Consider the following 56,985-nt stretch of genomic DNA (forward strand, 5'->3'; position numbering starts at 1 on the left):
CGGCCAGTAGCAGGCCGAGGATCGCGACCGGGTAGAACACGCGGTCGATATCGCGTGCGTCCCACTCACGGGCGAGCCAGGCCATGAAGACACAGCCGACCGCGACGAGGAACGCAACCGATGGCTGGAGCAGTCCAAAGGCAGTGACGCTGCTGAACGAGTAGACGTCGGCCATCACGACCCCGAAGACCGCCGGAACCGCCATACTGATCGCACCGACGAACGCGACGTGATCGGGTGAGACGCCGCGGACGAAATCCAGTGCGAGCTGGACGGCGAAGAAGACGCCGAGGATTCCGAGGAAGACGACGCCCGGCGGCCAGGTCCACAGATAGAGGCTGATCGCGACCCCGGCGAGGGCGGCGTACGTCGCACTCGGTTTGAGCGGGTCGTACTCCTTCGCTTTGACGAGTTCCCAGATCGGCTTGTCGCGCTCGGCCGTCCGCAGGGCGACGATCAGCGCGAGGACGGCCACCGCCATGAACAGCACCTCGGCGACGGTGTGATCGAAGGAGCCAGTCGTCGTCCGACTCGTGAACGAACCCGGCGAGAGCGCCAGAATAGTGACGGCGACGAGGCCGGCGAGGCGGTTGCCGTCAGCCACTTTCGTCGCGATCACGTAGACCGGAATCGCGACGAGCGCGGCGAGGACGGGAACCACGATCAGGGCGGCGAGGTAGATGTCGGACTGGGTGGGGCTGCCGAGGCCGATGATCATCGCGACGGCCGCGACGAGCTGATCGAACAGCGTCCCGAACTGCCCGACGTAGTTCCCGTCGGGGAAGCCGGTGTACACCTCGTACGGCATCGTCCACGGGAAGTTCTCCGTCGTCCATTCCGTCGTTCGCCAGTGATACCAGGAGTCGACACCCGAAAACGCGACTCCCTCTTGATCTCTGAACGCGCCGAAGTTGAGCAGGCGCGTCCACAGCATGAAGACCATGAGGAGGCCAACTGCGGCGAGGTGACCGTAGCGTTCGACGAACGCGACGACGTCCTCGGCCTGGAGGGCTCGGGCGTCTGCAGTCTCGCTACTCATTGGCGTTACGATTCGCTATCGGGTCAATAAGCCTTCTCATACGGAGGCGAACAGCCACAGATTGGCCCCGGTTCGGTCCCGAGGACCGTCTGAGGGAGTCACTAACTACAGTGGACGCCATCGTCGTCGGCGGCGATGCAGGTCTCGGTCGTCGTCTGTACGTACGCGCTCGATAGCTACGAGCACCTTCGGGAGACAGTCGAAAGTATCTTCGACCAGACGTACGACGACGTCGAACTCGTCATCGTCGTCGACGGTGCACCGGCCGTCTACGACCGAATTCTCGCGGAGTCGGGTGAGTGGGACGACGCCGTCGTCCACTGCACGGACGAAAACCGGGGCCTGATCCAAAGCCGGAATCTGGGGGCCGAACTCGCGACCGGTGACGTCGTCGCGTTCATCGACGACGACGCCGTGGCCGACCCCCACTGGGTCGAGCGGTTAGTCGCGGCCTACGAGGACCACGACGCGATCGCCGCGGGCGGACGGATGGCACCGCGCTGGGAGGTCGGGAAGCCAACTGCGCTTCCGCCCGAGTTCTACTGGCTCGTCGGGGTAACCCACGACGGCTTCGCCGACGGCCCTGGCGAGGTTCGGAATACGTTCGGCTCTAATATCTCCTTTCGCCGGGACGTCTTTCTGGCCCTCGGGGGGTTCGACCCGGCTATCGGCGGGCGGAAGGGCGATTCGAACCTACAGGGCGAAGAGGCGGAACTCTGTGCGCGCATGCGCCGACGATACGGCCGTGGCATCTGGTACGATCCCGACGCCGTCGTCGAGCACAAGGTGTTCGAGTACCGAACCGATCCTCGCTGGCTGCTCGGCCGGGCCTTCTGGCAGGGGTACTCGAAACGTGCGATGGCCGTCCTGGTGTCGGACTCGAACGACGAAGAGAGTGAATTCCTCCGGCGCCTCGTCGTCGAATCGATCCCCGACCGAGTTCGGGGAATCGTGGGCGGGCGCGTTCGGCGAAACGCACTGCAGTTGCTCTCACTCTTCGTACTCACGGTCGCCGTCGGTCTCGGCTACCTCTACGGGTTCACGCGCTGGCGGCCACAGTTGTCGGCTTCTGATCGGCGGCAACCTTCGACGCCCGAGCAGCGACAGTCATCGGTGCCCGATCGACGACGGTCGTCGACGTCCGATCGAGGCCAGTCGTCGACATCTGACCGGCAGCGATCAGCGGTATCGGACCGGCGACAGTCAGCGGCTCCCGATCGGCGACAAACGGCGAACACGGCTCACGGTGATACCGGGGAGCAACTTGGCGTGTGTGTCGTAACTCATCCGTTGAGTGATCCGGGCGAAACCGCGACGCGCACGTTACTCGACGTGCTCTCGGTCCACGCGACGGTGTCGTTGATCACTGCGGATCTGCCGGCCGAGTCGACGATGCGGGACCGATACGACGTCGTCGAACTCACCGAGAAAGGGGCCGGCCAGTCGAACGCGGCTGTCGCCGCGGTTCGATTTGTGGCCAACCAACTTCGCATGTGTCGGGAACTCGCCCTGGCCGACGAGGACATCGTCCTGTTCTTCGGCGCGACGTCGTACCTCCTGCCGATCCTCTTTGCCCGTGCGATCGGGAAAACCGTCGCCCTGGAACCCCGGGGCGACGTCCCGCGTTCACTCAGACTGAACTGGGAACGCCAGCTGCCCGCACCCCTGGCTCGCGCGCTCGCGTTGCCGGTACGCGTACTGGAACGGATCGGTTATTCCGCCGCCGACGCTGTCATCGCCTACACGCCCGGTATGGCGCGGGAGTTAGGACTCGAGCGAGACAGCGACACGCTGTTCACGAACGGTGCTCGCTACGTCGACACCGACCGGTTCCGGCCGACGATTCCGTTCGACGAGCGTGATCGAACCGTCGGCTTCGTCGGCCGGCTCGATCAGGAGAAAGGGATTCACACGCTGGTTCAGGTCGCCAGGGAACTCCCTGACGACGTGACGTTTCGGTTCGTCGGCGACGGGGCACTGCGCGAGCAGGTCGAGACGGCGCTGGCCGACGAGATCGAGCGCGGTTCGGTCGTCGTCACCGGGTGGGTCGACCACGACGAGGTTCCGCGGGAGCTGAACGCCCTCCGACTGCTCGTGATGCCGTCGGAACCGACCGAGGGGTTGCCAACGACGATCCTCGAGTCACTCGCGTGTGGGACGCCCGTGTACGCGTCGCCGGTCTCCGGCGTTCCGGACGTCGTCCGCCATGGCGAGACTGGATTGCACATGGACGACCGTGAGAGCCACGTGATCGCGGACACGATCGTCAGTGCGCTCGACGGTGGGCGTCTCCCCCGAATGAGCCAAGACGGGCGGTCGTTGATCGTACGAGAATACGATTTCGACGCAGCCGTCCACCGGTATGGGCAGATCCTGCGTGCACTCGGCGAGGGTGCTGTGAAGAAGCGTGCCGATGGGGACGAACCGTCCCTCGTCGATCGGCAGTGACGCTGGGACACACTGCGACGAACGCGAGCCACTCACGTCAGTGCGAATCGATCCGAGAGCGGGACCAACGCGACTGCCTTTTTTCTCACCCGTGGAGACAGCCCGACGAGGAGCGCGACGTACGTGACGGCACCGGCGACGACGAGTCCGACTGTCGCGTAGTGAGTGGCCGGAGCGACCGACTGCAGGCCGTAAATGACCAGTGCCATCGCGAGTGCGGCGACGAACTGGAGCCCGATTTCGCGGGCTGGAATCGACGGCCGACCGATCAGTCCCGACAGGCCGTAGTACGAGAGAACGGTCAACAGGCAGGCCGAGAGGCCGGTCGCGACCGCGGCGCCGTGCCAGCCGAACGCCCGGATCAGCACGACGTTGAGCGAGAGGTTCGTCAGGACGAAGGCGCCGTTGATCGTGAAGGCGACGTCCGGCCGATCGAGCGCGTTGATGCCGGAGACGAACTGCGAGCCGAACGCGGCGACGCCGCGCGCGGCGATCAGGATTACCAGAATCGTCGCTCCCTGGCTAAACTCGGGACGATAGATGCGCAATAGTCGTGGTCCGAGGATGAGCGCGCCGACGAGGCCAGGAATCACGAAGATACCGGTGAACACCAGCCCCTCGTTCAGGAAGTGATGGATCCGCTCGTGTCGGTCGTCGGTCCCGAGGTCGCTCAGTTCGGGAAAGAGCGTCTGCTGGACGGCGGTACTGATCAGGGTGAGCGTCGACGCCAGCGTCCAGGCGACCTCGTAGATACCGATCAGCGACGAGGCGACGAAGAAGGCGAGCACCGTCGTGTCCATCCAGCCGAACATCTGGGATTGCAAGCTGCCGAGCCACGAGTACCGGCCGTAATCGAACAGGCTGGCCAGCTGGGCTCGTGTCGGCAGCCGCGGCCGGACGTCGAAGAGGGCGAGGCCGAGCATCGCGGCGACGAACAGCGAGATGGCGTGACCGACGACCAGCCCGGCGACCTCGTAGCCGAGCAGGATCACGCCGACCTGTGCGAGCAGCCGCCCCACTCGTTCGACGACGCTCACCCCGCCCGCGAGGGCGACCTTCTTCTGTCCCTTCAGGCTGGCGCTGACCCCGTCGAAGAGGACGTTCGCACTGTAGAGCACGACGATCAAGCCGCTCACCCCGGCTCCCACGTACCGATCGACGTACCCGCCGAACGCGAGCACGAATACCGAGATCGCTCCGGCGACGGCTATCGACAGCCCGAGGCCGCCCCCGACGTAGGCGCCGCGATCGACCCCTTCGCTCACCCGTTTGTTGATCGCGGCCGTGATGCCATTCGTCGGCACCTTTAGCCAGAAGAGGACGGCGACGGCGACCGTGTAGGTGCCGAGTGCCGCGGCACCGAGCAGGCGGGCGATGAAGAACGTCGCCAGAAAGCCCGCGAGCGAGAGGGCGACCTGCGAGGCGAAGTACGCCGCGGCTGTGCGCCCGAAACGCATTTACCACCAGTTATTGACGCTGGCACCTAAAGCATGCCCGACCAACGCGGCGGAAGTGAGAGGATACCCCGATGATCGAGGGCGCCACGGCACTGGCACGACGCCTCTACGACGCGACGCTTCGTCGACGGCTCCCGCGAATACCAGGTGTGTACAACGGCGTCGTTACGCGACGATACTACCTGCTCGACCTGCAGGCTCGACTGTCCGAACCAGACTACAAGGCGACGCTCGTCGACAGCCTGGTGTCGGCGATTGCACCCGGCGATACCGTCGTCGAGATCGGCGGCGGCTACGGCGTCTGTACCGCCAGGGCGGCGATCGCGGTCGGCGACGAGGGCCGCGTCGTGAGTTACGAGGCGAACGCCGCACAGGTGTCCGCCATCGAGGAGGCACTCGAACTGACGGGCGAGGTCCGTGGGGATCGACTGGGCACCCGGGTCGACGTTCGCCAGGCCGTCGTCGGGTCCGACGTGAAGATCTACGGATCGATGGCCGGTGCGTCCCGGATCGATGCGTCCGACCTGCCCACCTGCGACGTCCTCGTGATGGACTGTGAAGGGGCGGAGCGAGCCGTCGTCAGCGATATGGAGATCGACCCCTGGGCCATCGTCGTCGAGTCACACCCTCAGCAGGGCTCCCCGACGGACGTTCTCATACAGACGCTCTCCGACCGCGGATACGCCATCGAGACGAGCCGCGTCACGGTGACCGACGACGGGCCGAAGGACATCGTCTCGGCGACACACGAACCCACATAGTCGTCACGGTGGCACTCATGGCCAGGTAATCGTCACGGCAACGTCACGGCGACGTCCGCGGTTACGGCAACGCCACAGCGATGTCTGCGGTCACGGCATCGTCACGGAGATGCTCACGGTCACGGCATATTCACGGTGACGCCCGCGGTCCTTTGGCACGCACCTCGTCGGAGTCGCTGTCCACGACGAGGCGTTCGTAGATCCTGCGGTGGGTGTCCACTGCGTCGTCGAGCGACAGCGCCATGTCGTCGAACGTCTCGAGGCCACGCGTGACCTGCGCCCGGTATCGGTCGTCGTCGGCGAGGAGCGCGTCGACGGTCTCGCGGATGGCGGCGACGTTCCTGTCCGCCCACACGTACGTTCCGCGGGCCTCGAACAGGTCCCGGACGATCCCGTCGGCGGTCGTCACGACGGGCGTTCCACAGGCGATCGATTCGAGACCGACGTTGGAGGTTACGTCCTCTTTTCGGGGGATGACCGTCACGTACGCGGCGTTGTAGTAGTCGGGAAGCGCGTCGTTCGAAACGAAGCCGTCGTACCGGAGGTCCTCACGCCCTTCGAACGTGGATCGGAGCGGGCCGTCGCCCGCGACGACGACCGTCTTCTCGGTATCGGTATCGCTTCCGTATTCGCGAGCCAGTTCGGACACGAGGTGGGCGCCCTGGGGTTCGCTCAGTTCCCCGACGTAGAGGAGGACGTTCGTCTCCGGATCGAGCCCGAGGTTGCGTCTGGTCGTTCGAATGCTGTCGTCATCGTACGGCCGAAAGACGTCGCGGTCGATCGTCGCCGTACACACCGCGGTTTCGTAGCCGTACCGATCCCAACGGCGCATCGATTCGTGGGTCTTGATCTTCAGGTCGATCCCGATCGCTCGGCCGAGCAAGCCGTGTCTGAGCGTCGACTGGATCCCCGGTCCAACACCCCCGACCAGCGGCCCGCGGTAGCCGAGTCGGACGAACGCCGCCTGGTAGACGTTGATCGGCACGTGAACGAGATCCATGTCGGCGAAGTGGTGGCGAACCTTTTGGGCGGCGTCGAGTGGGTGACGAACGTCGACGGGGACGACCGTGGCGGCGCTATCGACCTTTTCCGGTTCGCCCGTGAGAACGACGACGTCGACCGGCGTCTCGGCGGCGATCGCGTTGATCACGTCGCGGGCACGCGTCGCCGGGCCGGTCCCGGAGAGGTGATAGCAGAAGTACCCCACTCGCATACGACGACACTCCACGGATCGGCGGAAAAAGTACGGCGTCCGTTTGCCAGCTACGCTTCGTGCTGGCTTCCTGCGACGAGAATTCGCGTGCCGAAAGGCGTCGTTACCACTCCTGACCGCGGCGACGAACCCGGTACGAGATCCCTAATTATGCGGCTCGGTCCCCTGGATCCGAGGGATGCTCTCCGACGGGATCGAGGTCGCGATGCCGACGGCTGAATCGGCCGGCGTCCTCGGCGGGACGCTTCGCGCACTGGCGACGAGCAGCGACACCTCGAACGTCCCGATAACGCGGCTCGTGATCGTCGACGACGAAAGCGACGACGAGACAGCAGAGATCGCCGCAGCCAGGGCGGACGAGTACGGCTGGGACCTCCGGTTTATCGCGCGACCGACCACACTCCCCGAGGCCCGCGAACTCGCGGTCGCCACTGTCGAGTCCGACTGGTTCCTGTTTCTCGACGACGACGTCCGGCTGTCGGCGACGTATCTCGCCCGGCTTCGGGACGCGGTCAGTCCGGCCGTCGGCGCCGTCCAGGGGCGGAAGCTGTCGCGAGACGAACGTAATTCAGACTGGGTCAGACGGCGGGCCCGCCGCGGGGGGACCCACGCCACGCTGTGTCGCCACGCTGCCGTCGCGGGCGTCTCGTTCCCGCCGGATCTCGTGGTCCTCGAAGACGAGTACCTCCGTCGCCACGTTGAAGACGGCGGCTATCTCTGGGTGTTCAACCACCAGGCGCGATTCGACCACGCCGCACAGGATCGCCATCCGATCGGGTGGCGAGAGGGCGTCCTCGCCGGCAAGTACGGACTCAAACCGTTCCACGAGTGTGCGCTGAACGTTCCCTTCGCAGCCGTCTCTGGACGCGATCCGATTCCACACGCGAAGCGAGCGGCCGGCTGGGTCGCGGGGCGACTGCGCGACAGCGGTGAGCCTCGCAGTCCGGGCGATCGATCGACGACCGAACCGACGTCTATCGAGGTGACGCATGAGAAGTAGCGATGGTGTGGCGGTCGTCGTGGCCGGTGTTCGGTGGGGTGTGAAGTCGTTCGTAACTACAATCGCTCGCGATATCCACGTCGGCCCGGCGGTGATCCACCGTGGCTGCTGAGACCGCGCCGACGGTGCTCGACGTGGGCTGCGGGGCGAACAAACGCGACCCGGGCGCGATCGGTCTCGACCTGCGGGCGTATGCGGACGTGGACGTAGTGGCCGACCTGGACTCCGCGACCGGATTGCCCTTCGAGGCGAACCGATTCGACGAGGTGCTGGCCTACTCCGTCCTCGAACACGTTCGCGACCTGCCGCAGACGATGGCGGAGTTACACCGAATCGCGACCCCAGGCGGGACGATTCGAGGGAAGGTTCCCCACTGGCGCGACCGGAACGCCTACGTCGACCCGACGCACGAACAGCTGTTCGACGAACGAACGTTCGACTTCTGGGATCCGACGACGGAACACGGGGCGATGGAGTACTTCGACGTCGAGTTTCGCGTGCGTCGCGCCCGACGAATCCGTCGGGTCCAGTTCTGGAAATCCCGGCCGATCGCGTTCGAACTCGAGGTGGTGAAGTGACGGGCACGGCGATGATGTGGGACGAGACGCTACCCTTGTGCGGCGAGGTGTCCGTGACAGCGAGGCGGTGTGGAGAGACGATCAGGACGGCGAAGCAGAACTGTGAGGCGATCGTGACACCGAGGCGGTGTGGCGAGGTGAGGCCACGATGACGACCGTCGTCCTCGGGTGGGACGGACTGGACCACCAACTCGCGACCGCGTGGGAACTGGCCGAGGCCTTCGGGCCACACCACCGGTCGATCGAGACGTTCGACAATCCCGTGCTCGAGAAGCCCCACACCTACGAGCTGTGGCCGTCGATCGTCACCGGCGTCGGGCCTGACGAACACGGGGTTCACGCCGCGACTGCCGAGGGCGGGACTGATTGGGAGAGCGACTGGGTCTCGCTCGCGGCCCGCTTCTCGGCCGGCCTCGTTCCCGAACGGATCCGGACCGAGGTCGGGCGACGACTTCGCAATCGCGGCGCGACGCTCGATTTCAAACCGGCGTCGTACTACCGCGACCGCGGGATCGAGACGATTTTCGACGGTCGTCGCTCGTTGGCGCTCGCGGTGCCGAACTACCGCACGGCGGCGGACGACCGCCTCGACGTCGTCTTCGATCGCGGCGCGCAGTTAGGCGAGTTCCTGCACATCGAAGAAGGTGCAGACGGTGGGAGTCGGCATCGGCCCAAAATTCCGGTGGCGTCGCTCGAAGAGCGCCTCGCGGCGGAGACGACGAAGAAACTCGGGGCGATCGAGGCCGCGATGCAGCGCGAGTACGATCTCGTCTTCGTCTGGCTGGGCTTTCTGGATACGATCGGCCACCTCGCGCCTGCCGTCGACGAGACGGGCTGGCAGCATCGCTGGTATCGGCAGGCCGCCCGGTGGACGAACGGGGTTCGTGAACAGCTGGGGGCGGACGACGTCCTCGTGTGTGTCTCGGATCACGGGTTGCGGTCCGGCCAGCACACCCACGACGCGTTCCTCGGAGCCACAGACGAACGAGTCCTGGAGGGGACCGATTCGGTGCTGGACGTCGCCGACGCGATCGATCGTGTGACGCCGCGGCGAGAGGCGACGACGTCACCGCCAGTAGCGGATCGGTGGCGGGTCGAGGGGGACGGGGACGTCGAATCGGCCGCGGCGATTCGGGATCGACTGGAGGATCTGGGATATCTGTGACGTGATCGCATCATTCCGCAACGTGCTGCGGACAGTAGTGCTCCCTCTCCCTGAGATACCGCCGGAGTGCCTCGACAGTGGGTGTGGGTCTCACTCTCACGTACGCCGATCCAACGCTCCGAAGCTCTTCGATTCACCAAAGCCGGCGATCAGGAATACGTGGCTGGTCGGTTTTCCAGGAGACGGCGTCGACGAGTTCCACGAGGCGATCGATTCGCTGGTCAAACACGTTCAACGGGTGTGTATCGAGAAACGCCGCTGGCGCTCGCTGTACTGTCTCTCCCTGATAATCGAGTTGGAGATGACATTCGCCGAGATCCATATGGGTGTCATCTTGATGCCAACCCAGCATGAACTCGCGTTCCGCCTCAACCCACTGTATCTTGTAGAAATCGTACGGACGACTCGACGGAAAATCAAACGAGATCTGGAGTTCGGCTTCCGCAACTGGGTACGCGGTTTCGAGGAACCGTGGTGCGCTGATCGTTGCTCTGACGCCGACCTTGTTTCCGGCGGACGTGTGATACCAGACCTGCTCGATGGGCGCGTCTTCCGTCGTGACCTGTGTCTGGAGCCAGTTGTGAAGGCGGGTGAGGAGTTGGCGCGTATCGAGATTTGCTCGGTTTGCGAGGAAAATCATCGACAAATCTACTGCGAGACCGGCATCGAGGAGTTCGACGAGCCGTTCCGCCCGGGGTACAGTGACCGGGCGTCGTCGTACAGCTCTAATGCGTGCTTGAGCAGTCGTTTGTTGTCCTCGTAGCGCTCCCATTTTCGAAGGGTCGTGTTGCGCTCCCGAACGTCCGCTCCGGACAGGCCATCATCGGTGAGCGATGATTCGAGCGCGTCTCGTGATTCGACATCGAAATCAGCTTTCCACTCGTCGATTCGCTCTTGAATGATGGCGATCTCCTCGCGGAGTTCTTCACGCGTGTGGTCGTTGATTAGCTCGGTGACCTCGTTGAAGTACCGGAGTTGGTAGTTTGGTGCGTACTTCGTGTTCCCGTCGTCGCCTTCGATGGCGTGGACCTGCCCGAATTCGGCCAGCATCTCCAACTCGTCTTTCGCGGTTTGCCACGCGGAAATCTGCGCTTGCGCTCGCACCCACTCGACGGAACGAGGCTGGGTGAGCGTCGTCGCGATTTCTCTGACGCACTCACGAGCAGATAAGTCGTCAGTCCACGATTCGAGGCCGTGGTCGGTCATACGCGATAGTACCCGTCCCGATCTATTATATCTTGGGACAGATCTCACCCATACGAGATATAACTTATATGATGGTATTGTGCGTCCCACCCAGCGCCGCCACGTATGTGAACAGCATCCGCTAAACGGTCCCAAAGCTATTCGAGTTCGGTCGTTGGAGCGGTCGTATGACGTTCGACGACTGGGTCGGGAGTACCCGCCGTCGCGCGCGGACGGACGGCGTCCGACCGGCCCTCCGCGAGGCGGCGGCCGAACTATATTGGGGTGGTCTTCGGCGGCTCGACCGACTCTGGACCGTGGCGCCGACAGTGTACGAGCGGGACTGGGCCGTCCTGATCGTGCTCGACGGCTGTCGGTACGACCTTATGGCCGAGATCGCGGACGAGTACGCGTTTCTTGACGCGCCCGGTCGAATCGCTTCGCCGGCGAGTCAGTCGCGCGAGTGGATCGCACAGACGTTTACGGCCGATCACCGGGCTGCGATGGCCGGGACGGCGTACGTCTCGGCCAACCCCTACACCGACGCGCTCTCTCCGGCGGATTTCCTGTTGCTCGACGAGGTCTGGCGCTCCGTGTGGGACGACGAACTGGGTACCGTCCCCGCCCGTCCGGTGACCGATCGGGCGATCGACGCGGCGCGGAGGCACGACCCCGATCGTTTGCTCGTTCACTACATGCAACCGCACTTTCCCTCCGTTCCCGATCCCGCGATCGAATCGCCGTATCGTCGTGGTGATCCGGGGTGGCAACCCGGCCACGTCTGGAGTCAACTCGAAGCGGGTGCGGTCACTCGAGAGCGCGTGTGGCGGGCGTACCGCGAGAACCTCCGGTACGTCCTGGACGAGGTGGCCCTCCTGCTCGAAAACGTCGACGGTACGCGCGTCGCGATCACGGCGGACCACGGCAACGCCGTCGGCGAGTGGGGCGCCTACGGGCACCCACCGCGCATGCCGCTGCCGAGTCTGCACCTCGTCCCCTGGTACGAGACGATGGCGATCGATCGAGGGACACACGAACCCGCCCAGTACACGGATCGCGAGACGGACCTCGCGGTGACCGAAAAGCTCCGTGAGTTGGGTTACCTCGGCGAGTGACCCACCGGTGTCTCGATGCGTTCGACGCGCGTTTGGCTGGGTTCTGTGGCGTACCTTCGGACGCGTTCTGCGGCGTGACCGTCGGCGTGGTCGAACACGAGATTGCGGATCCGCTCGCGCTCGTCGGCGTCCGCGTCCGGGTTCGTTCGGAGTGAGTCGAGCGCGTCGAGTAGTTCGTCGAACGTCGCCGCCACGGGGCCGGGCGTGACGTCGTCGTAATCGAGGTAAAAGCCGCTCTCGTCGGCGTACCTGTCGCGATCGAAGGCGTAGAAGGCGACCGGGCGATCAGTGAGCAGGTAGTCGACGTAGATCGACGAGTAGCCCGTCACCAGTGTGTCGACGTGTCGGAGCGCGGGATAGAGGTCGAATTCGGGCGGGAGGACGTGGATGCGGTCGAATGCATCCGGGTCGAGGGCTGGCTCGTCGAACGGGTGGAACTTCATCAGCATTGCCGCATCGCGTTCGGCGAGGAACGCGTCCAGGGCCGCGAAGTCGATGTGGCCGGCGGGCGACCGTCCGTTCTCGCGGTACGTCGGGACGTAGGCGTACGTCCACGCGGCGTCCAGTTCGGCGACCTCGTCGTGGACGTCGGCGGGCTGGCAGATTCGCTCGCCCGGAATTTGGCGGAAGAGTGCGTCGTTCCGCGGGTAACCCGTCACGGGACAGTCGGCGTCCGTCCGAAAGGCGTCCGCGACGTACGATTGCAATCGGGCGGCCGTGACGGTGATAGCGTCGAACTGTCGGTACGTGTACAGCGTCGCGAGTCGATCGACGAGCGAGCGGTCGGCGAACCGCGGCGCGTCGGCACCGATCCGTTTCAGCGGGACGCCGTGCCAGAGCTGGATCACTCGCGCGCCGCCGGTCGGCCACAGGGGAACGCCCGTCAGGCTCCCGGTGATGAAGACGGTCCCCGCGCGAAGGAGGGTGTTCGTCCCCTGGCGAGTACCGACCTGGTGGGCATCGAATCCGTATTTGCGCAGTTCGCGGACGGTCTCCTCGTTCTTCGAGAGCCAGACCGCCCGAACGTCTTTCCGGGTCGCGACGTGCAAGAAGAGGTACTTGGCGTTCCCCTCGAATCCCTCACCGCCGCGACAGCCGAATGCCCACAGCGAGTCGTCGCGCGGGACGGCATGTGCGAGCCGGTGGGCCGCCAGCGACAGCGCACTCCGGGCGAGTCGCTGGAGGACCACTCAGGCCTCCCCCCAGAGCTGGCGGCCGGCACGTAGATCCTCCCGGTCGTCGATCTCGATCCAGCGGTCCCGGACGGTGACGACGCCGAGCGGTCGGTCGGCGACCAGGCGATCGAAGGCGGCCTCGTACCACTCGTCGGTTCGGCCGGTCTCGACGAGGTCGTCCAGCTGGCGAACCAGTGCGTCGGCGTCTTCGGGCCCGAACTTGCAGAGGCCGATGTACTCGCCGTCTGCGTCGGGGAGATCCTTTCCCACGGCGGTGACGCGCCCGTCTTCGATCGCGACCTTCATCTCTTCGCCGTTCAGCGAATCTTTCGCATCGACGACCAGTACCGAGTCGTCTACGTCGCGGAGTCGCTCGAGGCAGTCTGCAGGAAACAGCGTATCGCCGTTGACGAGCGTGAATCCCTCTCGAATGCGGTCGCGAGCCAGCCACAGCGAGTAGCTGTTGTTGGTCTCGCGGTAGGCGTCGCTGTGGACGCACTCGACGTCGAGGCCGTTCGTCTCCTCGCAATACGCCCGGATCTGCGCGGCCTCGTGGCCGGTGACGATCGTGACTCGCTCGTAGTTCGCGGCCGTGAATCGATCGAGAATGTGACCCAGGATTGGCTGCCCGTCGACCTCGAGGAGGGCCTTGGGTGTGTCGTCGGTCAGCGGCTGCAACCGCCGGCCCATCCCCGCGGCGAGGACGACTGCGTGGTCGTCGCCGGTCTCGGTCTCGCTCATTCTCGGAGCCGTCCACGACGGCGCTCAAAAGCGTACTGGCGCGTTTCGGAGTAAGGGGCGCTTACGCGTGAGATTTGGGTCTTTTGGTGGGCAGTCTGACGTGGTAGTCTGTGGTCGCTGTTTCGTTATTTGTATCCGAGCTGGGCGAGTCGATCATCGACGACGTCAGAGACGTCGGTCGCCTCGTCCGTTCCGCCAGGCCATGGCGGCAGTGCGTCCCGGATCGACGTGAGTTGTTCGTGGGACGTCGGCCGAATGTGAACGCTTTTCCAGTCCCACTTCGATGATCCGCTCGATGGATGTCTCGGTCGTCGTCTGTACGTACTCGCTCGATCGGTACGCGGATTTTCGCGAGTGCGTCGAGAGTATTCGTTCGCAGACGTACGATCCGATCGAGGTCGTCCTCGTTGTCGACGGGAACGAGCGAACGTTCGATCGCCTCCGGGACGAGTTCGGTGGTCTGGAGGAAACGATCCTGCACTGTAACGAGACGAATCTCGGGGTGTCCGCCAGTCGGACCGAGGGTGCCAGGCTGGCTTCGGGTGATATCGTCGCGTTCATCGACGACGACGCGGTCGCCGATCCCGAGTGGGTCGAGACGCTCGTCGAAACGTACGAGGCGACCGACGCCCTCGCCGTCGGCGGTCGGATGACGGGTCGGTGGCTCGCCGGCCGGCCGTGGTACCTCCCCGAGGAATTCGACTGGATCGTCGGGGTTACCCACCGCGGCTTTGCCGAGGCTGGTGAGGAGGTTCGCAACACGTTCGAGTCGAACATCTCGTTTACCCGTGACGTCTTTCTCGAACTCGGAGGATTCAATCCGGAACTGGGTCCGGACGCAGAGTCCTATGGCCACGGTGAGGGTGCCGAAATCGGGCTCCGACTGCAACGGCGGTTCGATCGGGGAATCGTCTACGAGCCGGATGCCGTCGTCGAGCACAAGGTGTTCGAGCACCGGACGGCGTTGCGATGGATCCTCGCACGCGCCTTCGAACAGGGGCGGTCGAAACGGATGTTGGCAGCCGAAGGGGAATCGACGGCGACGGAAGTGGGATTTCTCCGTGAGCTGTTCTTCCAGCACGTCCCACGAAGAGTCTCGGAGCTGTTTCGATCGCCCTCGCTCTCGACGTTCGGTGAAACGCTTATGCTCTTCGTCCTCACCGCCGCCGTTGGGCTGGGATACGGATTACCGGCCCCGTCGTTCGGGTGGCGGTAGACTGGAATAAGTAAAATCTCCGGCTGAACCGTCACCAGATCGCCGCAAACGAATTTTGGAACTGTTCGTAGAGATTGTCCGAGTGGATTACTCCCCGAGGTGAGGTCAAATGTGTTAGAAATCCCACGCTCTGTTCGTCGATTCTATCTTGGCATTCAAGATTCACTAATTGGGTTGCCCATCCAGACATGGGATACGTGAATCAACAAGGTAAGGTGTCTCGACTTCAGAGGCGGCAGTAATGAACGAGCTGGATGCAGAGTCTGAGACGACGAAACCCAGTGGTTTCCTCCCCTCCTGTTCGGGCTCAAGCCTTGCCAGCCATTGCATCCTCGTCGATTTGAAGTACCCGTATGCAGATATGCCATCCGGACATACAATTCACATCCACTAATTTCCATGAATGACGATATTCGCAACTCCATACTGTATATCACTCATCATTACCCTCCCGAAACTGGTGCTGGTGCCACCCGAGCCGATGAACTCTCGAAGCGGTGGGCTACCTCCGGTGACGATGTTACTATTCTCACTTCTGTCCCTCACTATCCAGAGGGCACTGTCGACTCAGCATATACAAACGGATGGATTCAGCGAGAAAACCGAGGGGATGTCTCTGCCGTTTATTTAAAGACGTTCGGAGTTTCGCCGGACGATTCCTTCATCAAGCGGGGGTTGGAGGCCATTTGGTTCGCCGTATTCAGCACACTCGTAGGACTCTGGTTAGGTCGATTTGACACCGTACTGGCGACCTGCCCGCAACCCCTAACCGGACTTAGTGGATGGGTCATATCGAGTGTTCGTCGTTCGACGTTCATTTACGAAGTCCGAGACTTGTGGCCTGAATCTCTCGTTGCGACAGGTTCTGATCCAGGTCATCCTGCAATACGGACTCTCGATGCTACTACCAATTTCATCTATAGACGGGCTGATGCGATAGTGGTCGTTGCTGAAGGAATGACCGACGTGGTCGTCTCAGCTGGCGCGCACCATGACGACGTGTACGTCCATCGGAACGGGATCGATCCATCCTTTTTCGAGGGCCAACAGTCTGATGTTGCGGTATGTGAAGGAGATGTTGAACTTTCTGAGGCATTTGTTGTTTCGTATATCGGAACTGTTGGAGCAGCCCAGGGAATCGATGTCCTGCTAGACGTCGCTGAGCAACTCGAGTCAGCCGAAGAACACGACGATATCGTTTTTGCACTCGTCGGGTTTGGCGATCAATACGACACATTACGACGTGAGGCCACTGAGAGGAATCTTGCCAATATGATTTTCTACGGCAAGCGGCCCAAAGCAGAGGTACCTGCCTTTTTGGAGGTGACAGATGTCTCCTTCGTTCATCTTCTAAAACGTGACCTCTTTGAGTATGCAATTCCCTCGAAAATATTTGAGGCGATGGTCGCCGGAAATCCGATTGTTCTGGGTGTCCAGGGGGAAGCTGCACGGATTGTTAGTGATGCGGAGGCAGGCATTCCAGTAACTCCGGAAGATCCGGATGCCATCCGGGAAGCAATACTCGAACTGTACGAAGATCAAGATGAAAGAGAGGCTCGCGGGTCGAACGGTGCCAGCTATGTTCTGAACCACTTCACATGGGATGCTATCAGCGATGCATACAGAGAGACGATCAATACTGTGATGGTAAATAACCGTAGATGAGATCGGTAACTTGTGGTTTGCTCTACCTGATTCTACGGGACTTTTGAACCCTGCTAGCTTCTCACGTCCGTGTGTAACGAGTGATTGATTGACCTGGAGTTCAAAATACGGGTAATTGATGGTAAGGACTGAACAAGGCGACAATTGTCACGTAGACGCTGACGTTACTCTGGGTTACGAATACGACGACAACACTGGTGCGACAACACTTGGTGATGACGTCGTTGTCCGTGCTGGAAGTATCGTCTACGGTGACGTCGCGCTCGGAGACGGCGTTCAGACCGGTCACGATGTTCTGATTCGTGAGCAAACGACGGTGGGTGCGGAAACTATCGTTGGAACGAAAACAGTCATCGATGGGCGATCTTCGATCGGGTCGAATGTGAGTCTTCAAACTGGTGTCTACGTTCCGTCGGAGACGTCGATTGGGGATAATGTCTTCGTCGGGCCTCGGGCGGTTTTGACGAATGACCCTTATCCCGTTAGGAAGGATGTCTCCCTCGAAGGCCCGACTTTGGAATCATCTGTCTCCGTCGGAGCGAACGCAACAATTCTGCCTGGCGTAACAATCGGTGAACGATCGTTCGTGGCAGCAGGTGCGGTCGTGACGGAAGATGTTCCACCGGACACCCTGGCGATCGGGGCCCCTGCCCAGTTCGAATCGCTCCCAGAACAACTCGTCGGAACGAACAATTTAGTATGATACCGATCGCAAATCCGGATGTCGGACGCGAGGAACTGGACCTGGTAGAATCAGTCTTCGAAAGCGGGATGCTCGCCGACGGTCCTGAGGTACGCCGCTTCGAAACTGAATTTGCAGAACTCTGTGACTCGACGCATGCGGTTGCCACCTCGAATGGGACGACTGCACTACACACGGCGATGGTTGCGCTTGGCCTCGGTCCTGGTGACACTGTTCTTACGACTCCGTTCTCTTTCGTAGCAAGCGCGAATGCGATTCGGCTCGCTGGTGCCACACCGATCTTTGCAGATATCGATCCGGAGACCTATACGTTGGATCCCGATTCCGTCCGGTCAGTACTCGCAGATCGCGATGTCGACGCCATTCTTGCCGTTCACCTCTATGGTCTCCCGGCAAAAATCGACGAACTCGCTACTATCGCGGACGAACACGATATCACCTTGATCGAGGATGCTGCGCAGGCTCATGGTGCCTCGTACAATGGCCGTCCGGTTGGTACATTTGGTGATGCCGCGTGTTTCTCTTTCTACCCGACGAAAAATATGACGACCGGAGAAGGCGGAATTATCGTTACGGACCTCGAAGAGGTCGCCGAACAGGCTGCTACCTTCATCAACCACGGACGTTCTGACACGTATGCCCACGATCAACTCGGCCATAACTTCCGTATGACGAGTGTTGCGGCGGCGATCGGTCGAGCCCAACTCGAAAAGCTGGCTGAGTTTACGGACCGTCGTCGACAGAACGCGGCGGAGTTGACGGAAGCGCTTTCAGACTCTGCTGTGGTTACGCCGGTTGAACCCTCCGGAACGAAGCACGTCTACCATCAGTATACGATTCGGTACGAAGACAGGGACGGGTTGCAGGATCATTTAGACGACGTGGGTGTTGGAACCGGAGTATACTATCCGACCTGTATCCACAACCAGCCAGTATACGATGCAGTTACTCACTCTGCGCCAGTTGCAGAAAAAGCTGCATCGGAGGTTCTTTCGTTGCCAGTTCATCCAGGTCTCTCTGCCGATGATCTATCGACCATTAGCGATGCCGTCTTGGACTATGTGCGAGGTGATTGTTGATGACGGTCCGAACGGGTGTCATCGGTGTTGGGAGCATGGGTCGCCACCATGCACGCATCTACGACCAAATGCTGAATGTCGAATTAATCGGTGTTACAGATGTCGATACCGAGGCGGCCAAGGAGGTTGCTGACCAGCGTGATACGGCTGTTTTCGACCGGGGCGAGTTACTCGATCGGGTTGACGCTGTCTCGATTGCGGTCCCGACGCCTTTTCATTACGAGATTGCGCGTGAGTGTATCGACGCTGGTGTCGATGTACTTGTCGAAAAACCATTCGTGGCGGAGCCAGAACGAGGAGAATTACTGGTTGAGCGTGCTGCGGCCAATGACGTCCTCCTTCAGGTCGGCCACGTAGAGCGATTCAACCCCGCCGTCGTCGCTCTCCGCGAGGTTATACAGGATCTTGACGTTATTTCGCTCGACGCTCGACGGCTCGGTCCGACTCCTGACCGTCAGATTGACGATTCGGTTGTCATGGATCTCATGATTCACGATCTTGACATCGTGAACTCGATCGTTGGAGGGGAACCCGGTGACGTATCTGTTGCGGGATCTCGGGCGGGCAAGCACGCGACGACAACGATCACATTTCCTGACGAAACGATCGCTACTCTTACAGCCAGTCGCGTCACCCAGGAGAAAATCCGCCAGCTCACGATTACCGCCGAGGAGTGCTACGTGAAGGTAGATTACCTCGATCAAAGTATCGATATTCACCGCCAGTCCGTTCCGGAGTACGTCGTTACGAATGGGGATGTTAGGTTCCGTCATGAGAGCATCGTGGAACGGCCAGTTGTCGACAACACTGAACCATTGAAAAACGAACTCTCCTCGTTTACCGATGCGGTTCGAACTCGATCCCAACCAGTCGTCACTGGAGAAGACGGATTACGAGCGGTATTCCTCGCACGAAACGTAGATGAACGAGCGTTCCCAGACCGTTATGCATGAAACTGTATGATATCTCCCGGCCCTTTGAGGATCGAGTCGAGGCGTTCCGTAGCGGCAGTGTACCAGTTGCCGTGTACGGTCTTGGAAAGATGGGGCTTCCGCTTGCTGCAGTGTATGCGGACACCTGTCACAACGTGATTGGAGCAGATGTGGATGAGTCGGTCGTTGAAACGATCAACGAAGGAAGATCTCATGTCAAACGCGAGCCTGGACTCTCCGACCTCGTTTCTGCGGTAGTCACGGACGGTTCGCTACGAGCGACGTCTGATCCCCAATCTGCAGCGGCAGACGCCACCGTCCACGTCGTTATTGTTCCGACGCTGGTCGACGCACAGAACGAGCCAGATCTTTCTGTACTCCAATCAGTTGCAAGAGATATAGCAAGTGGATTAGAAGCCGGGGATATTGTAATCCTTGAGTCGACGGTTCCACCGCGCACATGTGCTGACGTTCTTGAACCGTTGCTCGTCGAGGCAAGTGGACTCGACGCACAGGAGTTCGGCCTTGCGTTCTGCCCGGAACGGACGGCAAGCGGGCGAGCACTCGAAGACATCCGGGGTGCCTATCAGAAAATAGTTGGAGGTATCGACCGAGAAAGTACTGACTTGGCTCGAATGATTTACGAGGAAATAAACGACGCGGGGGTTATCGCTGTTTCCGACACGACGACTGCAGAAGCGGTCAAAGTCTTCGAAGGAGTCTACCGGGACGTCAATATTGCACTGGCTAACGAACTGGGGACCTTCGCCGATGATCTCGACATCGACGTAACAGAGGCGATCGAGGCGGCTAACACGTTGCCATACTGTAATCTACACACTCCCGGGGCCGGTGTGGGCGGTCACTGCATCCCGTACTATCCACACTTCATGATCGGACAGTTCGAATCGTCCTCGCCGCTGATGGAGACGGCCCGTTCGGTAAACGACAGTATGCCCGCCTTCACCGTTGACAAACTCCTTAAGGGCCTCAACGAACAGGGGACGACCCTATCGGATGCGACGGTCGTCGTCCTCGGTCTCACGTACCGCGCAGGCGTAGAGGAGATTCGCCACGCCCCCTCGCTTCCGATCGTCGATCGACTGGTAGATCAATGTGCGTCCGTCTACGTCGTCGATCCAATACTGGAAGACTTTTCGGCCTTTGATGGCTCGAAGCCAATCTCTCGGGACGAGATCTACGATGTCGATCCTGATGCTGCCGTTCTCGTCACTGCCCACGAAGAGTTCGATGGAATCGACTGGGAACAGTTCCAAGATCAGCTCGTCGTCGTCGATGGTCGTCAGGCCCTGGATATCGATGGGACGGATCACTGGGTCTATACTATCGGAGCCGGTTGGATAGAACAAGAATGAAAGTGCTTACCGTCGTCGGGGCACGCCCACAGTTCATCAAGGCCTTCGTGGTTTCACGTGCTCTCAAGCCCGAGCACGAGGAAGTGCTTGTACATACAGGACAACACTACGACGAAGAACTTTCAGATGTCTTTTTCGACGAACTGGGAATGGACGAGCCGGCGTACAACCTCGGAGTTGGATCCGGATCACACGGCCAACAGACGGGAGAGATGACGGCCGAACTCGAATCAGTGATGATACAAGAGTCACCTGACGTGGTTTTGCTCTACGGCGATACGAATTCGACACTGGCCGGTGCGATCGCCGCATCCAAACTCGACGTCCGGGTGGCCCACGTCGAGGCAGGACTCCGGAGTCACAATCGGGATATGCCGGAGGAAACGAATCGAATTCTGACGGACCACGCATCTGATGTGCTCTTTGCACCGAGCGAATCTGCCGTCGATCAGCTCGAGTCAGAAGGAATCACTGACTCGGTCTACAATGTGGGTGACGTCATGTACGATTCACTCCTGTGGGCACGTGATCGGGCTCGTGACATGTCTGACGTCCTCTCGCGACTCGACCTTATCGAGGGCAAATACGTACTCAGTACTGTCCACCGGGCTGGGAACACCGACGACCCTGGTCGGTTAGAATCGATCGTTCGCGGACTCGCGGCGGCCCCATATCCGGTCGTTTTGCCGGCCCACCCTCGGACAGTGGATCGACTGAAAGCACACAGTCTCTGGGAGTTAGCAACGAGTGAGTTACAGGTCGTAGATCCCGTTGGCTACCTCGACTTCGTTCGCCTCATGGACGGATCTGTACAGATTGCAACCGACTCGGGAGGCATTCAAAAAGAGGCCTTCTATCTGGATACGCCCTGTGTCACACTCCGTGACGATACGGAATGGACCGAAACGGTGGAAGCTGGTTGGAACGTTCTCGTCGGGGCGGATCAATCGCTCATTGCTGAAACGCTTCAGACACCTGATTCACCAGAATCGAAGCCAAATCCATACGGAGATGGGGAAGCGGGTACACATATCGTCGATGTCCTGGAGACGTTGATCGTCGATAATAGAGCTCAGGTCTAATATTGTTCCTTCATCTTTCGATGCACGAATTCGGTTACTGATGTCAACTTTGACCCGTCCCCTGGCCGTTCGTAACTTCGGATTCTTTATCTTGGTTGGTCGTACAGCACTTTCTATCGAGAATGTACTCGCTATCCCAGATTTGGAAAGGACTCCGAAACCCGCATTACATCGTTTCTGAGTGGAATCGCCTACTCAATATTGCACGAAATCGGAAACGCTACAACCCGGACGGAATAGATATATTTTCCGAAGATTGGGACAATCTCCTCATCCTCGATGCCTGTAGATACGATGAATTTGCGAGGATTAACACGATACCCGGTGAACTCGAAGCTCGGATTTCTCGTGGATCGAATAGCCGAGAATTCGTGAGGGGGAATTTCTCCGATTCACGTTTGCACGACGTAGTCTACGTCTCTGCAAACAGATATTATGCTCACATGCACGACCGGATTGGTGCCGAGGTACACGAGTATATCCCAACCGAACTTGACGCGCCTGATGTCTCGAGCTCGTTACCGGAGACGGTAACGGAAGCAGCGATCGAAGCGGCTGAGCGATATCCGAACAAACGGCTTCTCGTCCACTATCTCCAGCCTCATCAACCGTATTTCGGTCCCGAGAACGACCATCTCGAGAACCGCAAGGATATTCATGGAACCATCGAGGCGAACGACCTCTCTGACACGGAACTCCGCGAGGCCTATCGAAAAAACCTCAGGTACGTTCTTACACACGTTGAGCAATTGCTGGAGCACTTGGAGGGAAAGACTGTCATCTCAGCGGACCATGGAGAGTTACTGGGGGAACGAGAGCGTCCGATCCCAATGAAGAGCTATGGCCACCCGTCCGGCGTTTATGTCGACGAACTCGTGAAGGTCCCGTGGCACGTTCACGAGGGAGGGAGTCGAAAACGGCTCGTTGCGGAAGAACCTTCGGAGACGATGGCGATCTCAGAAAACGTCGATCAAACGCTACGCGATTTAGGATATCGGGTGTAACTCGGTCGAAGTAATCGAACTCCCGGATCTACTTGGTGTCCACATCGAACGAATCGTATAGTTCGAGTAGTTGGTCCTGTTCTACTTCCCACGAATATTGGGTTTCAACCATCTCTTTCCCCTGTTTTCCCATCTGTTCAACCCGCTCGTGATCGTCGAGGAGCCGCCCGACTGCTTTCGCTTGTGCTTCTGTCTCGTCAAACGGGACTATGACGCCCCAGTCTTCATCGACGTATTTCGAACTGACGCCGATCGGTGTCGTGACGATCGGGAGTCCGGCATACATATACTCGAATAATTTGATAGGAATGTCTTGTTCGAACCGCTCCGGGTCAAGGAGGGCCAGCCCAATGTCTCCACTAGCGAGGTACGAATATACTTGCTCATGTGGAACTCGACCGGTAAATGTAACGCTGTCAGCAAGCTTGAGTTGGCTGGTAAGCTTCTGAATCCGTTCCTCTTGCCCCGCAGTTGACCCTAAGAACCAGGCTTCTACATCGTAGTCACGTTCTCGAAGCGCTGATACTAATCGGAGCATTGGCTCAAGTCCTCGTGTCTCGTTCAGTCCGCCTACGTAGACGAGGACGTGTTCTGACGCCCGTTCGATCGGGCTATCGACAGCCATGCCGTGGCCGGTGAGTGGAAAGTTCTTCACAGTTACAACGTTCTGCTGACCACGTCGTCGAAAGTCCTCAGCTGCTGTTTCAGTTGTTGTAATCACTGCGTCAAGCCTGTTCGCGACGAATGACTGAAACGCTGGGAAGAGACTGACAAGTGGATTTAGATAATCTGGGGGGAAGTCATAACGTCGAAACGCCTTTTCATACTGTTCATGACAGTCGTAGATGACTCGCGCATCAGTCCGTTTCGCTAGCAAAAGTCCGAAGGGTAGGAGCCCTGGATCGTGAAAGTGATAGACATCTGCATCCATTGAACGGGCTTTCCGGTAGATTGCCCGTGCGTGTTCGAGTCCAGCACTTCCGATATCTTCGTCACCGACAGCACATATGGAAACACCATCACGAACGGTATCGGACTCGTGTGGCGTGACGATAGAAACGTCATGGCCTGCGTTGGTCAGACTCCGGGCCTGTTTGTGGAAGATCCGTGTGTCGAATGTCGAGTGTGACGACGTCAATATGCAGATTTTCATGATGTCAATCAGGTCTCTGTAATGCTCGAAGGTGCTTTTCCAATGCCGTAGTGTCGACTTTCAGCCCTTCTGTAGACGCTGTGGTGACAAACGGTTCGTACTGGAAATTCATGCTCTTGGCGATATGATGAAAGTGGGGCTTCATGATTTTGTCCGGCAACAGTTCGACGATCAATGGATCGTTTGCAGCAATCATATTGGTGAGTCCTGCCCCGTGTGGACCAATGATAACCTCCGCGTTGCTGAACAGACGCATCTGCTCTTCGAACGAAAGATCCTCGAGAACGTACGGTTCAATATCGAATTGCTCCAGAAGGCGCGTTAGCTCTCCGTAATTTTTCACTCGTCTGCAGTTTGCCTTCTGACGAGAGACGTAAATTCGATTCCCGCTGTTCTCGGTGTAACCGAATCTTTGCCGTACTTGGTTTCGCACCCAAAGCAAGTCGTCGCGGGAAAGGGCGAAGGTCGATTGCTGGGGGTTAATGTAGTCGAATTTGTGAGGTCTGTGTTGTGTGAGAAGGAGTGAACCAACGCGAGTGTCCGATCCGCTCCACTCCTCCAGTTGCGCTGGATCGACGCCGACGAACTCGAGCGACTCCCTGACATAGGACCCTGCGTCCGATCGGATGAGTACTGTTGGTTTGACTCCGCTTTCTCGATCGTATCGCTGTAATGCTCCAACTTTCGGTAGGTACTCAGTCATCCAGTGGTAGTAGCCGCGTCCGTTGTCGACGAGAGGAAATACACATTCAAGCTCATGGTCAACGTTTCGGCCGGAATCGAACCCGAATACGCGGAGGTAGCTCCCGTATGAACTGATCTGGGACTCGATCTTCTTGCTCAATTCCGTCGTGTCGTACGGCGTCGTTTCGCTCAAAATGCCCTCCGAAGACACGCCCAACGCGTACCGCCCGATAAGGAGGCAATCTGGGACGTCACAGAGGAATCTGGCGTCCGGATCGAACTCGGAGGGATACGGTTCGAATTCACGACGGATCTCGGGCTGTGTTGGATTCGAAACGGTGAATCGTGATTCGTCGTCGCCGTGGCGGATATGGCTCGGCGACTTCGTACTGTTGAGAAGTTCGGATCGGGGAAGGTAGTTTCGTCGGATCAGTACCTCTGTCCATCCGTCTTTCGTCACGAATTCGATACCTTCGGCGAGAACTGAGCGAAGTCCGTTTGTCGCGTATTGTCGACGAGCCCGTGCAGCGAGATCGGCTAGCGGACTCATGTCTCACTCACGCAGTATCCGCTCGAAGTGCGCCACCGTCTCCTGCAAGCCTGCTGATAGCGGTACGGTCGGTTCCCAGCCCAGATCCTCTTGAATGCGTGAAATATCCGGCTTCCGTTGACCGGGGTCGTCTTCGGGTAGCGGTTCGTATGTAATATCTGATTCAGTATTCGTTGCTTCAAGGATTTCTTTGGCCAGGTCACGAATGGTTCGTTCGTTCTGATTCCCCAGGTTGTACACGTCGTACGTTGGCTCGTCAACTTGCATCACCGCTCGAATTCCGTCGACCAGATCGTCCACGTAGCAGAAACTACGAGTCTGAGTTCCGTCGCCATAAATCGTGAGATCGTCGCCACGCAGCGCCTGTGTGACGAACGTTGGAACGACGCGACCGTCGTCGGGGCGCATTCGCGGACCGTACGTATTGAAGATCCGGATCGTCCGGACATCGACATTGTACTTCCGTTTGTAAGCCGCGGTGAGCGTTTCACCGAATCGTTTCGATTCGTCGTAGCACCCTCGCGGCCCTCGGATGTTCACGCTACCGTTGTACGACTCCTCTTGTGGATGGACCTCGGGATCACCGTATACCTCGCTCGTACTGGCATAGATCATCTTAGCATCGTAATCCCGGGCGTAATCGAGGAGATGTCGCGTTCCTTCAGTGTTCGTGAGTGCAATCTGGACCGGATATTCGGTGAAGTCCTTGGGGGACGCTCGTGAGGCGAAGTGGTAGACTTCGTCTGTTGGTGGAAGGCCTGGATCCTTCCGGATGTCGACTTCTTTCAGTTGAAAATCGTCGTTCTGAAGAAATTGCTTGATATTTTCGCGACGGCCGCTCCCTAGATTGTCAACACAAATGACGCGATACCCATCCGCGAGGAGACGTTCGGTTAGGTGGCTCCCAAGAAATCCAGCTCCCCCTGTCACGAGTGCTCGCTTTGTCATACTTGTGTAAGGTATTTCAACCCACATCAATTAACCGGAGTTAGAACTAGTCTCTTGCAAACCCCCCATACTAAAAATTTCGAGCAATTATGGCCATAGAAGTAAAGTAAATGTTTGACAGGCGGGCTTCCTGGTCAAAATATTCAAAGGCCTCGTCACCGACAAACAGGACAACTTTCTTGCGTGGTCCCCCATCTCGTCAAACGAAACGATCTCGTTGTCCTTGAGAATCGTTCGTAGGGGTAATTATGGGTGAAGCTAGCCCTGCTGATAAAAATAGCACTATCCTACACATTATTCTCCGGTGGTATCGAACAATCAATGTATAACAGATGAGAGACAGTTGGCTTTACGAGATGCCCCGGTAAACCTCGAGCAATTTAGAACACAGATTCTCGAATGAGTGTTTTTTATAGAATCGAAACATATCCTCGGTTGAGTACCACTGTTCTGGGTTCTCAACAAACCTTTGTATCGCCCTGTTTAGTCCTTCTGCGGTGTTGGGGCTGTATAAAACACCTAGATTGTAGCTATTCAACCGAGACTCGAAAGATCCAAAAGCAGGGCAAATTACTGGACGTCGCAATCTGAGTGCCTCTTGAAACACGTGACTGGTTCTCTCTTCCCCGAACTCATCCAGATACGGACAAAGTACACCATCAGATGCGATGAAGTACTGTTCGCTGTCATAAATGTATCTGATATTCAACGAAAGTGTTGGATCAATAGATTTTTCGATTTCTCGGATTTCTTTTTGAGTCGCACTTGCTTCAGGACCAGCAATAAGCAATGTGAATTTTGGTCCATTGTAGAGTTGTAGTGATTCGAGCAGTTGATATATCCCTTTTTCTTTTCTGAGTCCGCCGAAAAAGAGTAGAACTGTTTCTGTGGGGTCCAACCCGATCCTCTGTCGAGCATATTCCTGTGAAAACCCTGGAGGTTCGACCGTTGAAGGCTCTGGAACAACAGTAATCGGTGTCGTACATTCACACAAGTCTAAAACGTACTCTTTCGCAGCACTTGTGTGTACTAGTATCTGGTCAAACACGTCGCCATGAATACATCGATACAGACAAATATCACCGACCAATGCACTTGATTTGTTCCAAACGAGTCCAGTTTCGACGGCCTGGTTGAGTGGTGACGCCAACAGCCTATTAGTATATTTGTTGACTAATGGCCTCTGTTTGTTCTGATTCCCTCCAAAAAATGCGCCGTTTATTTGTGCGACGATCGGCGGTAGCCTGCTGACATCTGGAAGTACAATGGCGGATTCGACGAGCAGGTTGTCGACTTGTAGGAGGTGTACCACGGTATATGATCGCTGTTGAATAAAGTCGACCATCTTAGAAAATGAATTTACGACAGGGTCATTGTATCCTGCGCCATTGTAGCCTTCGAGAAAATACACGTCTTCGATCGAGTCAAAATAATTGTCCAATCGATCGTCTGGTTCCAAAGTGAGGAAATCAACATTTGAGACGCCTCCTTTCCTCTCCAATTCTTTTTTTATATTACTGGCGAAGGGGACGCTGTGGTCTCCGAGTATCAGATCGACGAGTAGTACGTCCACGCTGTTTCCGGCCTTCAGTAAAATCCGAGATTATTTGAACCTGGCGAGATTCGCTTGCGTTGAGACTGCGATACACCGACGCCGATAAACACAATCTGTGATATAATGACGGAGACAATACTGGTAACTGGTGGAGCAGGACTGATTGGCTCGATGTGCTGCGAGGAACTCATCGAGAACGGTTATAATGTTGTAAGCGTAGATAATTATGGACGCGGGGATATCTTCGGGGATGAAGGGAATACTGAGTCCAATGTAACCGAGTATCTCGATGATGATCGGATTGACCATCATCAAATGGATATCCGTGATGACGACTTTGACGAGATTGTTGCCAGTGTTGATGGGATCATTCACACAGCTGCCCAACCGTCCCATCCACGATCAATCGAAATCCCGTACGAAGATTTCGATATCAACGTACGCGGCACACTGAAGCTACTCGAAGCAGTTCGGACACAGAACCCAGACATTCCACTAGTGTTCACATCGACGAACAAGGTATACGGCGAAATGCCGAACTACTTTTCATACGAGAAAGTCGGTGACCGGTTTGAGCCAGTTGACGATACACTATGGAACGGATTCGATGAATCGTTGCGAATCGACCAAAACAAACACACTCCGTTTGGAGTTTCGAAGGCCTCTGCGGATCTGTACGTTCAAGAGTACGCGCGAATGTACGATATCAAAGCAGGAATATTCCGACTGGGATGTGTTACTGGGGGCGCTGCCCACGCCGTCGAACTTCACAACTGGGAACCGTATTTCGTAAAGCTTGCTCTCACGGGAGAGGAACTGAGTATATACGGGTACGAGGGGTATCAGGTCCGGGATGTGATTCACGCCAAGGATCTTGCGAATCTCTTTCGCCGGTACTTGGAGTCACCTTCACCAGGTCAGGTGTATAATGTTGGCGGCGGACGCAAGAACTCAATCTCACTGCGGGAATCATTCGACCTAATCGAAGAGGTTACTGGAAATACACTCGAGTATTCACACGCTGAACAGCGTGAAGCCGACCACCAGTGGTGGATTTCAGACCTCTCAAAAGTTCATAGACATTATCCTGATTGGGAAATTACGCACGGACTGCGCGAGATCTTCGAGGATATCACCAAGGCTCTCAGAAAAAACCTCGACGAAGTATCGTGAGATCACTTGTACCCTAAGGCCTCTAGTTGCTCTTGCAACGCGTTTTCCCCGATATCTACTGCTCCGTCTCCTTCGCCTGATTGAATCACTCGCCGTTCACTTTCCGGCTTAATTTCTAACCATGGGACTTTACAGAGCTCAATAGTTTTTGGGTTGTGATAATGTTCGTATAGCTTTGGGAGAAACCGATACGGTTTTTCACCGAACATTTCCCCATGGTCTGAACTAACAACCACCTTTCCATCTATTCTTTCAACCAGGTTACGAACCTCCTGTAACACGATACTGAGGTTCTCTCTATATGCACATCTTGCATCTTCTTCACTTATTATCCCGTCTATAAGAGCACCGATATACCGATCATCTACGTCAGATCTCATGCCAGAGATGTTGTTCTCCGTGAGTAGCTTTCTACCAGTTGGTCCGATCGGCGGGTCGTGAGGTTGCATATAGTGGACAATGATTCGCTTGTTTTCGTTGTGATTGTGTGCCTCTATTGCAGCCTTCGTAACTTCTTCAGGCATAACACACTCCATAGTTGAGTCCCACTTTTCGATAGGAGTTGCATCCACCTTATAGAAATTATCTTCTTCAATCATATGGGCGTGGGGATTGGCCGTTACGTATACTGTATCTTCGAACCTGTTCCCCGAAAAGTTCTTCTTAATGAATGTAGGTGAGTCAACTCCATGGGATATTCGATGACTAAGATCTCCTGAAATATCGCACACACTATCGAAATCATCGTAACGGCATGCATCTAAGAGAATGAGTGTGTCCCAGTCGTCGTCCATTATATCTGATCCGTTTCCGTATTTCAATCTAAATAATATATTGTATATTGGCTTTAAGTACCAGACGATAGGGAACTGCGAAGCATCGGCTGATGGTCTGAGATTTTTGCTGGAGAGGGGAATGATGCGCGAGGAAAGATAAGAAGACACACTAGAGAGGAAGGCCACTAATCCTTCTTCTCTCAAAATTTTCTTACTCTTTTGCAGTTTGTCACGCATACTGCGTATTTGCAATCACTGGTTAAAAGATTCTCGGAGAGGGTGTTCGGTACGGACCAAATTGATTGCATCCATACAGTACTATTTGAACTTTTTAATTAGATACTCCACCTCGTTTAGCATCTTGGGTTACTAATCGGTCGGCGCAAAATGTCTGGCAATTTACCGCGGTGGCCGCTGCAGAAACAGCAGCGTTGACCAATCCGAAGGCGACTTGCAAGTCTCCATTGTGATTTATGCCTGCTTCAGCGATGAAGTAAGTGGTGAGTCGGGCCCGATTTCAGCACCAGGGATCTCCATATCAGGGGTCCTATCGAAGAACGAAAAATGACACTGTACGTTGCTTTTGACTACCGAGCTGACTGAATGGCGTACAGATTAGCGTATTCGCTGTCGTTATCCAGTAATTCACCGTGCGTCCCTCGCTCGATGATCTCCCCCTCATCCACTGTGTAGATCCGGTCGGCGTTCTCTACGGTTGATAGTCGGTGCGCAATCGCGATCATCCCATACTCCCGATCCATCGCCTCGATCTCGGCCTGGACATCCTGTTCGAGATTTGAGTCAAGGTCACTTGTTGCCTCGTCAAGGATCAGGAAGTCAGCGTCTTTCAACAGCGCTCTCGCAAGAGCCACACGCTGGCGCTGCCCTCCTGACAACCGCACTCCATCGTCACCGAGCTGGGAGTCGTACCCGTTTGGCAGTTCGTCGACGAACTGGTCGACCTTCGCGATCTCGCAAACCCGCTTCACATCTTCACGCGTCGCGTCTCGATTGCCGATCGTGACGTTTCGCTCCAAGGTTTCGTTGAAGATGTAGGGCTTCTGGCGCACGTAGGCGATCTGCGAGCGCCACTCGTCCAGGTCGAACTCCTCGATCGGTGTTCCGTCAGATCGAATTCCCCCTGCATCGGCGTCGTACATTCGTGCGATGAGCGAAACGATGGTCGACTTGCCCGCACCGGACTGGCCCACGAACGCGATGAACTCGCCCTTTTCGACGTCGAACGAGATGTTTCGGAGGACTTGCTCGTTTTCGTTATAGGCGAACTTCACGTTCTCGAACGTGACGTCGGGGATCTCGTCGACTGACTCGTCCCCCTCCTGTTCTCGCTCCTTCTCGAGTTCGTCAAGGAAGTCGAAGGTACGGACGAGGTGGCCGAGATGGCCTTCAACCTTGTACACCTGACTATTCAACCGGCTCACCAGCGGCGAAAGTCGGAACATGGCGAAGAGAAAGATGCCCAGCGCTCCCAGTGAGAGGCCTGAGTACGTGAACCCAACGTAGATGAGAACGAAGAGCGAGAGTGCAGCAGCCAGATCGTAGAAGTTCATCAGTGCTGCCTCGTTCCGCTTAAGATCGATGGAAGATGCGGTATACTGTCGAATCGACTTGTGGAACCGGTTATAAACCTCGTCAGCGAGTCCGAACAGTTTAACGTCGCGAATCCCCTGGGTCCCTGCCTGCACCGATTGTTGTACCTCCTGATTTGCCTCTGCTACCCGAGAGCCGACAGTGAACGCTGGTTCGAGAATCTTCCGAAGCAACGCCGTAATCCCGCCGAGCAGGGCCAGCGCGAAGATGGTCATCCGCGGGGCGATGTACGCCATGATGGAGAGGTACATCCCGACTAGTGCGAACGTCTGCATCGAGAGGACACCGCTGTCGATCACCTTCCCGGAATACCGAGTTTCGGTGATAATAGCGTTTAGCACGTCGTCTGATCCCTCCTCATCGAAGTACCCTATTTCCGCGTCGAGCGCCGCATCGAAGGCTTCAGCGCGAAGCTCCTGTTCGTACCGCTTCCCTAGGATCGCCTTGAGCCAGGAGACGACGAACGAGGAGGTGAACCGAACCGTCATGATCAGACTGATTCCGATGATCAGCGGCCCTAGTTCGAACGGAATATTGAGGACGTCGTAGGCCGTCAGGAACGCTTCCATGATGGCGTCCTGGGCTTCGGGCTCCCCGTCGCTCTGTGCGACGGTCATGATTGGGTAGATGAAACTCAGTCCGATCCCTTCGAGGAAAGCGACGAAGGCACCGAGGATCGTCAGGGCGGCGGTAAACATCGGGCGATACTTGGCGACGCGGACGAGCGCGTCGACCTTCTCGCGCCAGGTAATATCGGCGGAGTCTGCCATGGTCGAGTTGGCGGGGCTTTCCGTTCCCGCTCAATAAGCATGCTGTTTCGCCGGGTGGGACTGTAGCTGGGAAATCGTGCTCACTACACCGCGACGCTGCAGGCACGTTCACGTTCACCTCACCTTGCGATTTTCGGAACCTCTGGGGTGATGGTCAGGAAATAATTGAATATTGGACTCAGGCCGGTCATCTACCTTCGTCCTAAAAACGCGAAGCTGATGCTTCTTAAACTAGTAAATAATTTATAGATATAAGTGGGTGTACGCCGTTCAACAGACTGGAAGCGAACGTCTCCACGCTATCTCGGGGGCAGAGAGAAATGCCCCGGGTGCTGGTACCACCCGAGACGCGCTTCCGAACCATCCGGTTCCGAAGCATGACTCGATACACTACACACCGACATAAGCGTCCCGGGAGCGAATCGTCCGAATCAGCCCGCCAGCTGGCCACAGATGGCGGAACGAGCGATAGCGTCGACCAGTCTACTTCGAATTCTGACCAATCAGGTGCCGACCCAAACTCCGAGTCGGACGAACAGACCGCCGATCCGTCACCGCGCGCGGACGGCGATCCTGACGACGATCCGGATCCGCCAGCGACGGCCGACCACGAACCTTCTGACGAGGCCGACAACCCGACACCAGTCGACGATCCGTCCGAAGCCTGGAAGGAGACGAACTACCCACGCAAACCGACGTGGGCGCCTGACTGTCCGAGCTGCGGCGGCCCGGTGATCAACGTCACCATCGCGGGACCGGGCGTCAGTCAGGTAAGCCCGTGTGGCTGTAACGTCGCGCCGTCGGACCTGGAGATTCTCTGACCCGCGCTTGCGTTCGAATCAGTCCTCGCAAACTCGCCTGACACCCACATCCGGCACTCGTTTCGTCCCTGCAATCCATCCACTACAGAACCGACTCACGATTCCCAGACCGCTCGCTGGCGTGTTTCGATTGCCCAACGGACCATCGTGAGCACGTCCCATCAGTCGGTCTGGTGGGTCGATGCCCCCACTGTGGAGTAGCCTGCAACACACGAACGGTCTCGGAACGGTCACTCGCTCACACATCGAATCCGTTGTGCGAAATCCGAGAGAGATTACTCCGAAAACGAATCCAGTTTCTGTAGTATCTTCGCGTAGACGGTGGGCGCGCAGTACCACCCTTCGTCGATCATCGCGTCGATCGTGGCTCGGGCGTCGTCCACGTCGAGCCGTCCGTCTTTCGCGGACTTCAAGACCAGATACGCCGTTCCACGGGTCGTGATTCCCTCGGAAGCGGCGACGTCGCGGCCGTACGTTTCGTCCATTACGGCGACGCCGTTGCGCTCGCCGGCGCACGCGAGGACGGCCGCGTCGGCGTCACTGAGGGAGTTGTTCGTCTGCAGCCGCGAGAGGAGTGAGGTTGACTCGACCGTGACGACGGAGAACCGACCGGCTTCGACGGACCGCTCGATGCGACGCGCATCCGGATATCCTGCCTCGAGACCGGTTTCGACGACCTCCTCGTAGACGCGCTCTGGGATGACACACGGCGGTTCGTGGTGATCAACGAGCGTCAGTTGGTCGACTTTGGCGAGATAGATCAGCGGCGTCGCATCGAACACCCACATTCACAGCGCCTCGAGGTCGTCGTCGACGTGATCGTCCGCCACCCAGGTCACGTCACGTTCGCTGGCGAGTTGCGCGAAGTCCCAGACGGACAGCTCCGCCACCTCGGCCGCCCTGCTGAACGTGATGGTTCCGTCCGCGAGTTGCTCGAGTGCTCGTTCGTGACGCCATTCCTCGAGTCGCTCGGAGAGAAGCTTCCGAACGGCAGTGCTCCGGTCTATGTTCTCGTCCTCGAGATACGTCTCGAGTTCGTCTTCCAGCTCGTCGGGGACGCGCGCCGAGATCGTTCCCATGGTGTTTACATCGTGCACAATGTATACAAACGCTTCGGTGCCTCGATCGAGCGTTCTGTCGGTCACGGGAACGGATCCGACGAGAGAACGTATTGTACAGCTGCCGGCCAAACCGCTGGTGAGTGTCTTTAGTGGGTTCCCAGTTTCACAGACGTAATTCACGCTTCCCAGAAGGCTCGCTGGCGACTTTCGATCGCCGAAAGCACCATCGTGAGCACGTCCCGCCAGTCAGCTGGGTGCGTATCGTCGTCGCCGGGAGTCGGTGCGTCCGGCCCCGGGTGGACGTGATCGCGGGCGTTGTGGTCAGAGGGATGACGATCCCACCGATGATCGAACGTTCCGCGTTCGTGTTCTTCGTGGTACTGGAGCGAGAAATCGCCATTTTCGAACCACACAATCTCCAGCCTCGCAGTGTGAACGTGTGCGGGGTAGAACCGTCGATCGTACACGCAGACGAGCCGGTCCGGCGCGAACGCTGGCTGTTCGGTAACCTCGGCAAAGCGATCGTCAGTTGCGAGTCGCTCACCGACGAGGGTGAGCCGGTCGAAATCGACCGGAGCCCCGGTGTACTGAGAGCCGTCGTCCCCTTCGCCCGTCATACAGCGGACTGCAGATTCACTCCATCACTGGATCCGGTGTTGAGTGCCCGCTCGAGCAGGGCCACTCGACGACGCGCCGTTTTCCACGACGTCAACCGGTCCCAGACATCCTCGATCGAGCGGTCGGTCTCGGCCGCATACTGTGAAATAGAAATCTCCGCAGGAGCGTCGACGCCGAATTCGTCCCCAAGTGCCACCATCCGCTCCGACTCCGACTGCAGCATGTCGACGAGTTCCTCCGTCGCGTACTCTTGGCGCAGCGTCTGGACACGTCGCCAGTTCAGGTACGACTGGTTCCGTTCGTAGGTTGCTGGTGAATCCGTGACCTGCCTCACGATTCCCATCCGCTCGAACCACGCTAAGTACTCACGCGCCGCATCCACCCCGTGGTCCGCCCGATCGGCCACGTCGCTCGCCGTCGCTGGCTCGTCGAGCGTGAGGACCGCATCGAAGAAGTCGTCCCGCGTTCGATCGCCGCTGACGACCGTCGCTGGTGGCCTCAATGCGTCGAAGTTGGGCGCCTCGGTCCGCTCATCAGCACCGATCTTCAGTTCTGAGCGCGGTTCGTCCATATCGCTATGTGGGGGCAAAAGGGGATAAATCTTTTCTGCACTGAATAGTCCACCACATATTCGTCGTGTCAGTTCGAACGATCGGACTGTCTGCGGCGTAGGCAACCAGTACCACCACAACGCTTTCTACCCCAGTGGTGGTGCGACCGGTGAACCGGGTGTCGCTTACTGTATGAACGTCCTCGTCACCGGCGGTGCGGGATTCATCGGCTCGCACGTAGCGGCGGCGCTCCTCGAACAGGGTCACCACGTCGTGGTGCTCGATTCGATGGATCCGTACTACGAGCCCACGATCAAGCGGGCGAACGTCGACCGCTGTACCGAACTTGCCGAACACCACTACTACTTCGTCGAGGGATCGATCACCGACGAGGACACCGTCGAGGCCGTCTTCGACGACTACAACGTCGAGTACGTCTACCACCAGGCTGCCCAGGCCGGTGTCAGAACCAGCGTCGAGAACCCGCACAAACCCCACGAAATCAACACGACGGGCCTCCTGAACCTCCTCGAAGCCGCCACGAAGCACGACGTCCAGCGATTCGTCAACGCCTCGTCGTCGTCGGTCTACGGCCACGACGAGTATCTGCCCTACGACGAGGACCACCCCACCACTCCGCGAAGCCCCTACGGCGTCACCAAGCGCACCGCCGAGCACTACTGCCGGGTCTACACCGAGATCCACGACCTTCCCACGGTCTCGCTGCGCTACTTCACCGTCTACGGCCCGCGAATGCGCCCCAACATGGCGATCACGAACTTCACCTCCAGATGCCTCACCGGGGACCCGCCGGTCATCTACGGCGACGGCCAGCAGACGCGCGACTTCACGTACATCGACGATGTCGTCCGCGCGAACCTCGCCCTTCTCGAGACCGACGCAGCGGACGGCGAGGCCATGAACATCGGCTCCACGGGCACCATCACCATCGAAGCACTCGCCGAGCACGTCATCGCCGAGACGGGCGCCGACGTCGAACCCGTCTACGACGACGCAAAAGAGGCCGACGCGCGCCACACCCACGCGGACGTCTCGAAAGCCCGCGAGCTGATCGACTACGACCCGACCACCAGCATCCGCGAGGGCGTCTCGCAGTTCGTCGAGTGGTACGAGGACAACCGCGAGTGGTACGAGCCACTCGTCCGGGCGTCGTGAACACTTCGTGTTCCATCCCGTGGCGAAATTCTCCGACGAATCCTAGCGTGTAGCGACTGTCGCTGGGTCGAATCGCTCGACCAGTCCGTCGAAGTCGGTATCGAACGAGAGGACGCCGTCGAGACTCCGTCGCCTGACCTGCGCGACGATCGTCGCGTCCGTGAAACTGAGGCCCTGGTCCGTATACTGTTCGAACGCAGTAACCGCATCGTCGAACTCCGCGTCGGTGACCGAGCACAGTTCGAATGCCGACGGGAACGACCCTGCCCCACGAAGTCGCTTTCCGAGTGCGATCGCAGCCGCCGATCGGGAGGATCGAGCATCGGTGAGCGTCACCGCTTCGTCGTAGATATACGTCGAAACGATCGGCTGACCGAGTGCACCGTCGTACACGCGATCGAGTGCATCGCTGGCGACGTCGTGTCGAGTAGCGTCTCGATCGTGGTCAGCATAGATAACGCCGGTATCGACGATGATACTCATCCGTACAGAATTTCGTCGATGTCTTCCTCGTCGGTTTCGGCCCCGGAACTGAATCGTCCCTCGCGCATGGCCGCTTTCTCGTCATCGGTGAGGGGAACAGTCGTGGTTCGGAACGAATCGATGACGTCCTCGCGAGACGAGTACGCGTCGTCGATAAGCCGTGAGAGCAATTCCTGTTGCGTGACGTTGGTTCCGGTCTCCAGGCGTATCTCCGCTTGCAATTCTTCGAGACGCGATTTCGAATCGTCGTCGACCTTCACGGCCGTGGTCATACGGATAGTAGCGGGCGAAACCTGGTAAACGTTTCCACCAATCTGTGGCTGCCGACGTGGCAATCACGTTGCCGAGAATTGCTCTCACTGCACCGGTGAGACAACCCTAACAATTCGGACGAGGTCATACGGACCGTCCTGTTCGCCCTGAAGAAGCTGTTTCGTCCCCTGCAGCCCTCACTCCACCGTGACGCTCTTCGCCAAATTCCGTGGCTTGTCGATCGACCGTCCCTTCGCGTTCGCGACGTGGTAGGCGAACAGTTGGAAGTAGACGTTGGCCACGAGCGGTTCGAAGATGCCGGCGTCGGGCACGTCGAACGTCTCGGTGAGCGAGCTGGCCGCGACGTCGTCGCTCGTCACGCCGATGGTGGGGGCGCCGCGGGCCTGCACTTCGGCGACGTTGTTCAGCGTCTCCTGCGGGCGCGATCCCTCGGTCAGCACGGCCAGGACGGGCGTCTCCTCGGTAACCAGTGCCAACGGGCCGTGTTTTAGCTCGCCCGCGGCGAACCCCTCGGCGTGGTCGTAGGAGATCTCCTTCAGCTTCAACGCGCCCTCCAGCGCGACCGGGTGACCGTACTCCCGGCCGACGAAGAAGAATGCGTCCGAGTCGGCGTACTCGTGGGCCGTCTCGCGAATCTGTGCTTCCTCGTCCAGGACCTGCTGAATCGCACCGGGCAAACCGGTCAGGTCCTCCAGATGCTCGCGAGCCTCGGCAGCGGACAGATCACCGCGCTCCCGGCCGATAGCGATAGCCAGGAGCGCGAGCGTGCTCACCTGGGAGGCGAAGGTCTTCGTCGCGGCGACGCCGATCTCGGGGCCGGCCCGGATGAACAGCGCGTCGTCGGCCTCGCGGGTCACGGAACTGCCGAGCGTGTTCGTCACCCCGAGCGTTCGTGCCCCGGCCGCTCCGGCCTCCCGCAGCGCCCCCAGTGTGTCGGCTGTCTCCCCGCTCTGAGTCACCGCCACGGACAACGTCCGCCACGGATCTCGGCCACCCGTGTAGGAGTACTCGCTAGCCATGACTGGCGTCGCCCGAACACCCGCCAGCGATTCGAACAGCGTCGCGGCGTACTGGCCGGCGTAGTAGGACGTCCCCATCGCGAGCAACTGAATCTCCTCGAGCGACTCCAGATACCCCGTCGGGAAGTCCACATCCAGCGAAGCCGTCCCCGCGTTCACGTCCACGCGGCTTCCGAGCGTCTGGCGCAGCGCCGTCGGTTGCTCGTGGATCTCCTTTCGCATGTAGTGTTCGTAGCCACCCTTCTGGGCCGCGTCGGCGTCCCAGTCGATCGTCGAACGCGCTGGTTCGACCTGCGCTCCGTCGCGATAGATCGTGATCTCGCCCGCCTGCAGGACCGCAACGTCGCCGTCTTCCAGATACGTCACCTCGCGCGTGTGCTCGACCAGCGCTGGCACGTCACTCGCCAGATACGACGCATCCTCGCCGTGACCGACGACGAGGGGACTCTCCTGGCGCGTCGCGACGATGCAATCCGCTCCGGTGTGAACTGCCGCGACGGCGTAACTTCCCTCCAGTCGGTCCGTCACCGACTCGACGCCACGTCGCAACTCCGTCGCGACGCGGCTTGATACGCCGTCGGTCGCGATCCCGCCGTCGGCACGCGATGCACTCTCGCCGAGGGACTCTTCGTTCAGGTTCTCGTCTATGACCTCCTCGCTCGGGTTTCCGTCGAACGCCGCTTCGAGCAGGTGCGGGATCACTTCGGTGTCGGTCTCGCTCGTGAACGTGTGATCGGCGAGTTCTTCGGCGAGTTCCTCGTGGTTCTCGACGATGCCGTTGTGAACGACAGCGACCGAGTCCGCACAATCGGTGTGTGGGTGTGCGTTCGCGTCCGTCGGCGGGCCGTGAGTCGACCAGCGTGTGTGGCCGATGGCGCAGGTCGATGCCGACTCGTCCGGGACCGACAGCGCCGACACCTCGCCCGCGCGCTTCGCGACGGACAGTGCATCCGCATCGTCCTCGCGAAGCGCGATCCCGGCGGAGTCGTAGCCCCGGTACTCGAGCGTCTCGAGGCCGCGATAGACGATCGGACCGGCCGATTCCGTACCGACGTAGCCGAAGATTCCACACATGATTAGCCCCTCCTGACGACGGCGTCCGTCTCGAAGCGACCGCGGACGCTCGCCCCGCCGGCGATGTCGACGCCGTCTCCAACGATCGTTCCAGGCTCGACGGTCGCGCCACCGCCGACGCGGGCGGTGTCGCCGATCACGCCGCCAAACTCGACGTCGTCGTATACTTCGTTCTCGACGACGACCGAGGCCGGACCGCCGGCGATCGTTGCGTTGGCTCCTACGTGGGCGTTCTCGCCGACGACCGCGTCACGGACGACTGCGCCCGATTCGATCACTGCGTCGGGCAGCACGACGGCGTTGGCGACGACGGCGTTCGACTCGACCGTCGCGTTGGCGCCCAGTGCCGTCGCGCCGCCGACCGTTGCATTGGGCCCGATACGTGCGTTGTCTCCGAGGACGACGTCGGCGGCGAGCACCGCAGTCTCGTGGACGCCGGTGCTGTCGGTCCCGTCGTCCCCTTCGATCGTGGCCGCGGTCACGTACAGCAGGTCCCAGAGATGGGAGACGTCGAGCCAGGTCCCGCGGTAGCGCACGGCCGAGATCGATCCCGTCTCGACGGCCCTCGCGAGCGTCGTCGGAATGCCGAGCTCTCCGGCCTCCTGTGGTGTCTCGCGAATGGCGTCGAAAATCGCGGGCGGGAAGCCGTAGACGCCGGCGTTGATGAGCGACGAGGACGCGGCGGCGTGGGGCTTCTCCTCGATGGAGGCGACGCGATCGCCATCCAGTGTCACGACGCCGTAGTCACTCGGGCGATCGGAGGGGGTGACGCTCACGACCGGACCGCCCTCAGCCAGGAGTCGCTCTCGAACCTGTCGAATCAGGTCCGCGTCGACGATCCGATCGCCGTTGAGAACCAGGAAGGGACCGTCGACGGCTCCTTCGGCCTGTGCGACGGCGTGGGCAGTGCCGAGTCGCGTGGGCTGTTCGACGTACTCGATCGCGACGTTCCAGGCGTCGCCGTCACCGAAGTGCGTCCGGATGCGTTCCTGTCGGTGGCCGACGACGAGGACGATCCGATCGACGTCCGCTTCGGCGATAGCCGAAACGACGTGTTCGAGGAGGGGCCGATTCGCCACGGGGACCATCGGTTTCGGCCGCCGGTGGGTCAGCGGCGCCAGCCGCCGCCCTTCGCCGGCAGCGAGAACGACTGCAGGGACCGAAGAATCGCGCATATTGCTGATTTACCGGTGAGACACTTGAATACATCGGGCACGGAAGCGTGGACAGCGGACACCCGCAATAGCTGTTTCGAGAGCCGTTCCTCCGCGTTAATGGCGCCACGCTGAGCCACTGAGAACGAGTCCGATGTGGCCTGATCGATTGCCACCGCTGTGTCTGAGAGTGAACCCCTCCATCGTTCCGCTCACGATTCCGTTCCAGTGTGGAACCGGTGATACCCGATGTTGTCCGTTCCCTACCCGATCGAATCGTCCTGTGCTGTCCACACGAAACCCATCGAATCGTCCCGGTTCGGCCCTGAAATACCGATTGAACCACCGCCAAAAGTCGACTTTTACCGCCGTCTGGTCGGTGCGCGTATCCAGTGCTTACGCTACTGCCGGAGATTTCGTTTCCCGAGTGAGGGCGCAACGACTATTTACGTGCCGGATCCAGGGTGGAATATGCAAACTGTCGTCCTCGCGGCCGGGAAAGGAACGCGGATGCGTCCCCTCACGGATCGCCGCCCGAAACCGATGGTTCCGGTCGCGAACCGACCGCTCGTGGCCCACACCGTCGACGCCGCCGTCGAGGCGGGTGCCTCCTGGATTTTCCTCGTCGTGGGCTACGAAGCCGAGCCGATTCGCGAGTACTTCGGCGAGACGTACGCTGGCGTCCCGATCACGTACGTTCGGCAGACGGAACGGCTCGGGACGGCCGACGCGGTTCGAGCCGCCAGCGCGTCACTCGACGACGCTCCGTTCGTCGTCCTGAACGGCGACGCGCTGTTCGACCAGGACGGTCTCGACGAGCTCTTCGACGGCGGCCCGGCCATCGCGAGTGTCCGGGTCGACGACCCCACCCAGTACGGCGTCCTCGACGTCGACGACGATACCGTCACCGGCATCGTCGAAAAGCCAGCCGACCCGCCGTCGAATCTGATCAACGCCGGCGCGTATCACTTCCCGGCGGCGGCACGCGAGTGGCTCGACGTTCCGAAGAGCGAGCGGGGCGAACACGAACTCACCGACGTCGTCGAGCACACGATCGACCGGGTGGACGTCCGCCCGGTCCCCCTCTCCCGCTGGCTCGACGTGGGTCGGCCGTGGGAACTCCTCGAAGCGAACGAGTGGAAGATCGCCGAACTCGCCGACAGGCACGGATCGACCACCGACGCCGCGAGCGCAGAATCGTTCGACGGGACGGTCAGCGACGACGCGACGATCCGCGGCCCGGTCGTCGTCGAATCCGGCGCGACAGTCCGCGAGGGCGTCACCATCGAGGGGCCCGCGCTGATCCGGTCGGGCGCGACCGTCGGCCCGAACGCCTACATTCGGGGAACGACGCTGGTCGGCCAGGACGCCAGTGTCGGCCACGCTGTCGAGGTGAAGAACTCGGTCTTGATGGCCGGTGCCGCGATCAACCACCTCTCCTACGTCGGTGACTCGATCCTCGGCCGCGACGTCAACTTCGGTGCGGGCTCCGTCGTCGCCAACCTCCGACACGACGACGACCCGGTCGAACTCACCGTCAAGGGCGAGCGGGTCTCGACCGGCCGGCGGAAGTTCGGCGTCGTCCTCGGCGACGACGCCAAGACGGGGATCGACACCAACCTCAACGCGGGTGTCACGCTCTCGACGGGTGCGACGACGAAGCCGGGCGAATCCGTCACGCGCGATCGGTAACGGCGGCAGCGGTGGCGCCGTCAAACGATTGCGCCGCCACGAACCGGCCGATCGCCGTCCCGACGCCGGTTCGTCTCACGTGGTGGAACGGACCCCAACGTTTTCGAGCGGGCCACCCGGAGTCACCCGCATGTCACTGTTCGGAACGAGCGGCGTCCGCGGACCCGTAGGCGACGTCGTCACTGCGGAGCTGGCACTGTCTGTGGGGCGTGCGGTCGGCGTCGATGCCGATCGCGTCGTGGTCGGGCGGGACGTGCGCGAAACGGGCGACCTGCTCGTCGACGCTGTCGCTGCCGGACTTCGCGAGTCCGGAACCGACGTCGTGGACGTCGGGGTCGCGACCACGCCGACGATCGCCCGCTCGGTCGGCTGGCGCGACGCGGACTTCGGGATCGCCGTCACCGCCTCGCACAACCCACCCGCGGACAACGGGCTCAAACTCTGGGACGAGACCGGCAAGGCCCTGGATCGCGATTCGCTCTCGACGATCGAGGACCGAATCGAGGAGAACGAAACCGACCTCGTCGCCTGGGACGGCGTCGGCGTACGAACGTCGTGGCCCGAGGCGACCGATCGCCACGTCGACGCACTCGTCGATGCCGTCTCGATGCCGGACGAGCCGGCACTCGAGCGCCAGCCGTCGGTCGTCGTCGACGTCGGCTCGGGAACGGGGTCGATCACCGCCGCCGCGCTCCGGGAACTGGGCTGTCACGTCGAGACCCTGAACGCGCTATCGGACGGCCGATTCCCGGCCCGTCCGAGCGAGCCGACGCCGGCGAACTGCGAGACACTGTCGCGCGTCGTCGCGACGACCGACGCCGACCTCGGCGTGGCACACGACGGGGACGCCGACCGGCTGGTGGCCGTCACCGAGGACGGGACGATTCTCGACGGTGACGTCCTGCTTGCGCTGTTCGGGCGCGATGCCGTCGAGCGGACGGATCCCATCGAGCGTGCAGGTGCGGAGTCGACCGAACCCGACACGTCCAGCGACGAGCCCCTCGTCGCGGCGCCGGTCAACACGAGCCTCGCGGTGGACGACGCCCTCGCCGACGTCGGCGCCTCCCTCACGCGAACGCGTGTCGGTGACGGCTACGTCGCCGAGCGAGCCACCGACCCGGCCGTCGTCTTCGGTGGCGAACCCTCCGGCGCGTGGATCTGGCCGGACGAGACGCCGTGTCCGGACGGCCCGCTCGCGGCCTGCCGACTCGCCGCGCTCGTCGCGCGCGATGGGCCACTTTCTGCCCTCGCAGCCGACGTTCCGTCGTATCCGATCCACCGCGAGTCGGTCGAAACGTCCGAGAAGGATGCCGTCATGGGAACGCTCGCCGCATCGATCGCCGACGGGGCCGGCCCCGAACCGATCGAGGCCACGGACGATCGCGACGGGCTTCGCGTCGATCTGGGCGACGCCTGGTACCTCCTCCGAGCGAGCGGCACCCAGCCGCTCGTCCGGATCACGGCACAGGCCAGGGACGACGATCGCGCCCAGGAGGTGTTCGAGGCCGCTCGGCAGTTGGTCGACGAGACCGTCGAGAGTGGGTCTGCCTGACGGTGGCTCGTCGTCTGGAATTGTCCGGCGTCCGTATTGCGTTGCCGGCGGTCCATCCCCGAAAAGATATGGCGGTGGGCGGGCGAACGTATCGGTATGCAAGCTGTCGTACTCGCAGCCGGGAAGGGTACCCGGCTCGAGCCGCTCACCGAGGACACCCCCAAGGCACTGGTCGAGGTCGACGGAACCCCGCTCGTCGAAGACGTCTTCGACAACCTGATCGAGATCGGCGCGACGGAACTCATCGTCGTCGTCGGGCACCTGAAGGAACAGATCATCGAACGCTACGACGACGAGTACCGTGGCGTCCCGATCACCTACGCCCACCAGCGCGAACAGGCCGGGCTCGCACACGCGATTTTACAGGCCGAACCGCACATCGACGACGACTTCATGCTGATGCTGGGCGACAACATCTTCCGCGGTAACCTCGGGGACGTCGTCAATCGTCAGCAGGAGGACCGCGCCGACGCAGCCTTCCTCGTCGAGGAGGTGCCCTGGGAGGAAGCCTCTCGATACGGCGTGCTCGATACGAACGAGTACGGCGAGGTCGTCGAGGTCATGGAGAAGCCCGACGACCCGCCGTCGAATCTCGTGATGACCGGCTTCTACACGTTTACGCCGGCGATCTTCCACGCCTGCCACCTCGTTCAGCCTTCCGACCGCGGCGAGTACGAACTCCCGGACGCGATCGATCTCCTCATCCAGTCCGGCCGCACCATCGACGCCATCCGGATGGACGGCTGGCGCGTCGACGTCGGCTACCCCGAGGACCGCGACCGCGCCGAGGAACTCGTCCAGGAGGCACAGGCGCCGGAAGTGACGGAGTGAGAATGGCAATCACTGCGACCGATCACGACCAGCCTTCGCGACCCGTCGGCGGTGTTCGACGTCGATGTCGGATTCTCGTGCGGACTTGAGCTGCGAATCGATCAGCCTGTTTTGCTGCTCACCCCACACCTCCGGGTCGTGCGTTTCGATGTACTCGACCCAGCGTTTGATGGCCGTGAGGCGCTGCTGTCGATTCCGGTCGCGCTTTTCGTCGAGTGATTCTTGTTCCGTTGCTTTGGCCACACTCGTCCTTGAACTACCGTCTCCAAATTTCTTCGCCCAGACCCACAAACCACTAAGCCCCACGCGACATCCCCACGCGTATGCACGTCTCCATCGTCGGCAGCGGCTACGTCGGGACGACCGTCGCGGCCTGCCTCGCCGATATGGGCCACGAGGTCGTCAACGTCGACATCGACGAGGATATCGTCGACGCGATCAACGCTGGCGAGTCGCCGATCCACGAGCCCGGACTGGCGCCCCTGATCGACGAGCACGCCGGCGTTCGCCTGCGTGCGACGACCGACTACGACGAGATCGTCGACACCGATCTCACGATGCTCTGTCTACCGACGCCCCAACAGGAAGACGGGAGTCTCGAGCTCGGTCCGATGCGCGCGGCGAGCGAGTCTCTCGGTGAGGCCCTGGCCGACGCCGGTGAAGCGGTCACCGGGGCACTCGACGATGCAGACTCCGGCACCGATTCCCACCTCGTCGTCGTCAAGAGCACCGTCCTCCCCGGGACCACCGAGGACGTCGTGGGTCCGATCGTCGCCCAGGCTGCCGGGATGACGGTCGGCGACGACCTCGATCTCGCGATGAATCCGGAGTTCCTCCGGATGGGGACGGCCGTGCCGGACTTTCAGGAGCCCGACAAGGTCGTCGTCGGTGCGACGAGCGAAGACGCAGCCGCGACTCTCCGTGACCTCTACGCACCGATTCTCGAACGGGAGGGAACGGATTACGTCGAGACGGACGTCCGCTCGGCCGAACTCATCAAGTACGCGAACAACGCATTCCTCGCCTCGAAGGTCTCGCTGGTCAACGAACTCGGCAATATCGCGAAAGCGTACGGCGCGGACGCCTACGAAGTGCTCGACGCCGTCGGGCTCGACGACAGAATCTCGGAGCGATTCATGCGCTCCGGACTCGGCTGGGGCGGCTCGTGCTTTCCGAAGGACGTCAACGCGCTGCGAGCCGGAGCCCGCGACCAGGGCTACGAGCCGGGCCTGCTCGATGCGGTCGTCGCCGTCAACGACGGCCAGCCCGATCGCCTCGTCTCGTTGCTGGCCGATCACGTCGACATCGAGGACGCCAGGATCGCCGTCCTCGGACTCTCGTTCAAGCCCCACACCGACGACATCCGGAAGTCCCGCTCGCTGCTGGTGATCGACCGGCTTCGCGAGCGCGGTGCCGACGTGGTCGCCCACGACCCGGTGGCGATCGAGAACGTGCGCGAATATTACGCCGAACGGAACGGCGGTTCGGCCGACTCGGCTCCCGACGGCGAAACGGGATCGCTCACCTTCGAAGCATCCATCGCGGATGCACTCGCGGGCGTCGACGGTGCCGTCCTGGCCACCGACTGGCCCGAGTACGACGATCTGCCTGTCAGGGGTATGGACCAACGGATTCTCGTCGACGGGCGTCGGATCGACGTCGACCGGGATCGATTGGACACCTACGACGGATTGACGTGGTGACCGAACGCCAGCGCACCGTCTCAGACACGGAGACTGTCCAATGCACGTAGATATCCTCGACGCGACGATCGAACTCGACGAGTCGCTCGTCGACGACGCCACGCCGGCCGAAATTCGCCGACAAGTAGTCGCGTACGGACGTGGGGAGCGGACAGCATTCGACCTCGAGCTTTCCCTCCCCGACGGGTTTCTCGGCGACGTGATGGGTGCGATGATGCAGATTCCGTACGGCGAGACCCGTACCTACGGCGAACTAGCCACTGCCCTCGATACTGCGCCGGTCGCGGTCGGCCAGGCCTGCGGTCGAAATCCGATCCCCTTGCTCGTTCCGTGCCACCGCGTCGTCGCGACCGACGGTGGCCTGGGTGGCTACTCGGCGACTGGGGGCGTAGCGACGAAACGGCGATTGCTGGCACTCGAGGAGAAGTAGGCGTCCGTCGGATCGTGAGCAGAACAGCAGAGCGAGTGGCCCCTCTCCTAACGCTTCTCACGGCGGATTTTCTCCCGCATTCAACGGTGCGTACGACCCTTCGTGGTAGGCGACGCGCCAGAGTTTGCAAACGGCCCGCGTGACCAGCGCTTCGGGCGTCTGTGTGATGCAAGAGCGCTGCACGTCGTCAGGATCGGAGCTCGCGTCGGGCGGTGGATGGTAGTGTTCGAGCCCTGGGACGTGAATGTAGTCACCTCCATGTGGGTGTCTTCCCCAGCGGACGTTCACTTCCGCAGAGTCGGTGTAGTGGAATTTGTACTCACCCCGTGTCGTCCACTGGATGTCGAGTCTGGCGGTGTCGGCCTCGCAGAGCCCGTCGTCGAACGTCACTTCGAGGACCGTCGGATCGAGATAGTCGTCGAGGCGGGCAGTGGCCAGTGGCTCCATTTCCTCGATGATCTCGCGGATCGTAAGTAGTGCCGGACGATCTGCCGTCCCACGGAGGTGATGCACTTCGGTTGGAGCTGACGGTTCCGGCATTTGTTAGGCGGGAAGGCTATCGTCAGCCACGTTGTGGTCTCCGTCGACGAATCGCTCGGCGTTTTCGATCGAGAGGGCAGCGTTCGCGAATGCGAGATTGCGCCGGAGTCGCTTCCACTTGCGAACCGTCTCCGGATCGATCTCGTCTCGCGTCGACGTGTCTGGCGATAGCGTTTGATTGGTCTGTTCGACGGCCAACTCTTCAGGAGAATCGACGCCGAACTCACCCTGTAAGTCGGTGAGTCGGTCGCGCAACTCCGTGACTCGTGTGACGAGTTCGTCGGACGAGTAGTGGTCGAGAATGTCCGCGGCCTGTTCGACAACGAGTGACTCGGGCGACCGACGGAACACTGCCCCGCCGTGTTCGCCGGAAGTCGTCGTGACGAACCCCTCGTCGACGAGCGTGTTCAGGTGCTTCCGTGCCGTTTTCGGCGCCGTTCGTGCATCTTCGGCGACCGTCGCGGCAGTGACGAAATCGTACGTATGAGCGATGACGTGCCGAATTCGTTCGTATGGAGTCGTTTCGGCCTCCCACTCGGCGCCGACGGCTTCGTTTACGTCGTCGAAGGCGTCCGGTGGTGATCGATCGTTCATGGGGTCATATCCGAGATACAGTAATATATTACTTTGGTGCGGTCATATTCTACACTCGCGGATCGGCCGAGAACACGGGTGTCCACACCGTGGCTGTTGACGTCCTCCCGTCCTGAAGGGCGAGGATTCCCGACCGCAGTTGGGATATTAAGGTCTACGACACAACCTGTTCTTGTGGGTGGAATCCACCCGTTGACTTGTCGAACAGGTGAGTCGATGGCTGCGCCAACCAGCCGTTACTCCTATCCGCGGACGTATCGTCCGACGGACTCAGAGGTACTTGTCGAATATTCTCCGCGCCGTTCACGTCCGCATTCGCAACCAACTCACACCCATCACACACGTAGAGACCACGCTCTACACGGTTCGACTCTTTCTCCTGCCCACAGCACGAACACGTCTTTGACGTACCTCGCTCGTTGACAGGCTCCACATCGATACCTTGCATCTCGGCCTTGTACGTGAGGATGTTGGTGAAGCGGTCGAACGCCCAGCCGTGCAGGTCAAGATTACCATGTGGCCCCCAATCCTTCACTTCACCATCCTCATCCCCGCGGATACCGTTCAAGTCGCCGATGGCTATGAGCCCGACGTTCTTTTCAACACAGCGCTCGGCGATGTGCTTAGCAAGCGTGTGGAAGTAGTGCGTGCGGCGATTCGACCATTTTTGGTGCAATCGTTCGACCTGCGCTGACGATGAATCATTACAGCGAGCGATACGCTTGCCGAAGTAGTAGCCGTCCTCTTTCAGGCAGCCAAGCGGATACAGCTCGCAGGTTTCGTCTTCAAACGCGAGCGCGGCGAACGTGCAGATGCCAAGGTCGATACCCACGGTCTTGTCGCCGGGGGAGTCAGCCACTGTGATGGCTTGTTTGCAGACGAAGTGGAGTTCCCACTCGTCGCCCGTCCAGACGGCTCGTACTTGCTGGATGCTCTCCACAGCAGAGAGGTCAACGTCGGGCCGTGTTTGGTATTCGCAGAGCGCGAAGTCTGTCCAGTAGTCTTTGGTGTTGTCGCCTTTGGAGAGGCGGATCCGATTGTTCTTCGCGTCGTGCTTGAAGCCAGCGGCTTTGAATGTAACTGAACTACGCGGATGGTCATCGCCGTGTTTGCGATATCCGGGTGGGTTGGCTCGGTCATCACCGTTCTTGCGTTTACCGTACCACGAGTGGAACGCTTCAGCGAGTTCTTGCAGAACGCGCTGACTTGACTGAGAGTGTAGGTCATCGTAGCGTTCGTGAGTTTTTAGGTACGACGTGAGTTCCTCTGCTTCTGGAATGTAGCCGATTTCGTCCCAGACGCGGGAGACTGTCCACCGGCCGACGTTCCAGAGTTTTGAGGCAGCGTGACCCAGGGCGTCGAGGTCGTCTTTGACTTGCGAGTGGTTGCAGATACTCGCTTTGTAAGTGCGGGTGACGACCTTTTTCGCCATGCGTAACCTATGTCGAGCAGCATACTTGAAGATGTCGAGCGGGGAATCATGGAACATCCAGACGGGGTATTTCATATTGTTTTTGTCACTAGTTGTCGGATTCATCCCCTCCCTGAAGGGCGGGGCTTTCTCCTTCCTCTCGCGTAACCGGTTTCGATCGCCAGAAACCCCACCGCTAAGTGCCGTGGTCGCACACCCTCTGGCAATGAACGGCAATCGCTTCGGCCGACTCTTTCAGGTGACGACGTACGGGGAGAGCCACGGTCCCTCGATGGGATGTACCGTCTCGGGCTGTCCCGCGGGCCTCGAACTCTCCGAAGAAGACCTCCAGCGCGAACTCGACCGGCGAAAGCCGGGCCAATCGAAGATCACGACGAGTCGCGGCGAACCGGACGCCGTCTCCATCGAGTCGGGGATCCAGGACGGCTACACCACGGGGACGCCGATCGGGCTCACGATCGAGAACAAGGACGCCCGTTCGGGCAAGTACGAACCGTTCATCACCGCGCCGCGACCCTCCCACGGCGACTTCACCTACTCCGCGAAGTTCGGCACGCGCAACTGGGGCGGTGGCGGGCGCTCGTCGGCCCGCGAGACGGTCAACTGGGTCGCGGCGGGCGCTATCGCGAAGAAACTGCTCTCGCAGGAAGGGATCGAGATCGCCGCCCACGTCTGCCAGATCGGTGATATCGAGGCCCCCGAGGTTCCGTTCGACGAGATTCGCGAGCGCGTGGACGAGACGGACGTTCGCTGTGCGGATCTCGATACCGCCGAGCGAATGCAAGAACGTATCGAGGAGTACCAGCGGGAAGGCGACTCGATCGGCGGCGGGATCTACTTCGAAGCCCGCGGCGTCCCCGTCGGGTTGGGTGCCCCACGATTCGACTCGCTGTCGGCTCGCCTCGGTCAGGCGATGATGGCCGTCCCCGCCGCGACGGCCTTCGAGTTCGGCCTCGGCCGCGAAGCCAGGGAGTACGCGGGGACGGATCGAAACGACGAGTGGGAATTCAGCGAGGCCCAGCGTCCCTCCGACGCGAGCGGCGACAAACGGGAGTCGGGTGCCGGTGGCACGCCGACCCCCACGCCCGCCGACAACGACCACGGGGGTATCCAGGGCGGCATCTCCTCGGGCGAACCGATCTACGGCGAGGTTTCCCTGCACGCGCCGACGTCGATCCCCGCCGAACAGCAGACCGTCGACTGGGAGACTGGCGAGGTGATCGACGATGCCCAGGTGATCGGCCGGCACGATCCGGTCCTTCCCCCGCGGGGCGTTCCAGTCGTGGAGGCGATGCTCGCGCTCACGCTGGTCGATTTCATGTTGTTGTCCGGCAGACTGAACCCCGACCGAGTCGACGACGACCCGGGCGAGTACGATACCGACTATCATCCGTCCAACCCGCGAACCGAGTAGCGACGATCGCCGCCGATTTCGCCTGCCCGGTCGTGGGGTTCACGCCTGATGGCACGATGCCTCCCCGCGCTACAGGTGCTTCCGTTACGTCTGTTATGTGGCAGCCCGCTCCGGTGGTTTCCCGGCCGTTTGTTCCGTAACGCCCGTGATCTCGAATCGGGCACCTCCCTCCTGGCTCTCCGTCACGTCGATCGACCAGCCGTGGGCGGCTACGATCTCGGCGACGATCGCGAGGCCGAAGCCCGTCCCATCGGGATCGGACGTGTAGCCCTGTTCGAAGACGTCGTCGCGCTCGGCCGGGGCGATCCCGGGGCCGTCGTCTTCGACGAAGAAACCCGACCGGTCTGGGAGGGCGCCGACGGTGATAGCGACATCGTCACCCGCGTGATCGAGGGCATTGCGAAAGAGGTTCTCGAAGAGGCGGGTGAGCCGATCGGAGTCGCCGGTGAAGTTCAGATCGGTCTCGATCGTACACTCGGCGTCGGGACCGTCGACCATCTCCCAGGAGTCGGCAGTGATCGTCGAGAGGGTGAGCGGTTCGCGGTTTTCGACTGTTTGGCCCTCTCTGGCGAGGACGAGGACGTCGTCGATCAACGTCCCCATTCGATCGAGGGCGGCCTCGATTTCGGCGAGGTTTTCGTCGTCTGGATCCGTTTCCCGTGCGATTTCGAGACGACCCGTCGCCACGTTCAGGGGGTTTCGCAGGTCGTGGCTCACCACGCTGGCGAAGCGATCGAGTCGGTCGTTTTGCCGCTCGAGTTCACGTCGGTACGCCTCGCGTTCGGTCACGTCGGTGAGGACGATCGTTCGGCCGAGGTCGGCCGTTCCGCTGGCGAACGGACTTTCGGTTACCCGGAGGTACTGCGTGTCTCCGCCCCGTTCGATCGGGATGATCGGATCGTCCCCGTGTATCCGTTCGGTCACCGTCGGCAGGATGGCTTCGAGCGACTCGCCGTGTGATCCATCGAGTGCCGGGAAGACGGTCCGCGCTGCGCGATTCGTGTCTCGGATCCGCCCATCACTATCGAGCGAGATGAGTGGTGTCTCTCGTTCGCCGGCGACTCTGACCGCTTCGAACTGCTCGAGCGAGACGAACGCGACGCCGACGGCGAAGACAGCCACGCCGAGTGGCTCGTAGGTCATGTCCACGAGGTGAGGCGTCGTGGCGCCGACGATATCGCCGACCACCGGGAGTCCGGTCAACCCGACCAGAACGAAGAGCGGGCGAGTGTCGTGGTCGACGGCGGTGAAGAGTTCGAACAGCATGAAAAAGCCCACGAACGTCAGTGCGTAGGCCAGTCCCATCGCGGTCCAGTGGAGCGGCCCGGTCTGGATCGCGAGATGGGGAAAGGGTGTCGTCGCCTCCACGGTCGAAAAGTACCCCTGGTGGAGTGGATTCGTGACCTTCAGGGCGATGACGGGGAGCAAGACGGCCAGCCCGAGGCGCCGGTACGTCGGATTCCGGTGGTAGCCACGTCCCGTGTAAGCCGAACAGAAGTACAGCCAGGCCCCGACCGCGGCGAAGCCGAGAACGAGCCCGCTCACGTAGCTCGCGAGGGTGAGTGCTCGCGTCGGGGCGACGAGGTACCCAACCTGGGAACCGGCCCAGCCACCGCTCGTCACCAGCAGCGCACCGAGACCACGTCGGGTGTCGGCGTCGGCGATCGCCGACAGTCGGCTGAGGCTGACGAAACAGGCGAGTGCGGCGAGGGAGAAGGCCGTCACGTACAGCCAGTAGCGCGAGTCGATTCCGGCGAGCGTCGCTGGGTCGAACCCGGAACCGGGGGTGTAGCGCGTGGTGGTGACCTGGCCGACGAAACCCTCCATCGAAAGGCCGACCACGTGATCGGACAGCAAATCCGCAATCGCAACTGAGACTCTACTCACGATACGAACGAGTGACGGTCGGGACATATGACTCTTCTAGCCGATAGCCAACAGGAGCCCGTCACCTCGAATTGGGCGCCACCGTCGCCGTCCGTATCTTTCCCCGTCCCCCACGATCGCTGAAAGTTCGTGGTGATTCTACATTCTTCACGATAAATGCATGGCAATCGATAGCAAAGGCTTTAGGCGGTCTGCGGCAAAATTCGCGCACGGACCAGCGGGGCTATCGGTCCCAGTTTCATACACATGACTACCGACGAACTCATCTGGCGGATCGCAGGCGGTTCCGGCGACGGGATCGACTCGACGAGCCAGAACTTTGCGAAGGCCCTGATGCGCTCGGGCCTCGACGTCTTCACGCACCGCCACTATCCGTCGCGGATTCGTGGTGGCCACACGTACGTCGAGATCCGGGCGGCGGGCCACGACGTACAGTCACGTGGCGACGGCTACAACTTCCTGCTCGCGCTGGGCGACTCGTTCGCGCGCAACCCGCAGGACGAGGCCTACTACGGCAACGAGGAACTGAAGCCACTGTCGGAGAACTTGGACGACTTGAACGAAGGCGGGATCATCGTCTACGACGAGGGGCTGCTCGACGAGGACGATGTCGCCGAACTCGACCTGGAGGCGCGGGCCGAGGAGAACGGCTGGCACGTCTACCCCGTCGACCTTCGCGACCTCGCGAAAGAACACGGTCGCGAGGTCATGCGCAACACCGCGGGTGTCGGCGTCACTGCCGGCCTGATCGGGATGGACCTCGCCCACATCGAGGACCTGATGGAAGACGCCATGTCCGGCGACGTGCTGGAGGCCAACCTCCAGATCCTGCAGGAAGCCTACGAGATGGTCGACGAGTTCGACACGTCCCACGACCTCACGGTCCCCGAAGGGAGCCACGAGACCGAACAGGCGCTCCTCTCGGGCTCGAACGCCATCGCCTACGGTGCCATCGACGCCGGCTGTCGCTTCATCTCCGGCTACCCGATGACGCCGTGGACGGACGTCTTCACTATTCTCAGCCAGAACTTCCCCGACATGGGCGGCGTCGCCGAACAGGTCGAAGACGAGATCGCGGCGGCTGCACTCGCCGTCGGTGCGAGCCACGCGGGCGCGAAAGCGATGTCCGGCTCCTCGGGCGGCGGTTTCGCGCTGATGTCCGAACCGCTCGGGCTCGCGGAGATGACCGAGACGCCGATCGTCCTGCTCGAAGCGATGCGAGCGGGCCCCTCGACGGGGATGCCGACGAAACCCGAACAGGGCGACTTAGAGCACGTGCTCTACACGAGCCAGGGCGACTCCTCGCGCGTCGTCTTCGCCCCCGGCAACGTCGAGGAGGCCTACGAGCAGACCCGCACCGCCTTCGAGATCGCCTACGACTACCAGATCCCGACGATCATCGTTTACGACCAGAAGCTCTCGGGCGAAAACACCAACGTCGACGTCGAGTTCTTCGATCGCGAACCCGCGCCGGACCTCGGGTCGACGCTGACCGAGGACGAACTCAAAGAGGCCGCCCACGACGCCTCCGGCAAGTTCGAGCGCTTCGGCTACGACGACAACGAGCGCGGTGTCAGTCAGCGTTCGATCCCCGGCCAGCAGGGCGGACGCTACCTGGCGACGGGTAACGAGCACTCGCCGGTCGGTCACATCAGCGAGGACCCTGACAACCGCGTGCTCCAGATGGAGCGCCGCCTCGAGAAACTCGAGTACATCCGCGAGGACCTGGACGACGGCGAGACGAACCAGACGTCCGTCGGTCCCGACGAGGCCGACTACGGTCTCATCACCTGGGGCTCGAGCCAGGGTGCCGTCTTCGAGGCCGTCTCCCGACTGAACGACGAGGGCCACTCGGTCAAGGCGATCGGTGTCTCCGACATGATGCCGCTGGCCGAGAACGAACTCGTCGAGTTCATCGAGAGCGTCGACGAGGCGATGGTCGTCGAGATGAACGCGACCGCACAGTTCCGCGGGCTGATCCAGAAGGAGCTCGGCCGCTACGGCGAGAAGCTCACCAGCCTGCTGAAGTACAACGGGAACCCGTTCGAGCCCGCCGAGATCGTCGAGAGCTACGAGATCCGCCTCGACGGCGGCGCGGCAGAACCCAGTGCACAGGTCCGGATCGAACCGGCCGCAGGTGACTAACAATGAGTGCGTTCAACGCAATCGGCGACGACCGCGAGATCGACCGTGACGAGTACACCCCGAGCGTCGAACCCCAGCCCACGTGGTGTCCCGGCTGTGGTGACTTCAGCGTCCTGAAGGCGCTGAAGCAGGCGCTCCCGGAGGTCGGCAGAAACCCTGAGGAAGTCCTCTGTGTGACGGGGATCGGCTGTTCGGGCAAGCTGAACAGCTACCTCGACTCCTACGGCTTCCACACGATTCACGGCCGCTCGCTGCCGGTCGCTCGCGCGGCGAAGCTGGCCAACCCCGGCCTCGAAGTGATCGCCGCCGGCGGTGACGGTGACGGCTACGGAATCGGGGGCAACCACTTCATCCACTCTGCCCGCGAGAACCACGACATGACCTACATCGTGTTCAACAACGAGGTCTTCGGCCTGACGAAGGGCCAGACTTCGCCCACGAGCCCGAAAGGTCACAAGTCGAAGACCCAGCCCTCGGGCAGCGCCAAGGATCCGCTCCGACCGCTCTCGATGAGTCTCACCGCGGGTTCGAGCTACGTCGCCCGCACCGCCGCAGTGAACCCGAACCAGGCCAAGGAGATCCTCGTCGAGGCCATGGAACACGACGGCTTTGCCCACGTGGACTTCCTCACCCAGTGTCCGACCTGGAACAAGGACGCCCGTCAGTACGTGCCCTACGTCGACGTCCAGGAATCCGACGACTACGACTTCGACATCACCGACCGGCGCGAGGCCGCCGAGATGATGTACGAGACCGAGAGCGCCCTCTACGAGGGTGAGGTGCTCACCGGTCGCTACTACGTCGACGAGGACCGCCCGTCCTACCAGGAAGAAAAGCACGCACTCGGCGAACTCCCCGACGAACCGGTCGCCGAACGCTACTTCGACGACGACGCCGAGTGGGAGCGCAGCTACGACCTGCTCGAGCGACACACGTAACCTCGCCCGTTTTTCTTCGTCGCCGTGTTCACTCGTGGGATTGCGTCGGCGACCAGCCCCTGGCGAAGAGCCTGGTGAACCAGCTCCCGACCAGCAAGAGTACGAGTAGTAGTCCGAGAGCCGTCGGGTCGAACCCGGCGATCATCTCGCGGAGCCCGTGCCCGACGGTCACGCTGCCCATGAGCAGGGCCACCGCACCGACGCGTCTCCCGGCGACGGCTCGATCGACGGTGCCCGATTCCTCAAAATCGGCGTGGAGGTCGACGCGGTCTCGGAACGCGATGAGATAGCCGAGGCCGAGCATGCAGACCCCGCCCAGGGCCCAGACGCCGCCACTCAGCCAGTGAAACTCGACCATTGTGGTGACTCCGTGGGTGCGAGAAATACGTCTTGCGTTGCTCCCCGGATGGGTCGATTTCGTTCGTGCCCCGACCCCGACTGGAAGTCACGGGGGTGAACCGTCAGGATCACGAACGTGTGCACGACGGTTTTCGATACAAAAGATATTTTTCCGCTGGCGCAAATTTTCCTCCTATGAGTACCCAGTCGACCCGGGACCGTATCCTCTCCGTCCTGGAGTCGGACGCGCAAGCTTCCTACGCCGATATCGCGGAGCAGGCCGACGTCTCGAAACCCACAGTCAGAAAGTACATCGACGAACTGGAATCCGAAGGGGTGATCGTCGGTTACTCGGCCGATCTCGATCCGAAGAAACTCTCGAACCAGCTCATCTCGCTCGTGGGAATGGACGTCGAGAGCGAATCGTACATCGAGGCGACGCAGGCGCTGAAGGAGATGGACGTCGTCGAGAGTCTCTACAGCTGTACGGGCGATCACATGCTCCTCGCGGAGGTCCGTGCTCCAGACGGTGACGAACTCGGCTCGATCATCAACGAGCAGCTCCTCGCGGTCGACGGCATCTCGGCAGCCCACCCGTGCTTCCTGCAGGAGCGACTGAAATGAACGCGCGTGACGGGGACCGCCGCAGTGGAGCCAGTCGGCCGGTCGCCCGTTCGACGACGCGTCGACGTGTTCTCGCGGCTGCGGGTGTCGGTGGTGTCTCGCTCGTCGCCGGGTGTATGGGGGACGAAGAAGAGCCAGACGGACCCGACGACCCGTCGTCCGACGGGTCGGACGTCCCCTACAGCGCAGCCGCGAACGCCATCGACGACCACCCGGTCGACGAACCGGTCATGTTCACCCGATCACACCAGTGTCCCGTCTGTGGGATGGGACCGGCAGATTACGCCGGATGGGCCTGTCAACTCGCTCACGCTGACGGAACCGGCCTGTTCTTCGAGTCGCCGGGGTGTCTCCTCGCGTACGTCGTCGTTCCGCGTGCCCATCCGACCGACGCACCGATCGAGCGCACCTGGTTCGTCGATTACGCCGAAACCGAACTGTTCGATGCCGCCGACGGCTACCTCGTCGCGGAGACCGAAC

At 60.5% G+C, this 56,985-nt stretch carries 54 protein-coding genes and 1 pseudogene (2 of these 55 running past the window's edge); 28 read left to right on the plus strand and 27 right to left on the minus strand.

Going from position 1 to position 56,985, the window contains the following annotated elements:
• Window positions 1–1,039, minus strand: partial view of an oligosaccharyl transferase, archaeosortase A system-associated gene (locus HALRU_RS04790; RefSeq protein ID WP_015300273.1) — the beginning only. 1,838 nt of this gene lie to the left of the window's left edge; only the first 1,039 of its 2,877 coding nucleotides appear in the window; the start codon lies at window positions 1,037–1,039; its stop codon lies off the left edge, out of view.
• A gap of 135 nt (window positions 1,040–1,174) precedes the next feature.
• On the opposite strand from HALRU_RS04790, the pseudogene aglG (HALRU_RS16250) reads away from it, so the two are divergent.
• Both aglG (HALRU_RS16250) and HALRU_RS16255 read left to right on the plus strand, forming a co-directional pair.
• Window positions 1,175–2,029, plus strand: a pseudogene (gene aglG / locus HALRU_RS16250) (glucosyl-dolichyl phosphate glucuronosyltransferase); the annotation flags it as partial.
• A 279-nt stretch (window positions 2,030–2,308) separates the two neighbouring features.
• Window positions 2,309–3,487 carry a glycosyltransferase family 4 protein gene (locus HALRU_RS16255; RefSeq protein ID WP_394294995.1) on the plus strand — a complete coding sequence of 393 codons (1,179 nt, stop codon included), beginning with the start codon at window positions 2,309–2,311 and terminating at the stop codon, window positions 3,485–3,487.
• Between the two features lie 32 nt (window positions 3,488–3,519).
• Here HALRU_RS16255 and HALRU_RS04800 read toward each other — a convergent pair whose 3' ends face one another.
• Window positions 3,520–4,944, minus strand: coding sequence for a lipopolysaccharide biosynthesis protein (locus HALRU_RS04800; RefSeq protein ID WP_015300275.1), 1,425 nt, complete (start codon window positions 4,942–4,944; stop codon window positions 3,520–3,522).
• Window positions 4,945–5,015: 71 nt separating this feature from the next.
• On the opposite strand from HALRU_RS04800, the gene HALRU_RS04805 reads away from it, so the two are divergent.
• Window positions 5,016–5,705, plus strand: a complete 690-nt coding sequence (locus HALRU_RS04805; RefSeq protein ID WP_015300276.1) for an FkbM family methyltransferase — start codon at window positions 5,016–5,018, stop codon at window positions 5,703–5,705.
• A gap of 130 nt (window positions 5,706–5,835) precedes the next feature.
• Here HALRU_RS04805 and HALRU_RS04810 read toward each other — a convergent pair whose 3' ends face one another.
• Complete coding sequence (locus HALRU_RS04810) at window positions 5,836–6,918, minus strand: glycosyltransferase family 4 protein (protein ID WP_015300277.1); 1,083 nt, start codon at window positions 6,916–6,918, stop codon at window positions 5,836–5,838.
• 178 nt (window positions 6,919–7,096) lie between these two features.
• Between HALRU_RS04810 and HALRU_RS04815 the strand changes: the two genes are divergently transcribed.
• The 3 genes from HALRU_RS04815 (at window position 7,097) to HALRU_RS04825 (ending at window position 9,661) form a co-directional block, all read left to right on the plus strand.
• Window positions 7,097–7,918, plus strand: a complete 822-nt coding sequence (locus HALRU_RS04815; protein WP_015300278.1) for a glycosyltransferase family 2 protein — start codon at window positions 7,097–7,099, stop codon at window positions 7,916–7,918.
• A gap of 101 nt (window positions 7,919–8,019) precedes the next feature.
• Complete coding sequence (locus tag HALRU_RS04820) at window positions 8,020–8,496, plus strand: class I SAM-dependent methyltransferase (RefSeq protein ID WP_015300279.1); 477 nt, start codon at window positions 8,020–8,022, stop codon at window positions 8,494–8,496.
• Between the two features lie 148 nt (window positions 8,497–8,644).
• On the plus strand, window positions 8,645–9,661 hold the full coding sequence (locus tag HALRU_RS04825) for an alkaline phosphatase family protein (protein WP_015300280.1): 1,017 nt from the start codon (window positions 8,645–8,647) through the stop codon (window positions 9,659–9,661).
• 133 nt (window positions 9,662–9,794) lie between these two features.
• On the opposite strand, the gene HALRU_RS04830 is transcribed toward HALRU_RS04825, so the two are convergent.
• The gene (locus HALRU_RS04830) at window positions 9,795–10,301 is read right to left on the minus strand and encodes a hypothetical protein (RefSeq protein ID WP_015300281.1); all 507 of its coding nucleotides are present in this window, start codon (window positions 10,299–10,301) and stop codon (window positions 9,795–9,797) included.
• Window positions 10,302–10,309: 8 nt separating this feature from the next.
• On the minus strand, window positions 10,310–10,867 hold the full coding sequence (locus HALRU_RS04835; RefSeq protein WP_015300282.1) for a DUF7342 family protein: 558 nt from the start codon (window positions 10,865–10,867) through the stop codon (window positions 10,310–10,312).
• Between the two features lie 167 nt (window positions 10,868–11,034).
• Between HALRU_RS04835 and HALRU_RS04840 the strand changes: the two genes are divergently transcribed.
• Window positions 11,035–11,961 (plus strand): sulfatase-like hydrolase/transferase, encoded by a 927-nt coding sequence (locus HALRU_RS04840; protein ID WP_015300283.1) that lies wholly within the window; start codon window positions 11,035–11,037, stop codon window positions 11,959–11,961.
• Here HALRU_RS04840 and HALRU_RS04845 read toward each other — a convergent pair.
• Together HALRU_RS04845 and HALRU_RS04850 are read right to left on the minus strand one after the other, a co-directional pair.
• On the minus strand, window positions 11,946–13,151 hold the full coding sequence (locus HALRU_RS04845; RefSeq protein WP_015300284.1) for a CDP-glycerol glycerophosphotransferase family protein: 1,206 nt from the start codon (window positions 13,149–13,151) through the stop codon (window positions 11,946–11,948). The two genes, HALRU_RS04840 and HALRU_RS04845, sit on opposite strands and share 16 nt — an antisense overlap.
• Window positions 13,152–13,877, minus strand: coding sequence for a phosphocholine cytidylyltransferase family protein (locus HALRU_RS04850; RefSeq protein ID WP_015300285.1), 726 nt, complete (start codon window positions 13,875–13,877; stop codon window positions 13,152–13,154).
• Window positions 13,878–14,172: 295 nt separating this feature from the next.
• Here HALRU_RS04850 and aglG (HALRU_RS04855) point away from each other — a divergent pair, with 295 nt between their 5' ends.
• The 8 genes from aglG (HALRU_RS04855) to HALRU_RS04890 all read left to right on the plus strand — a co-directional run bounded on the left by aglG (HALRU_RS04855) (window position 14,173) and on the right by HALRU_RS04890 (window position 22,934).
• Window positions 14,173–15,093: a glucosyl-dolichyl phosphate glucuronosyltransferase gene (gene aglG, locus HALRU_RS04855; RefSeq protein ID WP_015300286.1), complete on the plus strand. Its 921-nt coding sequence runs from the start codon at window positions 14,173–14,175 to the stop codon at window positions 15,091–15,093.
• A 399-nt stretch (window positions 15,094–15,492) separates the two neighbouring features.
• Window positions 15,493–16,758 carry a glycosyltransferase family 4 protein gene (locus tag HALRU_RS04860; RefSeq protein WP_015300288.1) on the plus strand — a complete coding sequence of 422 codons (1,266 nt, stop codon included), beginning with the start codon at window positions 15,493–15,495 and terminating at the stop codon, window positions 16,756–16,758.
• A 118-nt stretch (window positions 16,759–16,876) separates the two neighbouring features.
• The gene (locus HALRU_RS04865) at window positions 16,877–17,461 is read left to right on the plus strand and encodes an acyltransferase (RefSeq protein ID WP_015300289.1); all 585 of its coding nucleotides are present in this window, start codon (window positions 16,877–16,879) and stop codon (window positions 17,459–17,461) included.
• Window positions 17,458–18,540: a DegT/DnrJ/EryC1/StrS family aminotransferase gene (locus HALRU_RS04870; RefSeq protein WP_015300290.1), complete on the plus strand. Its 1,083-nt coding sequence runs from the start codon at window positions 17,458–17,460 to the stop codon at window positions 18,538–18,540. Before HALRU_RS04865 ends, HALRU_RS04870 begins: the two co-directional genes overlap by 4 nt.
• Window positions 18,540–19,493 (plus strand): Gfo/Idh/MocA family protein, encoded by a 954-nt coding sequence (locus HALRU_RS04875; protein ID WP_015300291.1) that lies wholly within the window; start codon window positions 18,540–18,542, stop codon window positions 19,491–19,493. Before HALRU_RS04870 ends, HALRU_RS04875 begins: the two co-directional genes overlap by 1 nt.
• Window positions 19,490–20,848, plus strand: a complete 1,359-nt coding sequence (locus HALRU_RS04880; protein ID WP_015300292.1) for a nucleotide sugar dehydrogenase — start codon at window positions 19,490–19,492, stop codon at window positions 20,846–20,848. Before HALRU_RS04875 ends, HALRU_RS04880 begins: the two co-directional genes overlap by 4 nt.
• Window positions 20,845–21,930, plus strand: a complete 1,086-nt coding sequence (wecB, locus tag HALRU_RS04885; RefSeq protein WP_015300293.1) for a non-hydrolyzing UDP-N-acetylglucosamine 2-epimerase — start codon at window positions 20,845–20,847, stop codon at window positions 21,928–21,930. The genes HALRU_RS04880 and wecB overlap by 4 nt, the downstream gene beginning before the upstream one ends.
• A gap of 122 nt (window positions 21,931–22,052) precedes the next feature.
• Window positions 22,053–22,934, plus strand: coding sequence for a hypothetical protein (locus HALRU_RS04890; protein WP_015300294.1), 882 nt, complete (start codon window positions 22,053–22,055; stop codon window positions 22,932–22,934).
• 28 nt (window positions 22,935–22,962) lie between these two features.
• Here HALRU_RS04890 and HALRU_RS04895 read toward each other — a convergent pair whose 3' ends face one another.
• The 4 genes from HALRU_RS04895 to HALRU_RS04910 all read right to left on the minus strand — a co-directional run bounded on the left by HALRU_RS04895 (window position 22,963) and on the right by HALRU_RS04910 (window position 27,842).
• Window positions 22,963–24,087: a glycosyltransferase family 4 protein gene (locus HALRU_RS04895; protein WP_015300295.1), complete on the minus strand. Its 1,125-nt coding sequence runs from the start codon at window positions 24,085–24,087 to the stop codon at window positions 22,963–22,965.
• Window positions 24,088–24,091: 4 nt separating this feature from the next.
• The gene (locus tag HALRU_RS04900) at window positions 24,092–25,231 is read right to left on the minus strand and encodes a glycosyltransferase family 61 protein (protein WP_171814979.1); all 1,140 of its coding nucleotides are present in this window, start codon (window positions 25,229–25,231) and stop codon (window positions 24,092–24,094) included.
• A 93-nt stretch (window positions 25,232–25,324) separates the two neighbouring features.
• On the minus strand, window positions 25,325–26,269 hold the full coding sequence (locus HALRU_RS04905; RefSeq protein ID WP_015300297.1) for a UDP-glucuronic acid decarboxylase family protein: 945 nt from the start codon (window positions 26,267–26,269) through the stop codon (window positions 25,325–25,327).
• 349 nt (window positions 26,270–26,618) lie between these two features.
• Complete coding sequence (locus HALRU_RS04910) at window positions 26,619–27,842, minus strand: glycosyltransferase family 4 protein (protein WP_148680443.1); 1,224 nt, start codon at window positions 27,840–27,842, stop codon at window positions 26,619–26,621.
• A gap of 105 nt (window positions 27,843–27,947) precedes the next feature.
• Between HALRU_RS04910 and HALRU_RS04915 the strand changes: the two genes are divergently transcribed.
• Window positions 27,948–28,997, plus strand: coding sequence for an NAD-dependent epimerase/dehydratase family protein (locus HALRU_RS04915; protein WP_015300299.1), 1,050 nt, complete (start codon window positions 27,948–27,950; stop codon window positions 28,995–28,997).
• Between the two features lie 2 nt (window positions 28,998–28,999).
• On the opposite strand, the gene HALRU_RS04920 is transcribed toward HALRU_RS04915, so the two are convergent.
• Both HALRU_RS04920 and HALRU_RS04925 read right to left on the minus strand, forming a co-directional pair.
• A complete protein-coding gene (locus HALRU_RS04920) occupies window positions 29,000–30,010 on the minus strand; it encodes a hypothetical protein (RefSeq protein WP_015300300.1) in 1,011 nt (336 codons plus the stop codon).
• A 350-nt stretch (window positions 30,011–30,360) separates the two neighbouring features.
• Window positions 30,361–32,154, minus strand: a complete 1,794-nt coding sequence (locus HALRU_RS04925; protein ID WP_015300301.1) for an ABC transporter ATP-binding protein — start codon at window positions 32,152–32,154, stop codon at window positions 30,361–30,363.
• 377 nt (window positions 32,155–32,531) lie between these two features.
• Here HALRU_RS04925 and HALRU_RS04930 point away from each other — a divergent pair, with 377 nt between their 5' ends.
• Window positions 32,532–32,975, plus strand: coding sequence for a hypothetical protein (locus HALRU_RS04930; protein WP_148680444.1), 444 nt, complete (start codon window positions 32,532–32,534; stop codon window positions 32,973–32,975).
• 275 nt (window positions 32,976–33,250) lie between these two features.
• Here the strand turns inward: HALRU_RS04930 and HALRU_RS04935 are convergent, their stop codons facing one another.
• The 4 genes from HALRU_RS04935 to HALRU_RS04950 all read right to left on the minus strand — a co-directional run bounded on the left by HALRU_RS04935 (window position 33,251) and on the right by HALRU_RS04950 (window position 35,225).
• Window positions 33,251–33,763, minus strand: coding sequence for a DUF3368 domain-containing protein (locus HALRU_RS04935; protein WP_015300303.1), 513 nt, complete (start codon window positions 33,761–33,763; stop codon window positions 33,251–33,253).
• Window positions 33,764–34,054: a UPF0175 family protein gene (locus tag HALRU_RS04940; RefSeq protein ID WP_015300304.1), complete on the minus strand. Its 291-nt coding sequence runs from the start codon at window positions 34,052–34,054 to the stop codon at window positions 33,764–33,766. It lies immediately after the preceding gene.
• A gap of 158 nt (window positions 34,055–34,212) precedes the next feature.
• The gene (locus HALRU_RS04945; protein ID WP_015300305.1) at window positions 34,213–34,653 is read right to left on the minus strand and encodes a hypothetical protein; all 441 of its coding nucleotides are present in this window, start codon (window positions 34,651–34,653) and stop codon (window positions 34,213–34,215) included.
• Complete coding sequence (locus tag HALRU_RS04950; RefSeq protein WP_015300306.1) at window positions 34,650–35,225, minus strand: DUF7342 family protein; 576 nt, start codon at window positions 35,223–35,225, stop codon at window positions 34,650–34,652. The genes HALRU_RS04945 and HALRU_RS04950 overlap by 4 nt, the downstream gene beginning before the upstream one ends.
• Before the next feature lie 172 nt (window positions 35,226–35,397).
• Between HALRU_RS04950 and HALRU_RS04955 the strand changes: the two genes are divergently transcribed.
• Entirely contained in the window at window positions 35,398–36,381 is a 984-nt protein-coding gene (locus HALRU_RS04955; protein ID WP_015300307.1) for an SDR family oxidoreductase, read from the plus strand.
• A gap of 42 nt (window positions 36,382–36,423) precedes the next feature.
• Here HALRU_RS04955 and HALRU_RS04960 read toward each other — a convergent pair whose 3' ends face one another.
• The 4 genes from HALRU_RS04960 to HALRU_RS04975 form a co-directional block, all read right to left on the minus strand.
• On the minus strand, window positions 36,424–36,864 hold the full coding sequence (locus HALRU_RS04960; protein ID WP_015300308.1) for a type II toxin-antitoxin system VapC family toxin: 441 nt from the start codon (window positions 36,862–36,864) through the stop codon (window positions 36,424–36,426).
• Window positions 36,861–37,136 (minus strand): hypothetical protein, encoded by a 276-nt coding sequence (locus tag HALRU_RS04965; RefSeq protein ID WP_015300309.1) that lies wholly within the window; start codon window positions 37,134–37,136, stop codon window positions 36,861–36,863. Before HALRU_RS04965 ends, HALRU_RS04960 begins: the two co-directional genes overlap by 4 nt.
• A gap of 177 nt (window positions 37,137–37,313) precedes the next feature.
• Window positions 37,314–39,230 carry a glutamine--fructose-6-phosphate transaminase (isomerizing) gene (gene glmS, locus HALRU_RS04970; RefSeq protein WP_015300310.1) on the minus strand — a complete coding sequence of 639 codons (1,917 nt, stop codon included), beginning with the start codon at window positions 39,228–39,230 and terminating at the stop codon, window positions 37,314–37,316.
• Window positions 39,231–39,232: 2 nt separating this feature from the next.
• Window positions 39,233–40,405: a sugar phosphate nucleotidyltransferase gene (locus HALRU_RS04975; RefSeq protein ID WP_015300311.1), complete on the minus strand. Its 1,173-nt coding sequence runs from the start codon at window positions 40,403–40,405 to the stop codon at window positions 39,233–39,235.
• A gap of 450 nt (window positions 40,406–40,855) precedes the next feature.
• Here HALRU_RS04975 and glmU point away from each other — a divergent pair, with 450 nt between their 5' ends.
• The 3 genes from glmU (at window position 40,856) to aglF (ending at window position 44,459) form a co-directional block, all read left to right on the plus strand.
• Complete coding sequence (gene glmU, locus HALRU_RS04980; RefSeq protein ID WP_015300312.1) at window positions 40,856–42,076, plus strand: bifunctional sugar-1-phosphate nucleotidylyltransferase/acetyltransferase; 1,221 nt, start codon at window positions 40,856–40,858, stop codon at window positions 42,074–42,076.
• A 136-nt stretch (window positions 42,077–42,212) separates the two neighbouring features.
• Complete coding sequence (glmM, locus tag HALRU_RS04985) at window positions 42,213–43,628, plus strand: phosphoglucosamine mutase (protein ID WP_148680625.1); 1,416 nt, start codon at window positions 42,213–42,215, stop codon at window positions 43,626–43,628.
• 96 nt (window positions 43,629–43,724) lie between these two features.
• A complete protein-coding gene (gene aglF / locus HALRU_RS04990) occupies window positions 43,725–44,459 on the plus strand; it encodes a UTP--glucose-1-phosphate uridylyltransferase AglF (protein WP_015300314.1) in 735 nt (244 codons plus the stop codon).
• A gap of 9 nt (window positions 44,460–44,468) precedes the next feature.
• Here the strand turns inward: aglF and HALRU_RS04995 are convergent, their stop codons facing one another.
• On the minus strand, window positions 44,469–44,702 hold the full coding sequence (locus HALRU_RS04995) for a hypothetical protein (RefSeq protein WP_015300315.1): 234 nt from the start codon (window positions 44,700–44,702) through the stop codon (window positions 44,469–44,471).
• A gap of 80 nt (window positions 44,703–44,782) precedes the next feature.
• Between HALRU_RS04995 and HALRU_RS05000 the strand changes: the two genes are divergently transcribed.
• Together HALRU_RS05000 and HALRU_RS05005 are read left to right on the plus strand one after the other, a co-directional pair.
• The gene (locus HALRU_RS05000; protein ID WP_015300316.1) at window positions 44,783–46,162 is read left to right on the plus strand and encodes a UDP-glucose dehydrogenase family protein; all 1,380 of its coding nucleotides are present in this window, start codon (window positions 44,783–44,785) and stop codon (window positions 46,160–46,162) included.
• Between the two features lie 40 nt (window positions 46,163–46,202).
• The gene (locus tag HALRU_RS05005) at window positions 46,203–46,592 is read left to right on the plus strand and encodes a methylated-DNA--[protein]-cysteine S-methyltransferase (RefSeq protein WP_015300317.1); all 390 of its coding nucleotides are present in this window, start codon (window positions 46,203–46,205) and stop codon (window positions 46,590–46,592) included.
• 57 nt (window positions 46,593–46,649) lie between these two features.
• On the opposite strand, the gene HALRU_RS05010 is transcribed toward HALRU_RS05005, so the two are convergent.
• From HALRU_RS05010 to HALRU_RS05020, 3 genes are all read right to left on the minus strand, one after another.
• On the minus strand, window positions 46,650–47,132 hold the full coding sequence (locus HALRU_RS05010; RefSeq protein ID WP_015300318.1) for a hypothetical protein: 483 nt from the start codon (window positions 47,130–47,132) through the stop codon (window positions 46,650–46,652).
• A gap of 3 nt (window positions 47,133–47,135) precedes the next feature.
• The gene (locus HALRU_RS05015) at window positions 47,136–47,726 is read right to left on the minus strand and encodes a DUF7342 family protein (protein WP_015300319.1); all 591 of its coding nucleotides are present in this window, start codon (window positions 47,724–47,726) and stop codon (window positions 47,136–47,138) included.
• A gap of 154 nt (window positions 47,727–47,880) precedes the next feature.
• A complete protein-coding gene (locus HALRU_RS05020; RefSeq protein ID WP_148680445.1) occupies window positions 47,881–49,158 on the minus strand; it encodes an RNA-guided endonuclease InsQ/TnpB family protein in 1,278 nt (425 codons plus the stop codon).
• Window positions 49,159–49,363: 205 nt separating this feature from the next.
• On the opposite strand from HALRU_RS05020, the gene aroC reads away from it, so the two are divergent.
• Entirely contained in the window at window positions 49,364–50,572 is a 1,209-nt protein-coding gene (aroC, locus tag HALRU_RS05025; protein WP_015300321.1) for a chorismate synthase, read from the plus strand.
• Window positions 50,573–50,665: 93 nt separating this feature from the next.
• Here the strand turns inward: aroC and HALRU_RS05030 are convergent, their stop codons facing one another.
• Window positions 50,666–52,399, minus strand: a complete 1,734-nt coding sequence (locus HALRU_RS05030; protein ID WP_015300322.1) for a sensor histidine kinase — start codon at window positions 52,397–52,399, stop codon at window positions 50,666–50,668.
• A gap of 306 nt (window positions 52,400–52,705) precedes the next feature.
• Here HALRU_RS05030 and HALRU_RS05035 point away from each other — a divergent pair, with 306 nt between their 5' ends.
• Window positions 52,706–54,604: a 2-oxoacid:acceptor oxidoreductase subunit alpha gene (locus tag HALRU_RS05035; protein ID WP_015300323.1), complete on the plus strand. Its 1,899-nt coding sequence runs from the start codon at window positions 52,706–52,708 to the stop codon at window positions 54,602–54,604.
• Window positions 54,605–54,606: 2 nt separating this feature from the next.
• Window positions 54,607–55,542: a thiamine pyrophosphate-dependent enzyme gene (locus tag HALRU_RS05040; RefSeq protein ID WP_015300324.1), complete on the plus strand. Its 936-nt coding sequence runs from the start codon at window positions 54,607–54,609 to the stop codon at window positions 55,540–55,542.
• A gap of 28 nt (window positions 55,543–55,570) precedes the next feature.
• Here the strand turns inward: HALRU_RS05040 and HALRU_RS05045 are convergent, their stop codons facing one another.
• Window positions 55,571–55,900 carry a hypothetical protein gene (locus HALRU_RS05045; RefSeq protein ID WP_015300325.1) on the minus strand — a complete coding sequence of 110 codons (330 nt, stop codon included), beginning with the start codon at window positions 55,898–55,900 and terminating at the stop codon, window positions 55,571–55,573.
• A 176-nt stretch (window positions 55,901–56,076) separates the two neighbouring features.
• On the opposite strand from HALRU_RS05045, the gene lrpA1 reads away from it, so the two are divergent.
• On the plus strand, window positions 56,077–56,505 hold the full coding sequence (gene lrpA1, locus HALRU_RS05050; protein WP_015300326.1) for an HTH-type transcriptional regulator LrpA1: 429 nt from the start codon (window positions 56,077–56,079) through the stop codon (window positions 56,503–56,505).
• Window positions 56,502–56,985, plus strand: the 5' portion of a protein-coding gene (locus HALRU_RS05055; RefSeq protein WP_148680446.1) for a nitrous oxide reductase accessory protein NosL. The gene runs 194 nt beyond the window's last position; only the first 484 of its 678 coding nucleotides appear in the window; its start codon is at window positions 56,502–56,504; its stop codon lies beyond the right edge, outside the window. The genes lrpA1 and HALRU_RS05055 overlap by 4 nt, the downstream gene beginning before the upstream one ends.

Source organism: Halovivax ruber XH-70, assembly GCF_000328525.1.
Lineage (GTDB): Archaea > Halobacteriota > Halobacteria > Halobacteriales > Natrialbaceae > Halovivax > Halovivax ruber.

Coding starts and splice junctions, on each gene's coding strand:
- HALRU_RS04935 (WP_015300303.1), bottom strand. CDS start 33,763: ATGTGGGTGTTCGATGCGACGCCGCTGATCTATCTCGCCAAAGTCGAC.
- aglF (WP_015300314.1), top strand. CDS start 43,725: ATGCAAGCTGTCGTACTCGCAGCCGGGAAGGGTACCCGGCTCGAGCCG.
- HALRU_RS04880 (WP_015300292.1), top strand. CDS start 19,490: ATGAAACTGTATGATATCTCCCGGCCCTTTGAGGATCGAGTCGAGGCG.
- HALRU_RS04865 (WP_015300289.1), top strand. CDS start 16,877: ATGGTAAGGACTGAACAAGGCGACAATTGTCACGTAGACGCTGACGTT.
- HALRU_RS05030 (WP_015300322.1), bottom strand. CDS start 52,399: ATGGAGGGTTTCGTCGGCCAGGTCACCACCACGCGCTACACCCCCGGT.
- HALRU_RS04950 (WP_015300306.1), bottom strand. CDS start 35,225: ATGGACGAACCGCGCTCAGAACTGAAGATCGGTGCTGATGAGCGGACC.
- HALRU_RS04815 (WP_015300278.1), top strand. CDS start 7,097: ATGCTCTCCGACGGGATCGAGGTCGCGATGCCGACGGCTGAATCGGCC.
- HALRU_RS05005 (WP_015300317.1), top strand. CDS start 46,203: ATGCACGTAGATATCCTCGACGCGACGATCGAACTCGACGAGTCGCTC.
- lrpA1 (WP_015300326.1), top strand. CDS start 56,077: ATGAGTACCCAGTCGACCCGGGACCGTATCCTCTCCGTCCTGGAGTCG.
- HALRU_RS04955 (WP_015300307.1), top strand. CDS start 35,398: ATGAACGTCCTCGTCACCGGCGGTGCGGGATTCATCGGCTCGCACGTA.
- HALRU_RS04965 (WP_015300309.1), bottom strand. CDS start 37,136: ATGACCACGGCCGTGAAGGTCGACGACGATTCGAAATCGCGTCTCGAA.
- HALRU_RS04810 (WP_015300277.1), bottom strand. CDS start 6,918: ATGCGAGTGGGGTACTTCTGCTATCACCTCTCCGGGACCGGCCCGGCG.
- HALRU_RS04895 (WP_015300295.1), bottom strand. CDS start 24,087: ATGAAAATCTGCATATTGACGTCGTCACACTCGACATTCGACACACGG.
- HALRU_RS04930 (WP_148680444.1), top strand. CDS start 32,532: ATGACTCGATACACTACACACCGACATAAGCGTCCCGGGAGCGAATCG.
- aglG (WP_015300286.1), top strand. CDS start 14,173: ATGGATGTCTCGGTCGTCGTCTGTACGTACTCGCTCGATCGGTACGCG.
- HALRU_RS04805 (WP_015300276.1), top strand. CDS start 5,016: ATGATCGAGGGCGCCACGGCACTGGCACGACGCCTCTACGACGCGACG.
- glmU (WP_015300312.1), top strand. CDS start 40,856: ATGCAAACTGTCGTCCTCGCGGCCGGGAAAGGAACGCGGATGCGTCCC.
- HALRU_RS05015 (WP_015300319.1), bottom strand. CDS start 47,726: ATGAACGATCGATCACCACCGGACGCCTTCGACGACGTAAACGAAGCC.
- HALRU_RS04945 (WP_015300305.1), bottom strand. CDS start 34,653: ATGACGGGCGAAGGGGACGACGGCTCTCAGTACACCGGGGCTCCGGTC.
- HALRU_RS05010 (WP_015300318.1), bottom strand. CDS start 47,132: ATGCCGGAACCGTCAGCTCCAACCGAAGTGCATCACCTCCGTGGGACG.
- HALRU_RS04800 (WP_015300275.1), bottom strand. CDS start 4,944: ATGCGTTTCGGGCGCACAGCCGCGGCGTACTTCGCCTCGCAGGTCGCC.
- HALRU_RS04905 (WP_015300297.1), bottom strand. CDS start 26,269: ATGACAAAGCGAGCACTCGTGACAGGGGGAGCTGGATTTCTTGGGAGC.
- HALRU_RS05045 (WP_015300325.1), bottom strand. CDS start 55,900: ATGGTCGAGTTTCACTGGCTGAGTGGCGGCGTCTGGGCCCTGGGCGGG.
- HALRU_RS04940 (WP_015300304.1), bottom strand. CDS start 34,054: ATGGGAACGATCTCGGCGCGCGTCCCCGACGAGCTGGAAGACGAACTC.
- HALRU_RS04830 (WP_015300281.1), bottom strand. CDS start 10,301: ATGATTTTCCTCGCAAACCGAGCAAATCTCGATACGCGCCAACTCCTC.
- HALRU_RS04870 (WP_015300290.1), top strand. CDS start 17,458: ATGATACCGATCGCAAATCCGGATGTCGGACGCGAGGAACTGGACCTG.
- HALRU_RS05020 (WP_148680445.1), bottom strand. CDS start 49,158: ATGGCGAAAAAGGTCGTCACCCGCACTTACAAAGCGAGTATCTGCAAC.
- HALRU_RS04920 (WP_015300300.1), bottom strand. CDS start 30,010: ATGCGTGACAAACTGCAAAAGAGTAAGAAAATTTTGAGAGAAGAAGGA.
- HALRU_RS04875 (WP_015300291.1), top strand. CDS start 18,540: ATGACGGTCCGAACGGGTGTCATCGGTGTTGGGAGCATGGGTCGCCAC.
- glmS (WP_015300310.1), bottom strand. CDS start 39,230: ATGTGTGGAATCTTCGGCTACGTCGGTACGGAATCGGCCGGTCCGATC.
- HALRU_RS05040 (WP_015300324.1), top strand. CDS start 54,607: ATGAGTGCGTTCAACGCAATCGGCGACGACCGCGAGATCGACCGTGAC.
- HALRU_RS04975 (WP_015300311.1), bottom strand. CDS start 40,405: ATGCGCGATTCTTCGGTCCCTGCAGTCGTTCTCGCTGCCGGCGAAGGG.
- HALRU_RS04835 (WP_015300282.1), bottom strand. CDS start 10,867: ATGACCGACCACGGCCTCGAATCGTGGACTGACGACTTATCTGCTCGT.
- HALRU_RS04960 (WP_015300308.1), bottom strand. CDS start 36,864: ATGAGTATCATCGTCGATACCGGCGTTATCTATGCTGACCACGATCGA.
- HALRU_RS04840 (WP_015300283.1), top strand. CDS start 11,035: ATGACGTTCGACGACTGGGTCGGGAGTACCCGCCGTCGCGCGCGGACG.
- HALRU_RS05035 (WP_015300323.1), top strand. CDS start 52,706: ATGACTACCGACGAACTCATCTGGCGGATCGCAGGCGGTTCCGGCGAC.
- aroC (WP_015300321.1), top strand. CDS start 49,364: ATGAACGGCAATCGCTTCGGCCGACTCTTTCAGGTGACGACGTACGGG.
- HALRU_RS04850 (WP_015300285.1), bottom strand. CDS start 13,877: ATGAGCGAGACCGAGACCGGCGACGACCACGCAGTCGTCCTCGCCGCG.
- HALRU_RS04890 (WP_015300294.1), top strand. CDS start 22,053: ATGTACTCGCTATCCCAGATTTGGAAAGGACTCCGAAACCCGCATTAC.
- HALRU_RS04860 (WP_015300288.1), top strand. CDS start 15,493: ATGAATGACGATATTCGCAACTCCATACTGTATATCACTCATCATTAC.
- HALRU_RS04925 (WP_015300301.1), bottom strand. CDS start 32,154: ATGGCAGACTCCGCCGATATTACCTGGCGCGAGAAGGTCGACGCGCTC.
- HALRU_RS04825 (WP_015300280.1), top strand. CDS start 8,645: ATGACGACCGTCGTCCTCGGGTGGGACGGACTGGACCACCAACTCGCG.
- HALRU_RS04915 (WP_015300299.1), top strand. CDS start 27,948: ATGACGGAGACAATACTGGTAACTGGTGGAGCAGGACTGATTGGCTCG.
- HALRU_RS05000 (WP_015300316.1), top strand. CDS start 44,783: ATGCACGTCTCCATCGTCGGCAGCGGCTACGTCGGGACGACCGTCGCG.
- wecB (WP_015300293.1), top strand. CDS start 20,845: ATGAAAGTGCTTACCGTCGTCGGGGCACGCCCACAGTTCATCAAGGCC.